The following is a 43,923-nucleotide window of genomic DNA, read 5'->3' on the forward strand; positions in this document are numbered from 1 at the left end:
ATCACCCGCAACGACGTCTCGGTGGTCACCAACGTCACCGCCGACCACCTCGGGCTCCAGGGCATCGACACCGTCGACCAGCTTGCCGAGGTGAAGTCGGTGGTCCCGCGGATCACCCGCAAGGACGGCTGGGCCGTGCTCAACGGCGACGATCCGCGCGTCCTCGCGATGCAGTCGGTGATCTCCGCCCAGCCGTGGATCTTCAGCCGCGACCCCGACTCGCCTGCGGTGCGCGAGGTACTCAGCCACGGCGGCGGCCGCGCCACGACCGTCATCGACGGCTGGATCACGGTGCTCAAGCCCGGTTCCGACCCCGACCCGCTGGTCGAGCTGGTCGATGTGCCGATGACGCTCGCCGGGCTCTCGCGCTTCAACATCGAGAACGCACTGGCCGCGGCGTCCGCGTCATTGGCCATCGGGCTGGACCGGGCCGACGTGGTCGCCGGGCTGACGTCGTTCCGGCCAGATGCCGAGCACAACCCGGGCCGGATGAACTTCTTCTCCATGCCCGGCGACGTCTCGGTCGTGATGGACCTCGCCCACAACGAGGCCGGCCTGGAGGCACTGCTCGAGATCATGTCGGGCGTACGACGTCCGGGTGCCCGCCTGATGCTCGGCCTCGGCGCCGTGGGCGACCGCACCGACGAGCTGATCGATGCCCTCGGCGAGATCGGCGCCAAGGGCAGCGACGTGGTCGCGATCGGCCACAAGGCCCACTACCTGCGCGGCCGCACCATGGACGAGATCGACCAGCTGCTGCGTGCCGGCGCCGCGCGGGTGGGTGTCACCGACATCGACACCTACGAGACCGAGGTCGAGTGCCTGGCCGCACTCGTGGAGCGCGCCGGTCCCGGCGACGTCGTCGGCCTGATGTGCCACGCCGAGCGCCAGCAGGCCTACGACTGGATCGCCGAGCACGGTGGCACCGCCGACACCCCCGAGACCCTCTCCGAGAAGGTCCGCGCGGCTCGGTGAGCTCCGACTCGTGAGCGGTGGGTGAGGTGGACCACCGCCGGCTCTCGTGTCGCACGGCGACACGCCCGGTGGCGGTGGTCCACCTACATTCCGCGCCGCAGAAATGTGGGTGGACCACCGCTCACAGAGATCACGCGTCTCGTGCTGCTCGCCGGGCTCCCAGACGGCGGCCTGGCCCGGTGCCAGGGCCTGCGCGGTGCCCTCGGCCCCGCTGACCTCGGCGTCACCGGACAGCACCACCAACAGCTGCCGGCCCACGGCCGGGTGGCGGCCGATCCGACCGCCGGGAGCGAGTGTGACCGCGACGAGGTGGGTGTCGGCGCCGAGCCCGAACGCGCCGATCGAGAACCCGCGGCTGCCGTGCGCCTCGATCGGACGGTGCGGCAGGCCGGCCAGGTCGAGGACCCTCACGCACCCTCCGCCGGCGGGGAGTAGTCGGGGTCGGCCGACGGGGCGTCGGGGTTGGCACCGGAGCCGGCCTGCGCCTCGTCTGACCAGTTCTCCAGCTCGGCCATCACCTCGGCGTGCTTGTCGACGCAGACCACGACGAGGTCGCCGCGGTTGGCGCGGCTCATCGCGTGGCGTACGGCCTCGATCTCCTCGAGCACCAGCTCGGCCTGCTTGCAGCGCGCGCCCTCGGACATCGCGGCGCGCACGCCCTCGAGCACGAGGTCGGCGGTCTCCCCGCGCGTGCGGCCACGGAGGGCGACGTCCTCGCGGACGACCAGCACGTCGAAGTGCTGGGCGGCGATCTGGCCGAGCTCGCGCATGTCCTCGTCGCGACGGTCGCCGGCGGTGGCGATGATGCCGATCCGCGACGGCCGGGCGAGGTCGTGCGAGGACTCGAGCGACTCGCCGACGCGGTCCACGAAGTCGCCGAGCATCTTCATGCCGGGCGCGTTGTGGCAGTAGTCGACGATGACGTTGACGCCGTTGACCTCGACCTCGTTGAGGCGGCCGGGGGAGAGGTAGTAGTTCGTCGAGAAGGTGCGCAGGCCCTGGCGGATGTCGTGCAGCGGCGCGCCGGCGGCGAACGCGGCGGCGGCCGCGGCGAGCGCGTTCTGCACGTTCATGCGGGCGCGGCCCTTGAAGGTCGCGGGCAGCAGGTGGGTCCACGCCAGCTGCATCTCGCGGCGGCCGTGCTGGACGACCATCATCTCGCCGCGCTCGCTGGGGTTGAGCACGATGGCCTTGCCGCCGCGGCGGCAGTGTGCGTCGATCATGTCGCGCGTCTCGCCGCCGGGCTCCTCCATCGAGAACCACACGACCTGGCCCGAGCAGCGCCGGCGCATCTCGCGCACGAGCGGGTCGTCCGCGTTGAGCACGGCGTGGCCGTCGCGCGGCACCGCCTCGACGATGACCGCCTTCACGTCGGCGAGCTGCTCGACGGTGTCGATGCCGCGCAGGCCGAGGTGGTCGGGCTGCACGTTGAGCACCACTGCGACGTCGTTGCGCTCGTAGCCGAGGCCCTCGCGCAGGATGCCGCCGCGGGCGACCTCGAAGACGGCGAAGTCGACACGGGGGTTCTGCAGCACCATCCGCGCGGAGCGCGGCCCGGACGCGTCGGCCCGGATGACGAGCCGCTCGTCGATCACGACGCCGTCGGTCGAGGTCATGCCGACCTTGCGACCCATGCCCTTGAAGATGTGGCTGATCATCCGGCTGGTGGTGGTCTTGCCGTTGGTGCCGGTCACCGCCACGATCGGGATGCGCGACGTCGCGCCCGGCGGGAAGAGCATGTCGACCACGGGCTTGGCGATGAACTGTGGCTCACCGATGGTCGGGTGCGTGTGCATCCGGAAGCCGGGCGCCGCGTTGACCTCGCAGATCGCACCGCCGGCCTCGCGCACCGGCTGGGTGATGTCGGGGCAGATGAAGTCGATGCCGGCGATGTCGAGGCCGACCATCCGGGCGGCCTCCTCGGCGATCTCGACGTTCTCCGGGTGCGCCTCGAAGGTGCGGTCGATCGAGATGCCGCCGGTCGACATGTTGCCGGTCAGCGCCAGCTTCACCATCTCGCCCTCGGCGGGCACCGACTCGAGCGTGTGGCCCTGGTCGGCGAGCACCTCGATGGCCGCGTCGTCCACCTTGATCCGGGTCAGCACCTTCTCGTGGCCGACGCCGCGTCGCGGGTCGGCGTTGGTGAGGTCGACGAGCTCCTCCACGGTCGAGGTGCCGTCACCGGTGACGGAGGCGGGGACGCGCTCGGCGATCGCGACCATCCGGCCGTCGATGATCAGGCAGCGGTAGTCCTTGCCGGTGACGAACGACTCGACGATGACGTTGCCGCGGCGCGACTGGCCGTGCGCGATCGGGAAGGCAGCGCGTACGTCGTCGTCGCTCTGCAGGTCGAGGCACACCCCGCGGCCGTGGTTGCCGTCGAGCGGCTTGAGCACGACCGGGAAGCCGATCCGGCGGGCGGCCGCGACGGCCTGCTCCTCCGTGCGGATCGACTCCTGCTTGGGCACCGGGAGCCCGGCGGCACCGAGGAGCTTGGTGGTGAGGTCCTTGTCGGAGGCGATGTCGACGGCGATGGACGACGTCTCGGACGTCATCGTGGCGCGGATCCGCTTGGCATGGACGCCCTGGCCGAGCTGGACGAGGGAGTACTGGTTGAGCCGGATCCACGGGATGTCGCGGGAGACGGCCTCGTCGACGATCGCCTGGGTCGAGGGGCCGAAGGCCGTGCGCTCCGCGCGGCGGATGAAGTCGTCGCGCTCGGCCTCCCAGTCGAAGTCCGGGTCGCCCTCGACGAGGTGGTTGACCAGGCGGATCGCCAGGCGGCCCGCGCTGAGGCCGACGTTCTCGTCGATGTAGCCGTAGATGATGTTGTAGCGGCCGGTCTGGCCCTTGACCTGGCGGGTCTTGCCGCGCCGGATGTCGTGACCGACGAGCTGCTGGAGCGCCAGCGCCACGTGCTCGGAGACGTGGCCCAGCCAGGTTCCCTCGTTGAGCCGCTCGAGGAAGCCGCCGCGACGACCGCGGGAGCAGGAGTGCTCGCGCAGCCCGGGCAGCATCGCGACGAGGTCGTCGGAGAAGCCGGGGATGGTGTTGGTGGGGAACTGCTCCAGCGACCCGAGGTCGACCACGAGGTGGATCGACTTGTCGTACGACCACACGTTGGGCCCGCGGTAGACGCGGGTCTCGACGATCTCGAGGTCGGGGGTGGGGCGCTCGCTCATCAACGTTCTCCCTCGGTGGGGTCGGAGTCTTCGGACGGGCTGGACTGGCTGCGCCGCATCTTCAGGCGACGCCGGATCGCGGAGGGGGCGGCGTCGGCGGCGGCGATGTCGCGCGCGAGCTGGCGCAGGTCGCGACTGGCCTCGGCGAGCTCGACGGCCTCCTCGGGGTCGACCGTCTGCTCCTGCGGCACCAGTGACCGCGTGGTCAGGTTGAAGACCGTGCCCTCGGGCAGCACGTGGAACACGACGCCGCTCGCGAGGAGTGGCGAGGACCGCTTCGCCTCGTAGGCGTTGGAGACCATCCGCGAGCCGTCGAAGATCGTGACCGCACCCTTGCCGATGACCCGCATGACCGAGTCGCCGTCGACGTTCTCGACCAGGCCGCAGGTGTCCTCGTCGACGCCGATCCCGAGCAGCTGCGGGCTCTGCGCCACGATCATCAGCAGCCGGCCGTAGCGGTTGCGCTGGTCGAAGTGCTGGTCGATGACGGTGGTGTCGACCAGGCCGAGGCCCGCCGCCACCTGCGTCATCCGCTGCTTGGGCGTCGATCCGCCGACGCCGAAGGCGACCATGTGCGAGGACTGGATGCTGGCGCCGGCCGACGTGCCGGCCACCACCGCGCCGCGCTCGTGCGCGCGCAGGATCGCGTCGCCCACGGGTGTGCCGCACACGACCGACGACAGCTTGAGCTGGTTGCCTCCCGTCATGAAGATGCCGGTGGCCTCGTCGAGGGCCTTGACCAGTGCGGGGTCGTGGGCCTGGTCGCGCGTCTCGGGTCGTACGGCGTCGACGCGCGCGGCACCGAAGCGGGTGAAGAGCGCGTCGTAGACGTCGACCACCTCGCGTCCGAGCGAGGACGCCGTCGGGATGACGGCGATGCGGGCGTCCTTGCCGCCGCTGAGGGCGACGAAGTGCTTGAGGATCGTCGGCTTGCGCACCTTGTCCTCGGCACCACCGATGATCATGAGTGGTCCGTGGGGCATGACAGGCAGGCTAGCGGCTGCAAGGGTTGAGGGATGCAGGAGTCAACGAGCAGCGTGGTGCGACGACTTGTCGTGATGCGCCACAGCAAGGCGGAGGCCACCGGTCCGACGGATCGCGAGCGAGCGCTGGCCCCCCGCGGGCACGCCGACGCGGAGGAGGCCGGCCGCTGGCTGCGCGAGCAGGGGATCGACCCCGACTCCGCCCTCGTGTCCGACGCCCTGCGCACCCAGGAGACCTGGGCGAGCGTCGCCGGCGGCGCCGGCTGGGACGTCGAGCCCGACTTCTCCGCGTCTCTGTACGCCGCCGGCCCCGACGTCGCGATCGACCTGATCCGCGAGACCGACGGCGGCGTGGCCACCCTCGTGGTGATCGGCCACAACCCGACGATGGCCTACGTCGCCGAGCTGCTCGACGACGGCGACGGTGACGCCGACGCCACGACCGGCCTCATCACGCGCGGCTTCCCGACCTCCGGCCTCGCGGTCTTCGCGGTGCCGGGGGACTGGACCACGGTGGGGCCGGGCACCTGCCGCCTCGAGTCCTTCCACGTCGGCGACGGGTGACGCACCCGGTCGACGAGGCCCTTGTGGCGCGCCTGCGGGCGGCCGGCTGCGTGTGGGCCGAGGAGGAGGCCGCGCTCCTGCAGGAGGCCGCGCTCTCGGCGCGCGAGCTGGACGAGCTGGCCGGACGTCGGGTCGCCGGCGAGCCGCTCGAGCTGGTGCTCGGCTGGGCGGAGTTCATGGGGCGTCGGCTCGTGGTGGCGGCCGGGGTGTTCGTCCCTCGACGGCGCACCGAGCTGCTGGCTCGCACTGCGCTCGCGGAGGCTGGGAGTGCGCGAGCCGTGGTGGTCGAGATGTGCTGCGGGGTCGCTCCGGTGGCGGCGTCGTTCGAGGGGCACGGCAGTGCGGAGGTGCACGCCGCCGACCTGAGCCGGTCGGCGCTCGACTGCGCCCGGCCGAACGCGCCGAGCGCCACCCTCCACCTCGGCGACCTCTACGACGCGCTCCCGGCGGCACTCGCCGGCCGGGTCGACGTACTCGCTGCGAATGCGCCGTACGTCCCCACCGACCGGATCACGTCGATGCCGCCCGAGGCCCGCGACCACGAGCCCCGCGCCGCCCTCGACGGCGGGGCGGAGGGCGTCGACCTGCACCGGCGACTGGCCGAAGGAGCCACCGGCTGGCTGGCACCCGGGGGCGTGCTGCTCGTCGAGACCAGCCCCGGTCAGGCGGCGCTGACGACCGCCGCGATGGAGCAGGCGGGACTGGCGACCGAGGTGCTCGTCGACGAGGAGGTCGGCGGCTGCGTGGCCGTCGGGCGGGTCAGTCGAGCAGGGGCGGCGCGGGCGTGACGATGCCGAACTCGGCGTCGGCCTCCTCGATCTCCTCGCGGGAGATGCCGAGCAGGTAGAGGACGGTGTCGAGGTAGGGCACGTTGACCGAGGTGTGCGCGGCGTCGCGCACCATCGGCTTGGCGTTGTAGGCGATGCCGAGGCCCGCGGCGTTGAGCATGTCGAGGTCGTTGGCGCCGTCGCCGATGGCGATCGTCGCGTCGAGGGGTACGCCGACCTCGTCGGCGAACTCGCGCAGCGCAGCAGCCTTCCCGGCCCGGTCGACGACGTCGCCGACGATCCGGCCCGTCAGCAGCCCGTCGACGATCTCGAGCTCGTTGGCCCGGGCGAAGTGGATGCCGAGCTCGGCGGCCAGCCGGTCGGTGATCTGGCTGAAGCCGCCGGACACGATCGCGAAGCGGTAGCCGAGGCGGCGCAGCGTGCGCACCAGGGTGCGCGCGCCAGGTGCGAGGACGATGGAGTCGTAGACCTCGTCGAGCGCACTCGCCGGCACGCCCTCGAGGAGGGCGACCCGCTCGCGCAGCGACTCCTCGAAGTCCAGCTCGCCGCGCATCGCGGCCTCGGTGACGCGCGCGACCTCGGCCTCCTGCCCGGCGTGGGCGGCGATCATCTCGATCACCTCGCCCTGGATCAGCGTGGAGTCGACGTCCATCACGATGAGCCGGACACCCCGGCGGTGCAGCGACTCGCGCTGCACGGCGAGGTCGATGCCGAGCCGGGCGGCCTCGGCGGCGAGCAGGGGCCGGAGCGCGTCGGCCGGTGCGCCGGAGACGTGCAGCTCGATGGCGGTCACCGGGTAGCGCGCCATCCGCTCGATGCGGTCGATGTTGGCGCCCGAGTCGGCGATCCGCCCGGCCACCGCCGCCACCGCCGACGCCTTCAGCGGGCTGCCGATCAGGGTGATGTGGGAGCGGTCGCCGCTGCGGCTGCGGTTGTCGCCCGCTCCGCGGTCGACCTCGACGTTCATGTCGAGCTCGGCTGCTGTGCGCTCGATGACGTCGCGCAGCTTCTTCCAGTCGCGAGGCGCGGTGACCAGGATGCCGAGCAGCAGCCGGCGTCGCAGCACGATCTGCTCGATGTCGACGACCTCGACCCCGGCCGCGGCGAGGGCGTCGAACATCGCCGACGTGACGCCGGGCCGGTCCTTGCCGGTGAGGGTGACAAGGAGGGTCTTCGGCTCGTCTTCCATGGTGGGACGAAGGCTAGTCCGGTGCTGCGGCCCGACCGGGGCCGGTCCGCGACTCGGGCGGGCGCTGTCGGTGGTGCGGCGTAGCGTCGAACGCATGAGCCAGGTCCACCACACCATCGACTACATCGAGATGGGCGTCGGCGACCTCGCGGCCGCCAAGGCGTTCTACGGCAAGGCCTTCGGCTGGGAGTTCAACGACTACGGCCCCGACTACTCCGGCATCCGCAACGCCACCGGCGACGGCGAGGTCGGCGGCCTCAACCCCGGCGGCGCGACCGGTCCCGGCGGCGCCCTCGTGCTGCTCTACTCCGACGACCTCGACGCCACCGTCCAGGCCGTCACGGCCGCGGGCGGCACCGTGACCGAAGGTCCCTACGAATTCCCCGGCGGGCGGCGCTTCCTCTTCGCCGACCCCGACGGCACCGTGCTCGGGGTCTGGGCGAGCAGCTAGCGCTCGGGCCAGACCTCGGGAGAGCAGGCCGCGACGATCGCGCGGCGGGCCGTGCGTGCCAGCGGCTGGAGCAGGCCGCGCCGCCGCTCGATCTCGTAGGACGACAGCGCGCCGCCGTCGTCGACGAGCGCGAGGTCGACGATCGCCCACGCCTGGAGGCCGCGCGCGGCCAGGTCGACGCAGCGCGGCGGCGTGCCGAGCGGGGCGTCGAGGCTCGGCCGGTGGTGCAGGTTCATCAGGGCGTCGGCGGCCTCGGGGCGCCAGCGAGCGACGTCGAGGTCGGCCAGGTCGCCTGCCGCACCGAGCAGCGACTCGCGCAGCGCCCGGTCGGCCTCCCCGACGTCGGGCAGCTGCCGCGGCCCGGCGTCGAAGGGCTGCCACTGCACCGTCTCGCCCTGCTCGACGGGCACCAGACCGAGCGTCCCGACCACGACGGCCTGCCCGGCCTCCATCGCCGCCTCGTTGAAGGCGCGCGGCCCGCCCAGTCCGAGGGGGTCGCCGTCGACGGGCAGCGCCAGTCCGGCGTACGACGCCCCGGTGGCGCGCGAGCGCGCGAGCAGGTCGAGCGCCGAGCCACCCTCGAGCAGGTGGGTGTCGTCGGCCAGCGCGTCGAGCACGTGGTCGGTCTGCTCGTGCCCGCGCAGCCAGGCGGTGAGCCACCAGGCCAGGGCCGCAGAGTGCGGCAGGGAGGGAGCGGAGGAGGACATCGGGGGCGAGGCTACTCGTCGGTCGCGCGTCGACGTGTTGGCTCCGGGCGCGTGGCCGCTGCTGGATAGGGTGACGACCATGGTCGCCGTCATCGAGCTCGCGGGGGTCACGGTGCGCCGTGGCCGGACGCTACTCCTCGACGAGGTGAGCTGGCTGGTGGAGGAGGACGAGCGCTGGGTCGTGCTCGGCCCCAACGGGGCCGGCAAGACCACGTTGCTCCAGGTCGTCGGCGCCCAGCTGCACCCGACCTCCGGGGTCGCCGGGATCCTCGACGAGGTGCTCGGCACGACCGACGTCTTCGAGCTCCGCCCGCGCATCGGCCTCACCAGCGCCGCGCTCGCCGACCGGATCCCGCGCTCCGAGCTGGTCAAGGACGTCGTGGTGTCGGCGTCCTACGGAGTCGTGGGCCGGTGGCGCGAGGAGTACGCCACCCTCGACCACGACCGCGCGGCCGAGCTGCTGGGCGAGGTCGGCGCGAGCCACCTGCTCGAGCGCACCTTCGGCACCCTCAGCGAGGGCGAGCGCAAGCGGGTGCAGATCGCCCGCGCGCTGATGACCGACCCGGAGCTCCTGCTCCTCGACGAGCCGGCCGCCGGGCTCGACCTCGGCGGACGCGAGGACCTCGTCGCGACGCTCTCCGAGCTGGCCCTCGACCCCGACTCCCCGGCCACGGTCCTGGTCTCCCACCACGTCGAGGAGATCCCGCCCGGCTTCACCCACGCGCTGCTGCTGCGCGGGGGCCGGGTGGTCGACGCAGGGCCGGTCGACGACGTCGTCACGGAGGAGACATTGTCGGAGACCTTCGGCATGCCGCTGCTGCTCAGCAGGGCCGACGACCGCTTCGCCGCGCGTCGCCGCCCGCCTCAGCGTTTCCAGTAGCACCGACTGGATAGGGTCTGGTCATGGACTGGATCCGCGACCACCTGTGGGAGAGCTGGCTGGCGCTGTCGATCGTCCTCGGCGTGGCCGAGATGTTCAGCCTCGACCTGATCCTCGCCATGCTCGCGGCCGGTGCCGTGGTCGGCATGCTCGCCGCCATCATCGGCCTGCCGGTCGCCGTCCAGGTCATCGCCGCGCTCGCCGCGTCGGTCGCGATGCTCTCGCTGGTCCGCCCCGCGTTCGTCAAGCGCCTGCACAGCGGCCCCGAGCTCGCGCTCGGCCACGGCAAGCTGGTCGGCACCCGCGGACTCGTCACCGAGGAGATCACCGGGCTCGCGGCCGGGCGGATCAAGGCCGGGGGCGAGATCTGGACCGCGCTGCCGTACGACGAGAACCTGAGGATCGCCCCGGGCGAGACCGTGGAGATCCTCCAGATCAAGGGCGCGACGGCCTACGTCCACCCCGTGGCCACGCTCGAGCCCTGAGCCACCCAGACCCGCACCACCACCCAGCACCACAGAAGATCGGGGGAAACCATGGGCACAGCACTGCTGGTCCTGTTCCTGCTCGTCGTCCTGTTCGTCGTCGTCATGCTCGCCAAGACGGTCCGGATCGTGCCCCAGGCGCGTGCGGCCATCGTCGAGCGCTTCGGCAAGTACAAGGGGACGCTGCCCGCAGGACTCAACATCGTCGTGCCGTTCATCGACAAGGTGCGCTACCTCATCGACCTGCGCGAGCAGGTCGTGAGCTTCCCGCCCCAGCCGGTGATCACCGAGGACAACCTCGTCGTCTCGATCGACACCGTCATCTACTTCCAGGTGACCGACCCGGTGACCGCGACCTACGAGATCGCCAACTACATCCAGGCCGTCGAGCAGCTCACCATGACCACGCTGCGCAACATCGTCGGTGGCATGGACCTCGAGCAGACGCTCACCAGCCGCGACGAGATCAACAGCGGCCTGCGCGGCGTGCTCGACGAGGCGACCGGCAAGTGGGGCATCCGCGTCAACCGTGTCGAGATCAAGGGCATCGACCCGCCGCCGTCCATCAAGGACGCGATGGAGAAGCAGATGCGCGCCGACCGCGACAAGCGTGCCCTCATCCTCACCGCCGAGGGCCAGCGCCAGTCCGCGATCCTCACCGCGGAGGGCAACAAGCAGTCCTCGATCCTGAACGCCGAAGGTGACCGTGAGTCGCTCATCCTCCGTGCCCAGGCCGACCGCGAGGCCGCGATCCTCCGGGCCCAGGGTGAGGGGCAGGCCATCCAAACGGTCTTCCAGGCCATCCACGACGGTCAGCCCGACCAGTCCCTGCTGGCCTACCAGTACCTCCAGATGATGCCGAAGATCGCCGAGGGCAGCGCCAACAAGGTGTGGGTCATCCCCTCCGAGATCACCAAGGCGATGGAGGGCCTCGGCTCCTCGATCCACGAGATCGCCGGCATCCCGAAGGACGCCACGCCGCGCACGCGGGTGGACATGGGGTCTTCCGAGCCGCTGCTCCCGCACGGGTCCGACGACCCGGAGACGCGGGCCACCAGCCAGGCCGTGCAGCAGGCGATCGCGGAGGCGGAGAGCGCGGCCAACCCGGGCAAGTCGCTCCCGGCCGCCGGCCCGTCCGCCGACCCGTCCGCCGGCACCCCGGAGGGGCCGGCCGACCCGCTCGACCCGGGGGCGCCTGCCGGCCAGTGAGCCCGGTCGGGCAGAGTCCGGTCGCATGAGTCCAGTCGAGATGGTGATGGTCACCCTCGCAGGAGTGGCGGCCGGCACCATCAACACCGTGGTGGGGTCGGGGACGTTGATCACGTTCCCGACCCTGCTGGCGTTCGGAGTGCCTCCGGTGACGGCCAACGTCAGCAACACCGTCGGCCTGGTGCCGGGCAGCCTGTCGGGCGTCGTGGGCTACCGCCGCGAGCTCGAGGGCCAGCGCGGCCGCGTGCTCCGGCTGGGCGTCGCCTCGCTCCTCGGCGGCACGATCGGTGCCCTGCTCCTGTTGTGGTTGCCCTCGTCGGCCTTCGACGCGATCGTCCCGGCGCTGATCGCGCTGGGCGTGCTGCTGGTGGTCTTCGGGCCGCGCATCCAGCGAGGCGTGGCGGCGCGTGCCGAGCTGCGCGGCGGCATCCCCGACCACGGGGTGTGGTGGGTGTGGCCCGCGGTCGCCCTCGCCGGTGTGTACGGCGGCTACTTCGGCGCCGCGCAGGGCGTGCTGCTGATGGCGATCCTCGGCATCGGGGTGGTCGACTCGATGCAGCGGCACACCGCCACCAAGAACGTCCTCGCCCTGCTCGTCAACGCGATCGCGGCGCTCGTCTTCATCGCCGTCGCCGACGTCGACTGGCTGGTGGCCGGGCTGATCGCGCTCGGCTCGGTCGTGGGCGGCCAGCTCGGTGCGACCGTGGGTCGCCGGCTGCCGCCGCCCCTGCTACGCGCCGTGATCGCCGTCGTCGGCGTCGTGGCCCTCGTCGCCCTGCTGGTCTGACCCCGACGCGTCCGGGCGGGGCACGACCCAGGCGTCGTGCCAGACCTCGAGCGCGGCGTACGCCCGGGCGCGTGCCGAGGGTCGCGACAGCACCACGTCGTGCATCGCGCCGTCGACCGCGATCGAGGTGACGTGGCGCCCGACCGAGGACGCCCAGCGGCGGATCTGCTCCACGTCGAGCACGATGTCGTGGGTGAAGGCGTCGTCGCCGAGGTCGTCGCCGAAGGCCGAGCGGGCCGACGACAGCACGAGGGTCGGGCAGGCGACGTCAAGGCCAGCGTGCAGCTGCGCGTGCCCACGACGTACGGCACGCAGCCAGCCGACGTAGACCGGGCGTGACTCCAGCGGCTTCCAGTCCAGGTCGTAGTCCCACTCGCCTCCGTGGTCGCGGTGGAGCGTGCGGCCGTAGACGCCACTGATCTTGCGCGGGATCTCCTGCATGGGTCGGCTGCTGCCGATCCGCTCGAGCGCCACGCGGGTGGCCGGGCTGCGCAGCCAGGCCGAGCCCTGCATGTCGAACCACGGCGAGTTCAGCACCATCGCCTGGAGCTCCGCGGGCTGCCGCTCGTGGGCCCAGAGCGACACCGTCAGTCCACCGGTCGAGTGCCCGGACACGACCACGTCGCGGTGTCCGTCGCGCTGGGTGATGCGCCACCAGGCGAGGTCGATCTCGCCGAAGTACTCGCGGAGGTCGGCGACGTAGTTGGCCGTCTGGTGCTCGCGCAGCGACCGGCCGTACTTGCGGAGGTCGATCGCGTAGAAGACGTAGCCGCGGTCGGCCCACCACTGGGCGTACTCGGTGTGGAAGAAGTAGTCGGCGAACCCGTGGACGTGCAGGACCGCCCGGCCGTTGGGCTCCTTCGGGTCCAGGGTGACGAGGGTGGCGACCACCGGGCCCTCGTCGTCGGGCGGCAGGGAGAAGGTCTCGACCCGGTAGTCAGGCCCGAGGAGATCGGCCTGGAGGGGAACCAGCGACATGCCTCGAGACTATCCAGCGAAACCCCGTCGGGAGCGCACTACCACGCGTGGAGTGACGTCGTTCACGGCCGAGTAACAGTTTCCCCATTAGGCCTCGTGCGTCACGGGGCCGGCTCTAATCTTGGCCGGTGTCGAGCGCGCGGGGGACCATGGTGCGAGGGTTCTCCTCGTACGTCCAGCAGCGCGTCGACGGCTGGCGCACGGGCTCCCGCGGGAGCCAGATGTTCCTGTTGGGCCTGCTCATCGGTCTCGTCGCGCTCTCGTTGGTGCCGGTGGTGCTGGCCGGGACCTCGGTCCCGGTGACGCTGTGGTTCCTCTACCTCATGCTCGGCGTGATGCTGCTGCGCTTCGGACCGCTGCTCGTCCTGACCCCCTGCGTCGTCGCCGCCGCGGTGTGGAGCTCGGTCGAGTCCGGCCTGGTGGGGGAGCGGGCCGTCCTGGGCCTGCTGATCCTCTCCCTCGGAGCGGTGCTGGTGCTCTACCAGTCCAGCAAGCAGCGCTCGGGGCTCCCGATGGCGCTCAGCGAGGCGGTCCTCACCCAGCTCCGCGACCGCCTGCAGCGGCAGGGCGTCGTACCTCCCCTTCCGGTCGGCTGGCGCTCGCAGTCCGCGACGATCACCGCCAACGGACCCAGCTACGCCGGCGACTTCCTCGTCGCGGACCTGCGCGACGGGCGCTGGCTGGAGATGGCCCTGGTCGACGTCTGCGGCAAGGGCACGTCGGTCGGCCCGCAGGCGCTGCAGTTCGCCGGCGCGCTCGGTGGGCTCATCGGTGCGCTGCCGCCCGGGGAGCTGATGGCGGCGGCCAACCACTTCCTGCTGCGGCAGGAGTCCGACGAGTCGCTGGCGACTGCTGTGCACCTCAAGGTCGACCTGGTGACCGGCGACTACACGATCACCAGCGCGGGACACCCGCCGGCGCTCCACTGGCACCTCGGCCAGCGCGGCTGGACGGTCGACAACGCCCGCGGCATGGCGCTGGGCGTCATCGCCGAGGCCGACTTCTCGCCGAGCCGCGGACGCCTGCAGCCGGGCGAGGCGCTGATGTTCTACACCGACGGCGTCATCGAGACCTCCGACCGCGACCTCGACGACGGCATCGACTGGCTGCGCGACCAGGCCCTCCAGGCCGTTGATGCGCGGGGCTTCTCCGGCATGCCCAAGCGGGTGCTCAAGAAGGTCCCGCGCGGCGACGACGACCGTGCCCTGCTGCTCCTCGAGCGGCTGCCGCTCACCTCGCCCGAGCGCGACTCCGACGGCCGCACCGGCCTCGGCTACTGACTCCTCAGGCGCCGCGGGAGTAGAGGTCGCGGATGACGTCCTCGATGTCGGGCTCCTGCACGGACAGGTCCGCGACGTCGTACGACGCTGCGACCGCGGCGACGATCGGGGCGGCGCTGGCCTCGGTCGGGAACGACAGCCACTGCCGTGGGCCCTCGACCTTGCGCACCGTCGCACCGGGCACGACGATCGGGTCGGCCTCGTCGACGAGGTCGACGACCAGCGTGCGGGTCGAGCCGCCCTGGGCGTGCAGCCCGGCCAGCGAGCCGTCGTACACCGACGTGCCGTGGTCGATCACGATCACCCGGTCGCACAACGCCTCGATGTCCTGGAGGTCGTGGGTGGTCAGCAGCAGGGTGGTGCCGCGCTCGGCGTTGAGCGCGCGGAGGAACTCGCGCAGCCGGCCCTTGCTGACCACGTCGAGGCCGATGGTGGGCTCGTCGAGGTAGACCACCTCCGGATCGTGGAGCAGGGCTGCGGTGATGTCGCCGCGCATCCGCTGGCCGAGGCTGAGCTGGCGCACGGGGGTGTCGAGCTGGGCGCCGAGGTCGAGCAGGTCGACGAAGCGGTCGAGGTTCGCGCGGTAGCGGTCCTCGGGGATGCGGTACATCTTCTGCAGCAGCTCGAAGGAGTCGCGCAGCGGCAGGTCCCACCACAGCGTCGAGCGCTGGCCGAAGACGACGCCGATGCGCCGCGCCAGCGCGACCCGGTCACGGCTGGGGTCGAGGCCGGCCACCCGGACGTGCCCGCCGGTGGGAACGAGGATGCCCGTGAGCATCTTGATGGTCGTGGACTTCCCGGCGCCGTTCGGGCCGATGTAGCCGACCATCTCGCCGGGCTCGACGGAGAAGGTGAGGGCGTGGACGGCACGCACCTGCTCGCGCGAGCGGCGACGGCGGCCCTCCACGCGCCGTCGTACGTCGAAGGTGCGCTCGAGGTCGTGCACGTCGATGAGTGGAGGCATCGCTCAGCTCCCGGTCGAAGTGTAGTGGCGGACGCCGGTGCGCCAGACCAGCAGCGCGACCGCCATGGTCAGGACGCCGGCGAGCGGCGAGGCGAACTGGAAGGCGTCGGGCGTGCCGAAGGGGTCGGTGCGCCCGAGGAGGTAGAGGCAGGGGTACCAGTTCACGAAGGCGACGGGGATCACGAAGGTCAGTCCGACCAGCACCTCGCGCGGGAAGATGCTGAGCGGGTACTGCGTGACGGTCGCGCCGCCGTAGGTGAAGGCGTTGGCGAACTCCGTGGCGTCGGTGGTCCAGAACTGGATGCAGCTGAAGCCGACGAAGAGCCCGAAGAACACGAGCGCGCCGCTGACCAGCATCGAGAGGGCGACCAGCACCCGCAGCGGTGTCCAGTCCACGAAGGTGCACGCCCACCCGAACACCACCGCGGCCTGGGTCAGCCGGCCGAGCCGGCGGAGCGTGAACTGGTCGGCGCACACCTGCACGAGCAGCGGCACCGGCTTGGTCATCATCTGGTCGAGCCGTCCGGTGCGGATGTAGGTGCCGATCCGCTCGACGCTGCCGATCGCGGTGTCGGCGACGGCCAGGGCCAGGGACGCGCTGCCGTAGAGCAGGGCCACCTCGTGCAGGGTGAAGCCGGCGAGGTCGCGCAGGTGCGCGAACATGATCCAGAGGCCGACGAAGTCCAGGCCGGTGATGAGGCCGTTGCCGACGGCGAGCAGCACGAACGACGTCGGGTACTGCCAGGCAGCGCGGATCCAGAGCCACGCGATCTGGCCGTAGGTGCGCAGGTGTCGTGCCGCGGCCTCAGCCACCCTGGACCACCACCTTGCGGGTGGCCAGCCGCAGCACCACCTGGCACGCGGCGAGCAGCACGACCGCCCACAGCACCTGGAAGCCGAGCGCGCCGGCGAGGTCGGCACCGGTGTGCTTGCCGAGCCAGATGTCGGCCGGCACCTGGACGTACGACGCCCACGGCAGGGCCTGCGCGAGGGTGCCGAGCCAGCCGGGGAACAGCACCAGCGGCAGCATCATCCCGCTGAAGAAGATCGCGAAGGCGCCGCTCATCACCTTCACGCCCGACTGGTCGAGCAGCCAGAAGGCCGTGCTCGCGACGAGGAAGCGGATCGCGAAGCTCACCACGACCGCCAGCACCAGCGAGACGGCGAAGGCCAGTGCAGCCACCACCGACGGCGGCAGTGCGATGCCGAAGACGAGCAAGCCGATGATCGTCGGTCCGAAGCCGCGGGTGACCAGGTGGAACGCCGCGCGCCCGAGGTCGCTGGCGAGGTACCAGCCGACGAGCCCGACGGGACGGTAGAGGTCGATGGCCACGTCTCCCGTGCGGATCCGCTCGGCGAGGTCGTCGGTGGTGCCGCCGCCCCACAGCGCGATGGTCATCAGCAGCGCCTGGCCGAGCCAGACGTAGGTCACCGCGTCCTGGGCGTCGTACCCGCCGGCCGTGGGGTTGGCGTCCCAGAGCGCGAGGTAGGCGTAGGAGTAGATGACGCCGAAGACCGAGTTGGTGAAGATCCCCGACAACGTCGCGGCCCGGTAGGTGGAGTAGCGGCGGAAGGCACGGGTCGCGATGGCGACGTGCAGCATCCGCTTCCCCCTCAACGCGACGATCCCCGGCCCACCCACGAAGGGGGCCGGGGATCGTCTCACACCTGGTGGGTGCGGCGCACCTCGTCGTCGAGGAGGGGCGGGGTCAGTGGTGGGTCAGCGGTGGCGCACCATGTTGACCACGCCGATCATCCGGCCCTGGGGGTCGCGGGTGATGGCGATGCCGGCGCGGCGGGCGCGCGGGCTGAGCAGGATGGCGCGGTGGCCGGGGGAGTCGAGCCACAGCTGGACCATCGCGGCGGGCGTCAGGCCCGAGCCGCGGACGAGGGTCTCGCCGGCCCAGGAGTTGTCACACTTCTCGATGACCTCGTTCTGGTCACGGTGCTCGAACAGGCCGGTGCGGGCGATGCGCTGGCCCCACTGCTCGGCGAGCCGGTCGGTGCAGGCGTCGACGCTGCGGATCGCCTCCAGACCGTTGGCGGAACGCGCCTGGTTGATCTCGGTCAGGAGCCGGTCCTCGAGGCCGTTCATCGACGCGGGCGCCTTGGCGCTGCGCACGGCCTGCGGGGCGGCCTGGGCGCTGACGGGCACGGCGACCAGCACCGCTACGGCGACGCCGAGGGTGGCCAGGAGAGAGAGAAGTCGGTGCTGCACGGGGTTCCTCCAGGGAAGATCCGCGGTCGGGGGTCAGTGCGAATCTTGATGGAATCTTTGAAGATTCTCACTTGATAGTACGACGAAGGTGTGCTGTTCGGCTATTTGTGGAGCGTCCGAGGACGACTCGCCGCACGCTTCGTCAACTTTCGTCGCGAAAGCACCCGACAACCGTCTGGAGGAATGAAAACGGTTCGGGCGAGGCCGCATGAGCGGAATGACGAAAGAAGGCCCCTCTGGTCTGGACCGCGAGGGGTCCGGACCAGAGGGGCCTTCCGGGGCCTGCGCCGCCCTGTCCGGGCGGCGGGGCTCAGTGCTGGTAGGTGCCGTGGATGATCGCGCGACCGAGCGTCTTGAACGCGAGGTTGAAGGAGACGACCGCGTTGGACGCGGAGTCGTCGACACCGAGGGTGGCGTCCTGCACGGCGTGCACGACGAAGAAGTAGCGGTGCGGCTGGTCGCCCTCCGGCGGCGCAGCGCCCATGAAGCCGGCCTCGCCGCCGTCGTTGCGGACGTGGAAGGCGTTGCCCGGCAGGTCGCCGGACGCGGCCCCGGTGTCGAGGGAGGTGACGTCCGCCGGGACGTCGACCAGGCACCAGTGCCAGAAGCCGCTCGGCGTCGGGGCGTCGGGGTCGAAGCACGTGATGACGAAGGACTGCGTGCCCTCGGGCGCACCCGACCAGCTCAGCTGGGGCGAGGTGTTGCCCTTGTCGGCCACCTGGTCGTCCTTGAGCGGCGCACCGTCGGTCACATCGTCACTGGTGACGGTGAAGGACGCGGTCACCGGGAGGTAGTCGTAGGGGTTCGGGCTGACGGGTCGCTCGATGCTCATTCCTCGAACCTAGCGATCGGGACCACACCGGGGGTAGGGACAATGAGCCAATGACCGACCACAGCTCCCCGGCGGCCCATCCCTACCTGGCGGGGCTGGTGCTCACCGGCCGGAAGGTGGTCGTCGTCGGCGGTGGGCACGTCGCCCAGCGCCGGGTGCCCTCGTTCCTGGGCGCGGGAGCGGCCGTCACGCTGGTGAGCCCCGAGGTGACCCCGGCCCTCGAGGGCCTGGCCGGTGAGCTGACCCTCGTGCTGCGCGACTTCACCGAGACCGACCTCGACGGTGCCTGGTACGTCGTCGCGGCGACCGACGACCCCTGCGTGAACGCGCGCGTGGTCGCGGCGGCCGAGGCGCGCCACACCTTCTGCGTGCGCGCCGACGACGCCCTCGGCGGCACGGCATGGACCCCCGCCGTCGGCCACCACGGCAGCGTGACGGTGGGTGTGCTCGGCAACCGCGAGCCGCGGAAGTCCGCGGCCCTGCGCGACGACATCGTCACCGCCCTGCGCGACGGTCACCTCACCGCCTCCGACGCCCTCGACCGCACCCCGGGAGTGGTGCTCGTCGGCGGCGGACCCGGCGAGCCGGAGCTCGTCACCGTCGCCGCCCGCCACGCGCTCGCCTCGGCCGACGTGGTCGTGGCCGACCGGCTGGCCCCGCGCGAGCTCCTCGACGAGCTCGGCCCGCACGTCGAGCTGATCGACGTCGCCAAGCTCCCGCGCGGCCGCTCGGCGTCGCAGGACTACATCAACGAGGTGATCGTCGACCGGGCCCGCGCCGGCAAGCGCGTCGTACGGTTCAAGGGCGGCGACAACTTCGTCTTCGGCCGGGGCTACGAGGAGCTGCTCGCCTGCGCGGCCGCTGACGTGCCGGTCACCGTCGTACCCGGCCTCACCTCGGCGATCGCCGTCCCCGCACGCGTCGGCATCCCGGTGACGCACCGCGGCGTGGCGCACGAGTTCACCGTGATCTCCGGCCACATCCCGCCCGGCCACCCCGACTCGCTGGTCGCGTGGGACGCGGTCGCGCGGATGCGCGGCACCGTCGTGCTGCTGATGGCGGTCGACAACGCTCCGAAGATCGCCGAGGCGCTCGTCGCGGGCGGACGGCCCACCTCCACGCCCGTGGGCGTGATCGTCGACGGCACGATGCCGACCGAGCGGACCGTGCTCTCGACGCTCGGGTCGCTGGCCGACGACCTGGCCGCCCACAAGGTGGTGCCGCCGGCGATCATCGTCATCGGCGACGTGGTCGCCGTGGCGCGCCCCGAGCACTACGCCGATCGCGGGCCGGCGCGTGGCTGAGCGCGTCGACCTCTCCGACCCCGACGACCCGCGCCTCGCCGACTACCGCGACCTGCGCGACGTCGAGCTCCGCAAGACCCTCGAGGCCGAGCACGGCCTCTTCCTCGCCGAGGGGGAGAAGGTCGTCCGCCGTGCGGTCGAGGGCGGCTACGAGGCCCGCTCCTTCCTGATGGCGCCGCGGTGGCTCGAGGGCCTCGGCGACGTGCTCGCCACGAGCGGCGGCCCCTGCTACGTCCTGTCCGAGGAGCTGATCGAGCAGGTGACCGGCTTCCACGTGCACCGTGGTGCGCTGGCGTCGCTGCACCGCCGCCCGCTCCCGCCGGTGGAGGACGTGCTCGAGGGAGCCCGCTCCGTGCTCGTGCTGGAGGACCTGGTGGACCACACCAACGTCGGGGCGATCTTCCGCTCCGGCGCGGCCCTGGGCTTCGACGCCGTGCTCCTGGCCCCGCGGTGCGCCGACCCGCTCTACCGCCGCTCGATCAAGGTCGGCATGGGCGCCGTCTTCAGCACGCCGTGGACCCGCCTGCCCGACTGGTACGACGCCCTCCCGGACCTCTCCCGCCGTGGGTTCACCACGGTCGCCCTCACCCTGTCGTCCGACTCGGTCCCGATCGAGGACGCCGTGGCCGGGGTCGAGCGCCTCGCCCTGGTCCTCGGCTCGGAGGGCCACGGGCTGTCCCCGCGCTGGGAGGCCTCTGCCGACCGCCGCGCGATCATCCCGATGCGAGCCGGCATCGACTCCCTCAACGTCGCCGCGGCCACCGCGGTCGCCTGCTACGCCGCCGCCCGCCGCTGATCGGGGTCGTCCCGATGGGACGTGTTGCGATGTGAGCGTCCGGGCGATCGCATCGCAACACGTACGTCAGCCGCGCCGGCGCAGCGCCTCGTGGAGCACGATCGACCCGGCGACCGCGGCGTTGAGCGAGGAGGCAGTGCCCACCATCGAGATGCTGACGACCTCGTCGCACGCCGCCCGCCAGCCCGAGGAGATGCCGTGCGTCTCGTTGCCGACCACGATGACGAGTCGCCCGTCGAGGGTCGCGTCGGACAGCCCGGTGCCGTGCTCGTCGGTGCCGACGATGCGGTAGCCGTTGGCGTGGGCCCACTCCACGACCGGGCCGTGGCCGGGCACCCGCAGCACGGTCAGCGCGAAGAGCGAACCGGTGCTGGCGCGGACGGCCTGCGGGTCGTACGGGTCGGCCGCGTGGCCGGTGACGACCAGTGCGGACGCGCCGAACGCGTCGGCCGAGCGGGCGAGGGTGCCGATGTTGCCGGGGCTGGTGGGCCGGTCGAACACGACGACCGGGCCGTGTGGCCGCGCGGAGTCGGCCAGCCGCGCGACCCCGTCGTCCGGCAGCTCGACGACGGCGACGAGCTCGGCGCCGTCCTTGCCGCTGAGCCGGGCGTGCAGGTCGGGGGAGAGGACGACCCGCTCGGCGTGGGTGGTGAACCACAGTGCGTCGGACCAGGACGACGTCACACCGTCGGCGCGCAGGAGGGCGCGGACGGTCCACCCCTCCTCGATCGCGCGGGTGATCGGGCGGACGCCCTGCACGAGGAACTCGCGGTTGCGGTGGCGCTTGGACCTGTTGGTCAGGAGCGCCTCCCACTGCTGGAAGCGGGCGTTCTCGCGGGTGATCCGGAGATCGTTCATGCCTCGGCGGGCCAGGTGAGCGGGTAGTCCTCGGCCGCGGCGTCGTGCTTCTTGGCCAGCCGCTTGCGCGACTTGGCCGAGAGCCGGTCGCCGAAGACGGTGCCGAGGGTGTGGTCGGTCTCGTGCTGGAGACACCGGGCGAGCAGCCCGTCGCCCTCGAAGCTCACCGGCTCCCCGTCGAGCCCGGTGCCGTCGACCCGCGCCCAGTCGGGACGGGCGCAGGGCTCGAACGAGCCCGGGAAGGAGAGGCAGCCCTCGTCGTCGTCCTCGAGGTGCCGGTCCTTGCCCTCGGGCAGCGTCAGCACGGGGTTGCACACCAGTCCGACGGTGCGCACGCCCTCGTCGTCGGGGCAGTCGAAGACGAACATCGCCACGTCCTCGCCGATCTGGCAGGCGGCGAGGCCGACCCCGTCGGCGGCGTACATGGTGGCCACCATGTCGGCGGCGAGCGTCGCGAGGGCGTCGTCGTACGACGTCACGAGCTGTTGCGGCGCGTGCATGACGGGCGTGCCCCACCGCGTGATCGGGCGCACCGTGCCACCCTCGGGGAGTGGGCCGTGCGGCGCCCGGGCGTCTGGCTGGGCGTCGGTCTGCTCGTCGGGCATGCGGTGGATCCTAGCGAGGAGGTGAGTCGTGACCGGCACCACGGGGCGACCTCTGGCCAAAGGTGTAACTCAGAGTTACAGTTTGGTCATGTCCATCATGAACAGCCTCCGGCCGGGCGGTCGCAACGGGTTGTCCTCCCGGGAGACCCGCGACCCCATCGGCCTCGCCGTCGCCGCCGTCAACCGGCTGGCGCAGAGCGACCTGATCGACCGCGTCGGGCTGCGCCGGCAGACCGAGCAGGTCGTCTACTCGACCACGCGCAACGGATTCCGCGCGGCCACCGTCGCGGGCCGCACCTTCGCCCGGGCCGGCCGGCGCACCGCGGGCGAGCGACCGGCCAGCGCCGAATCGCGCGGCCTGTTCGACCTGACCCCGACCGAGGACGAGCAGATGCTCGTCGACGTCGTCGAGGAGCTGGCCAGCGAGGTGCTCCGACCGGCAGCCGCCGAGGCCAACGAGGCATGCGCCGCGCCGGCCGAGGTGCTCGAGGCGGCCCAGGAGGTCGGGCTGCCCGGCCTCGGGGTGCCGGAGTCGCTCGGCGGCATCATGGAGGAGCGCTCGGCCATGGCCGGCACCCTCGTCGCCGAGGCCCTCGCCAAGGGCGACATGGGCCTGGCCGTCGCCGCCCTCGCGCCCGGAGCGGTCGCCACCGCGATCGGCCTCTGGGGCACCGAGGCCCAGCAGCAGACCTACCTCCCCGCGTTCACCGGCAACGACGTCCCGGTCGCCGCCCTGACGATCGCGGAGCCGACGGTGCTCTTCGACCCGTTCACGCTCGCCACCACCGCGCTGCGCGACGGTGACGGGTTCGTCCTCGACGGCGTGAAGTCCGCGGTCGTCCGCGGAGCCGAGGCCGAGCTCTTCGTGGTCGCAGCGATGCTCGACGGCACTCCGGCGCTCTTCCTCGTCGAGGCGGGCACCGACGGCCTCGAGGTCGAGGCCGACCCGTCGATGGGCGTCCGGGCCGCCGCACTCGCCCGCCTGCACCTCACCGGCGTACGCGTCGGGGCCGACGCGCTGCTCGGCGACACCGACGGCACGGCCTACACTGAGTGCGTACGCCTCTCGCGCCTCGCGTGGTGCGCCCTTGCAGTGGGCACGGGCCAGGCAGTGCTCGACTACGTCAAGGACTACGTCAACGAGCGGCAGGCCTTCGGCGAGCCGGTCAGCCACCGGCAGTCGGTCGCCTTCATGGTCGCCGACATCGCGATCGAGCTGCAGGCGATGCGGCTGCTGACGTGGAAGGCCGCCTCGCGCGCCACCCGCGGCAAGGACTTCGCCCGCGAGGTGGGCCTGGCCCGCCAGCTCTGCACGGAGAAGGGCATGAAGATCGGCCTCGACGGCGTCCAGCTGCTCGGCGGGCACGGCTTCGTGAAGGAGCACCCGGTCGAACGGTGGTACCGCGACCTGCGGGCCGTCGGCGTGATGGAAGGCGCGGTGATTGTCTGATGATCAACCTCGAGACCCCGAAGAAGCAGGCCGCGCTCATCGACCAGGCCCACCAGCTGGCGATGAACATGCTGCGCCCGATCTCGCGCAAGTACGACCGCGCCGAGCACGAGTACCCCAAGGAGCTCGACATGCTCGCCGCGCTGATCGACGGCGTGAGCGAGACCGGTGCCAGCGGCGGCGCCGGAGCCGGTGGCGTACGACGTGACGAGAAGCCCGGCGACTCCGACCGGGTGCGCAACGGGGCCAACCTGGCCTCCGCCCTCTCGATCGCCGAGATGTGCTGGGGCGACACGGCGCTGCTGCTGTCGATGCCGCGCCAGGGCCTGGGCAACTCCGCCATCGCCTCGGTGGCCAACGAGGAGCAGCTCGCCCGCTACGCCGGCACGTGGGCCGCGATGGCGATCACCGAGCCCGGCACGGGCTCCGACTCCGCCAACATCACCACGACCGCGGTGCTGGACGGCGACGAGTACGTCCTCAACGGCGAGAAGATCTTCGTCACCTCCGGCGACCGCGCCGACAGCGTGGTCGTGTGGGCCACCCTCGACAAGGCGCAGGGCCGGGCGGCGATCAAGTCGTTCCTGGTCCGCAAGGACAACCCCGGCCTCAAGGTGGAGCGGCTCGAGCACAAGCTCGGCATCCGCGCGTCCGACACCGCGGTGATCACCTTCACCGACTGCCGGGTGCCGGCCGAGGACCTGCTCGGCTCACCCGAGATCGACACCAAGTCGGGCTTCGGCGGCGCGATGGCGACCTTCGACAACACACGCCCGCTGGTCGCCGGCATGGCCGTCGGCTGCGCCCGCGCGTCGCTCGACCTCACCCGCGACCTGCTCGAGCAGGCGGGCGTGGTCATCGACTACGACAAGCCGGCGCAGTCGCAGAGCGCGGCCGCCGCGAAGTTCCTCCAGCTCGAGGCCGACTGGGAGGGCGCAAAGCTGCTGATGATGCAGGCGGCGTGGATGGCCGACAACCGCAAGCCCAACTCGCTCGAGGCCTCGATGGCCAAGGCCAAGGCCGGCCGCGTCGGCTCCGACGTGACGCTGTCGTGCGTCCAGCTGTGCGGCACGCTGGGCTACAGCGAGGCCGAGCTGCTGGAGAAGTGGGCCCGCGACTCCAAGATCCTCGACATCTTCGAGGGCACCCAGCAGATCCAGCAGCTGATCGTGGCCCGCCGGATCCTCGGGCTGACCAGCTCCGAGCTGCGCTGACAGACGCACGAAAGCCCCTCCCGGACATCTCCGGGAGGGGCTTTCGGGCTTCGTGGTCAGGCGGACTTGTAGGGGTCGTGCTGGGCGAGGATCTTCTCGAGGCGGGCGGCGTCGAGGCGGTTGATCGTGGTGTTGTCCTCCTGCATGTCGCGCACGACCTTGGCGAGCGTGAAGGTGGAGGTCACCAGGTAGAGGGTGCCGAGGGCCATGAAGCCCTTGATCCACGGGTCGGCCTCCATGAAGTAGACGGCGACCAGCATCGCGAAGAGCGAGGCGCCGAAGGAGATCGCGGCCTGGGCGGCGAAGGCGGTGGTGTTCTTGGCGGCGGAGTCGGTCTTGGTAGGCATGGCAGAAGCGTGCTCCGCGCAACGCCTGCGGGAATCTGCCGAACTACCCGATCGCTCCTGAGTACGAGCACTCCACCTGCACCGGTACGTTCGGGCCATGCTCGACCCGACGCCCGACCAGCCCGCCCACATGTCGCCGGAGGAGTTCCGCCGTCAGGGCCATGCCGCCATCGACTGGATCGCCGACTACTGGGCCTCCCTCGACGACCTGCCCGTGCGTGCTCAGGTCGCCCCCGGTGACGTACGACGACAGCTTCCCGCGTCGGCACCGGAGGACGGCGAGCCGTTCGACGCCGTGCTGGCCGACCTCGACCGCATCGTCGTACCCGGGCTGACGCACTGGCAGCACCCGCGGTTCTTCGCTTACTTCCCGGCCAACTCCTCGCCGGCCGCCATCCTCGGCGACCTCCTCTCCAGCGGGATCGGCGCGCAGGGGATGATCTGGGCGACCAGCCCGGCGGTGACCGAGGTCGAGCAGGTCGTCATGGACTGGTTCGCCGAGGCGCTGGGGCTGCCGGAGGCGTTCCGCAGCGACGGCCCGGGCGGCGGCGTCATCCAGGACACGGCCTCGACCGCGACCTTCACCGCGCTGCTCTCCGCGCTGCACCGCGCCAGCGGGGGAGACGCGCGGGTGCACGGCGTCGGCGACCAGGGCTGGCGCGTCTACGGCTCCACGCAGGCCCACTCGTCGCTGGTGAAGGCCGCGATGATGGCCGGCGTCGGCGAGCAGGCGGTCCGCACGATCGAGGTCGACCCTGCCACCCAGGCGATGGACGTCGACGCGCTGCGCGACGCGGTCGTCGAGGACGTCGAGGCGGGTCTCCGGCCGGTCATGGTCCACGTGGCGGCGGGCAGCACCTCGACCGGCGCGATGGACGATGTCGCGGCCGTCGCGGAGGTCGTGCGCGAGTGGGGCGTCTGGCTCCACGTCGACGCCGCCTGGGCCGGGGTCGCGGCGGTCTGCCCCGAGCACCGCGACCACCTCGCCGGGGTGGAGGCTGCCGACTCGTTCGTCACCAACCCGCACAAGTGGCTGCTGACGACCTTCGACTGCAGCACCTTCTGGGTGCGCGACCGGTCGGCGCTGACGGGCGCCCTCTCGATCCTCCCGGAGTACCTCCGCAACGCCGCGACCGAGTCCGGCGAGGTCGTCGACTACCGCGACTGGCACCCGCAGCTCGGTCGCCGGTTCCGCGCGATCAAGCTCTGGGCCGTGCTGCGGACCTACGGCCTCAACGGGCTCCGTGCGCACGTGCGCAGCGGCGTCGCGCTGGCGGAGCACGTGGCCGACCTGGTGCGCGCCGACGACCGCTTCGAGATGGTCACCGAGCCGTCCCTGTCGCTCGTGGTCTTCCGCCTGCGGGCCGGCGACGACCAGACGCTGGCTGCGATGGAGGCGGTCAACGCCTCGGGCGAGGCCTACCTCTCGCACACGACGGTCAACGGCCGAGCGGCCATCCGGGTCGCGGTCGGCAGCTGGCGCACGACCCGGGCCGACGTCGACCGCACGTGGCGCGCGCTGCAGGAGGCGGCTGCCGCTTGATCCCGATCCTGGGTGTCGGCGCGATCCACCGCCCTTGCAATGGCCCTCCATCCGGGAGGCGACGGCGGGCGCGAGGTTCATCGACGCCCAGGAGGACCTCGACCTGTTCGCGCTGCGGGCTGCGGCCGCGGAGACTGCCGGGGTCCGCCGCGTAGAGTCACCCCACGTGCAGTTCCTCCACGACGCCCCCGGGCACGACCTGACCTACGACGACGTCTTCATGGTGCCCCGGCACTCGACCGTGGCCAGCCGCTACGACGTCGACCTGGCCACCTCCGACGGCACCGGCGCGACCCTGCCGCTCGTGGTCGCCAACATGACGGCGATCGCCGGCAAGCGGATGGCCGAGACCGTCGCGCGACGCGGCGGCATCACGGTCATCCCGCAGGACATCCCGATCCCCGTCGTCGCCGACGTGGTCGCGTGGGTCAAGCGGCGGCACACCGTCTTCGACACCCCGATCGAGCTGCGCCCCGACCAGACGGTCGCCGAGGCCCTGTCGCTGATGCCGAAGCGCGCCCACAAGGCCGCCGTCGTCGTGCAGGACGGCCGCCCGGTCGGCGTGGTGTCCGAGGCCGACTGCGCCGAGGTCGACCGGTTCGCCCAGGTCGCGTCGGTGATGAACCCCGCCGTCGTGACCGTCTCGGCGACCACCGACCCCCGCGAGGTGTACGACGCCATCGAGCGCGCCAAGGCGCCCCTGGCCGTGGCGGTGTCCGAGACGGGCGAGCTGGTCGGCGTGCTGACCCGTCTCGGTGCGCTGCGGGCCACGCTCTACACGCCGGCCGTGGACGCATCCGGTGGGCTCCGGATCGCCGCTGCCGTCGGGGTCAACGGCGAGGTGGCCGACCGCGCCGCCGAGCTCCTCGACGCCGGCGTCGACTGCCTCGTCGTGGACACCGCGCACGGCCACCAGGACCGGATGGTCCAGGCGCTGCAGGCGGTCCGCGCCCTGTCGCCGACCGTCCCGATCGCCGCCGGCAACGTGGTCTCCGCCGAGGGAACCCGCGCGCTGATCGAGGCAGGCGCCGACATCGTCAAGGTCGGCGTCGGACCGGGCGCCATGTGCACCACGCGGATGATGACCGGCGTCGGCCGGCCGCAGTTCTCCGCCGTGGTCGAGTGCGCTGCCGCGGCGCGCGAGCTCGGCAAGCACGTGTGGGCCGACGGGGGAGTGCGGCACCCGCGTGACGTCGCGCTCGCGCTGGCCGCCGGCGCCTCGTCGGTGATGATCGGCTCCTGGTTCGCCGGCACCCACGAGTCGCCCGGCGACCTCATGCACGACGCCGACGGACGTCCGTTCAAGGTGTCCTTCGGGATGGCCTCGGCCCGCGCGGTGGCCAACCGCACCGCGGGCGAGTCGTCGTACGACCGGGCCCGCAAGGGGCTCTACGAGGAGGGAATCTCGTCCTCGCGGATGTACCTCGACCCGCAGCGACCGGGCGTGGAGGACCTCATCGACCAGATCTGCTCCGGCGTGCGATCGTCGTGCACCTATGCCGGTGCGCGCGACCTCGTCGAGCTCCACGAGCGGGCGCTGGTGGGCGTCCAGTCGGCCGCCGGCTTCCACGAGGGCCGTCCGCTCGAGAAGTCCTGGTGAAGGACATGCAGCACGTCTTCGTGATGACCTACGGCAGGTCGGGATCGACCCTGCTGATGGGCATCCTCAACTCGATCCCCGGGTGGCTGCTGCGCGGCGAGAACCGCCACGCCATGCGGCACCTCTACGACTTCCACCGCAGCGGGCTGTCCGAGAAGGCACGGGTCGACCCCGAGCGCGCGAGCCAGCCCACGCACCCGTGGTTCGGCATCGAGGGCTTCCCCGAGGTCGCGTCGTTGCAGCACATCCGCTCGCTCGCCGAGGCGACGCTGCTGCGTCCCGAGCACGACACCCGGGTCACCGGCTACAAGGAGATCCGCTGGTACGACGCCGACCTCCCCGACTACGTGGACTTCCTGCGCCAGGTCTTCCCGGGCGCGCGGTTCGTGGTCAACACGCGCCACCTGCCCGACGTCGCGGCCAGCAACTACTGGACGCACAAGGACGACCCGCTGTCCCAGGTGCAGGCGATCGAGGACAAGATCCTCGCGACCGCTGAGGGGCTCGGCGACGCGGCCTACCGGGTCCACTACGACGACTACGTCGCCGACCCGGAGGTGCTGCGCGGGCTGTTCGACTGGCTGGGTGAGGTCTACGACCAGAACCGCATCGAGTCCGTGATGGCCACCCCGCACTCGCGGATCGGCAAGCACCGGTGAGGTCAGGACATCCCTGACGGGTCTGTGAGAAAGTGCGCCCATGATCATCAACCCCGGAAGCCACGACAAGCAGGGTCCGTGGGACCCGGACGAGAAGAAGAAGTACTTCGACCTGCGCTACTTCTGGGTGCTGATGCCGGCCCTCGTGATCATGGTCGGCCTGATGGCGGTCAGCGGAGCGTTCGGAGACTGACGCACGTCAGCGCGAGGTGTTCGCCGTACGCCCCTTCGTTACGCCGACGAACGCCTGGGTGACCTCGTCGTCGCGCTCGACCTTCCAGACGAGCGCGACGGTGGTCGGCTCGAGGTCGGAGACGACGCGGGTGACCACGTCCTTGCGCTGGTGGAGGCGGGCGACCGACATCGGGAGGATGACGACCCCGGTGCCGGCGGCGACCGTCTCGATCGCCTCCTGCTCGGTCATCGGCGGCCAGTCGAGCTGCTCGGCGGTCGGCACCCAGCCGCTGGAGTGGGGGCGCACGAGCTGCTCGTCGACGAGGTCTGCTGTGGTGACCTCCTCGTCGGCCGCGGCCAGGACGTGCTCGCGGGAGGCCACCGCGACCTGGAGCTCGTCGTAGAGCCGCACCTGGTGCAGGCCGTCGCGGTCGACGGGCAGCCGGACGATCGCCATGTCGAGGCTGCCGTCGCGCACGCCGTCGAGCTGGTCGGCCTCCGTGGTCGGCACCAGGTGGAGCGACTCCTTGCGCCAGTCACGCCAGTGCCGCGCCCACTTGTCGGGGGTCGAGCCGGTCACGAATCCGACGCGGAGAGGGGCGATCATGCGAGCGACCCTACGACGTGGCCGCCGTCAGGCCTCCGGGTCCCGCTCCACGGCGAGCACGAAGTCGTCGCCGTGCTCGGTGACACCGGTGATGACGGCCGCCTCGACGGCCTCGATGGCGTACTTGCGGCGCACGACCATCGGGTCCTGGCCGAGGTCCTTCACCAGTGCCGCGGCGAGACCCACCATGATCAGGACGAACGGCAGGGCCGCGATCACCGTGATGGTCTGGAGGCCGCTGAGCGCGTCCTCGCCGCCGACGAGCAGCATGACCGCAGCGACCGCACCGGTCGCGACACCCCAGAAGATCACCGTCGGCCGGCTCGGGTGGATGGTGCCGCGCTCGGAGAGCGAGCCCATCACGATCGAGGCGGCGTCGGCGCCGGAGACGAAGAAGATGCCGACCAGGACCATCACCACGATGCTGGACACGGTGGCCAGCGGGTAGGCCTCGAGGGTGCTGAAGAGCTGCTGCTCCAGGCCGCCGGCGCCGGCGATGTCGGTGCCGTTCTTCTGCAGGTCGATCGCCGCGCCGCCGAAGATGCAGAACCACACGACGCTGACCAGGCTCGGCACGAGCAGCACGCCGGTGACGAACTGGCGGATGGTGCGGCCGCGGGAGATGCGGGCGATGAACATGCCGACGAACGGCGTCCAGGACAGCCACCAGGCCCAGTAGAAGACGGTCCAGCTGGACAGCCAGTCGCTGGTCTCGGCGCCCTCGGCGGCGGTGCGCGCGGCCATCATCGGGAGGTCGGCGACGTAGCTGCCGATCGAGGTCGGCACGAGGTTGAGGATGAAGACGGTCGGGCCGACGATGAAGACGAAGAGGGCGAGGGCGACGGCGAGCACCATGTTGATGTTCGAGAGCCACTGGATGCCCTTGGCGACGCCGGAGACGGCGGACAGCACGAACGCAGCGGTGAGGACGGCGATGATGCCGACCAGGACGGCGTTGCCGGTGTCGCCGATGCCGGCGACGATCTGCAGGCCCGACTCGATCTGGAGCGCGCCGAGGCCGAGCGAGGTGGCGGAGCCGAAGAGCGTGGCGAAGATGGCGAACATGTCGATCGCCTTGCCGCCGAGGCCGTGGGCGTGGTGGCCCAGGATCGGCTCGAAGGCCGAGCTGATCAGCTGGAGGCGGCCCTTGCGGTAGACGCCGTACGCCACTGCGAGGCCGACGACGGCGTAGATCGCCCACGGGTGGAGGGTCCAGTGGAACATCGTGGTGGCCATCGCGGTCTGCGCGGCCTCCGGGTTGCCGGCATCACCCGTGCCGGGCGGGGGCGTGACGAAGTGGGTGATGGGCTCGGAGACGCCGTAGAACATCAGGCCGATGCCCATGCCGGCGCTGAACATCATCGCGACCCACGAGATCGTCTTGAACTCCGGCTCCTCGTCGTCGCGCCCGAGCGGGATGTTGCCGAACTTGCCGAGCGCCAGCCAGATCACGAACACCACGAACGCGCTCGAGGTCAGCACGAAGAGCCAGCCGGTCTTCTCCATCGTCCACGCCAGGCCGCTCGCGGAGGCGTCGGCGAGGCTGTCGGTGCTGACGAAGCCCCACACCAGGAAGGCCAGGCTGACGAGCGCCGTCACGCCGAAGACGACCTTGTCCAGGCCGGTCTCGCGGGGCGCGGTCGGCTCGATCGCGGCGTCGAGGGCGGGGTGGACGTCGATCGTGGGCAGGTCGGGTGTGGGCAGGTCGCGGGGATGTTCGATTCCTGTGGCCATCTCTCGACAAGATCAAGAATCTTGGCGTCGAGCAACCTGAGCCGGGAGTTCCTCGCTCACGCAGTGAGAAGACCCACAGAGTCAGCGGGTACGGGACGCCAGCGCCAGGCCCCATGACCGGGCGCGGTCGAGCTCGCCGTCGGCCAGCGGGCCGGGGGAGTCGTCGACGTAGAAGGACGCCGTGTCGACGACCTCGCCGACGTGGTGGCGTCCGGCGAGCTTCGCGGCGGCCCGGGCGGCGGACCCCGGCAGCCTCCGGACCTGGGTGACCCGGGTGTCGAAGGTGGCGACGGCGGGTCGGACCTCCCCCACGGGGAGGGACCCGAGCCACTCGCGGATGCCGACTGCTTCGTGGCCGGGCTCGGCACCCTGGCGGTGTGCATCCTGCCGGGTGGTGGCGCGGCTCATCGAGAAGGCGTGGGTCGGACCGCCGACCACGAGCAGGTCGACGTCGGCCGGCAGCGGTGACGGTGCCGCACCGACGTCGACGACCGTGACCGGGCCGGCAGCACCGGCCAGCAGGCCCTCGGCGATGGCCTCGGCCACCTGCCGGGTGTTGCCCCAGTGGGACTCGTGGACGACCAGGGTGCTCATCGTGCGCTCCGTTCTGTGTGGAAGGACCTGAGCCAGAGCGCCGACAGCCAGGCGCTGGCCGCGAGGAGGACGAGGCTCGGCCCGGCATCGTGGCCGAGATGGACGTCCGTGCCGGACGCGAGGGCCACGACCGGCCCAGCCCAGAGGGCGGTGAAGAGGGTGAGGATCTTGAGCATCGCGACCGCAGCGAGCGAGGGGCCAGCTGCGCGCCCCCGCAGCAGCAGGGTCCCGACGGCGGCCAGCGCCGGGAGCACGAGGGCGAGGTCGAGGTAGAAGATCGGGTACGGCGTGCCGCCGATGCCCTCGGGCTCCGGCCGGTCGCCGCCCAGCGCGAACGGCACCAGTGCGGACAGCCAGAGTCCGGCGAACAGGACCGCGGTGACGACCAGCACCCAGCCCGTGGTGCGGACCAGGCGCGGCGACGCGGTGGTCGGGAACGGGCGCTGCAGCAGGTCGTGCAGCCCGCCGAGGAGGCCGGCCGCGGAGAGGCCGACGATCAGGACGTACACCAGGAACATCCGGTTCATCGGCACGCCGGTCACGTAGATCAGGTAGCTGTAGAGGAGGTACGCCAGCAGGCCGAGCCTGGCCAGGTGGGCGGCGGGCCTCTCCAGCGGGCGGAGCACCAGGAGCACCAGCAGGCCGGCGACCGCGATGCTGCAGGCGTCCTGCGCGCGTGCCGACAGGACGGTCGCGTCGGGGAGGTCGCGGTAGGGCGTGGTCGCGAGGAGCCCGTAGAGGGACGAGGCGAGCACGGCGGTGGACAGCGCGACGCTCGACCAGAGGGTCGTGGGCGTGCGGGCGACGCTGCCCGCCCCGACCGCCTCTGCGGGTCGGGGCACGGGCACGCGAGGAGACACCGGCGGATGGCCAGTCGGCGCGGGCGGCCGGCACCAGCAGCGCGAGCGCGGGCACGCTCCAAATCCAGAAGCCGAAGCCGAACGCCATCAGCAGGACGTGGAAGGCGATCACGCCGGCCCACCCGGCTCGCACCGCGGGCCCGCCGCGGAGGAGCAGCACGCCGAGGGTCACCTCGCCGCCGGCCAGCAGCAGGATCCACACCAGCGGGTGTGCCATCACCACGCCGTGCCAGACCGAGGTGACGAACGACCAGTAGGCACCGTCCGCGAAGGTCCGGTAGACCTGCGGGTCGGCGACCACGAGCCCCGCGTTGATGCCGCCCATCACCAGGTAGAAGCCTCCGACGAAGCGACGTACGGACGCGGCGCGCGTGCTTGTCGGTCGGGTCGCGGCGACAGCTGCCCTCGGCTGTGACATCGTGCTCATCGGAGTGCCTCCTGCCTCACCACCAGCCTCCGCCGGAGCGGTGCGGGGGTGCAGGGGCGATGGTCGCCGGTGGCGGTGACCTAGGTCCCGGGCTTGCCGGCGTCGGCGTAGGACGAGACGACCGAGACGTTGAGCGGGAAGTCGAGGTCGACGCGACGGAAGAGCAGCGACCCGGCCGTCGCCGCGGCAGCTGTGACCTCGGCGGTGACGGCCTCGGCCAGGTCGGCCCTCGCGTGCACGACGACCTCGTCGTGGAGGAAGAAGACCAGGTGCGGTCGCGCGTCGACCGGGCCGTCGTCCGCCAGGCGCCACAGCCGGTTGCGCAGGTCGGCGATCCAGCAGGAGGCCCACTCGGCCGCCGTTCCCTGCACGACGAAGTTGCGGGTGAAGCGGCCGTAGGCCCGACGGTGCCGGTCCTGGTCGGTGAGGTCGGCAGGCGGCGCATCGGGAGACTCGTCCCACGAGCCGCCGAGGGCCGGGCACCCGCGGCCGAGCAGCGTGCGCACGACCTGGCCCCGCTCGCCGGCCCGCGCCGCCTCCTCGACCAGGCCGAAGGCCGCGGGGTAGCGGCGGTTGAGGTCGGCGAGCATCCGGCCGCTCTCGCCGCTCGTGGCGCCGTACATCGCGCCGAGCAGGCCGAGCTTGGCGTCCTGCCGGGTCTTCACGGCGCCGTCGTCGACCATCCCCTGGTAGAGGTCGGCACCGCGGGCCGCGCGGGCCAGGGCCCGGTCGCCGCTCATCCCGGCGAGGATCCGCGGCTCGAGCTGCGCCACGTCGGCCACCACGAGCACCCAGCCCTCGTCGGCGACGGCGGCCGAGCGCACCTGCACCGGGAAGGACAGCGCACCACCGCCGTTGGACGACCACCGCCCGGTGGCCGACCCGGCGGGCTGGTAGACGGGCCGGAAGCGGCCGCCGCTGACCCACTCGTCGATCCACGCCCACCCGTTGGTCTGGAAGAGGTGGGCGAGCTTCTTGTAGCGCAGCAGCGGCTCGGTCACCGGGTGCTCGACGGCCCGCAGCGTCGAGGCCCGCGTGTCGGGCACGTCGACGTCGTTGCGGCGGAGGGCGGCGATGAGGTCGGGCCGGGAGTCGGGGTTGAGCGCGGGGGCGGACAGCAGGCGGCGTACTTCGCCGGCGAGGTCCTCGAGCAGCCGCGGCCGGGCGCCGCGCGGAGGTCGCGGTCCCAGCAGGTCGGTCAGGAGCGCCTCGTGCAGGTCGACGCGCCACGGCACCCCGGCGTAGGTCATCTCGGCCGCCGCGAGCGCACTGGCGGACTCGGCCGCGACCAGCAGCCGGAGCCGGACGGCCTCCGGGGACGCAGCGATCGCCGTCAGCTGCCGGTCGTCCTCGGCGTCGGCGCTGAGGTGCTCGGCCGCGTCGTCGGCGCTGAACAGCACGGGCTCGGTCGCGACCGCCGGTCCGAGCCGGTCCCACTGCTGCGACTCGGGCCCGGCCAGGAGGCTCGGGTCCACCTCGGGTGCGCGCCGGAGCAGGTGGTGGCACAGCCGCAGGTCGTGGCAGCGCGCGACGCGCACGCCTGCCGCCAGCAGGTCCGGGTACCACCGGGCGGTGTCGTCCCACACCCAGCGCGGGGCGTCCGCCTGCTCGCGCCCGATGACGTACGCCGCCAGGTCGGCGAGGTCGACCTCGTGCGAGGCGCTGTCCTCGCTCACCCGCACCCGCTCGCCCGGGAGGCGGGAGAGCTGGACCCGGGTCATGGGGACACCTTCTCCCACGCCACCGACGCTCCGCTGGACCGACGCAGTTCCCTAGGGTGCTCGCATGCCGACCGATCCGCGCGGGCTCCGGGGTGACGCGCCGCTGCTCGACGCCTGGCTGCGCTTCCGAGAGCAGCCGCCGACGCCGTTCACGATCCCCGGGCACAAGCAGCGCACGGACCTGGTCGGCGACGTCGTCGCCGGCGACGTGCCGCTCTACGCCGGGCTCGACACGATGAAGCTCACCACCGGCGTCCTCAGCGAGGCGGAGCGCCGCGCCGCGCTGCTGTGGGGTGCCGACGTCTGCCGGTTCTCGGCCGGCGGCGCGACCCACGCCAACCAGGCGGTCGCGCTCTCCGTGGCCGACGACGGCGACACGGTGGTCGTCAGCCGGACGCTGCACCGGTCGATGCTGCTCGGGCTCGTGCTCGCCGGGCTCACGCCCGTGTGGGTGCGGCCCGAGGTCGACCCCGGGACCGGGCTGCCGCTCGGCGTCGCCCCGGAGACCGTACGACGTGCGCTGGAGGCCCATCCAGAGGCGCGGGCCGTCTTCGTCGGCGACCCGTCCTACGTCGGCACGGTCGGTGACGTCGCCGGCCTGGCCGACGCCGCGCACGACCACGGCGTGCCGCTGGTCGTCGACGCGGCCTGGGCCGCGCACTTCGGCTTCCACCCGGACCTGCCCCGCCACCCGCTCCAGCTCGGCGCGGACGTGATGGTCACCAGCGCGCACAAGACCCTTCCCGCCTGGAGCCAGGCCGCCCTGGTCCTCGCCCGCACGGATCGGGTCGACCCGGCGCGGCTGGACGCCGGAGTCGAGGCCACCGCGACCACTTCCCCGGCCGGCGCGATCCTGGCCAGCACTGATGCAGCCCGAGCCCTGCTCGAGCGGGACGGCGAGGAGCTCCTCGGTGCGGCGATCGAGGCGACCCGGACCGCGCGTGAACGTCTCGCCTCCGTCGACGGGCTCGCCGTGCTCGACGGTCCGGGCGTCGACCCGCTCAAACTCACAGTCGTCCTCTCGGGCAGCGGGGCCGACGGCAACGCGGTCGAGCAGGACCTCCTCGCGGCCGGCCTCCCGGTCGAGTCCGCCGACCGCGACGTCCTCGTCGCGATCGTCTCGCTGGCCGACACCGCCGACACCGTCGGCGCCCTGGCCGACGCCGTGATCCGCTCGGTCGAGCACCGTCGCGGCGTCGCCCGGGAGGTCGCCGGGCCTGCCGCCTACCGCGTCGAGCCGGTGGCCGACCTACCTCCCCGGCGGGCGTTCTTCGCCGCAGCCGGGAGCGTCCCGCTCGAGGGGGCGGTCGGCCGGACGAGTGCCGAGCTGGTCGCGCCGTACCCGCCCGGGATCCCGGTCCTGGCGCCGGGGGAGCGCGTCACCGCTGAGACGCTCGAGGCGCTGGCCCACGCCCGCGACGCCGGTGTCCGGATCGCCTACGCCGCCGACCCGACCCTCGCCACCCTGCGCGTCACGGCACCGGGGGCGTTGGACGGACCCGGATGATGGTCGCGTGCTGCACCGCCACCCGTTCCTGAGCCTGCTGACCCTCCTCTACCTGGGGTTCGTCGGCCTGGTGACGCTGACCCCGGCTGCGGACCAGCCCGACTACGCGAGCCTCGCGGGACGCATCCTCGCGCGCCTGGAGCGCTACCCCGACCTCGATCCGCTGACCAGCCGGCTGAGCATCGACCGGATCGAGTTCCTCGCCAACATCGGGCTGTTCGTGCCACTCGGGGTCTTCCTCGTCCTGCTCGTCGGGACGCGGCTGTGGTTCGTGGCGCTGGCCGCCGGCATCGTGCTCACCTCGATGATCGAGACGGTCCAGAAGCAGATCCCCGGACGGGTCTCCGACCCCCGCGACGTCGCCGCCAACTCCATCGGCATGCTCGTCGGCATCGCCGTGGCGATCGTGCTCACGCTGCCCGCCACGATGCGCCGCCGGCGTGAACGCGAGCGCGCCCGGGGCTACTGACCCCTAGCGCGCCGCGTGGGCGCGTGCCGCCGCCACGAGGCCGGCCATCAACCCGATCTCGACGCGCGTCTCGGGGTGCCACTGCACGGCCATCCGGAACCTGTCACCCGCGGCCTCCATCGCCTCCAGCGTCCCGTCGGCCGCCCGTGCGACCGCGGTGAACCCCGGGTGCGTCGCCACCGACTGGTGGTGGTGGCAGCCCACCTCGACCTGTGGTCCGACGAGGGTCGCCAGCCGCGAGCCCGGCTCGGTCGCGACGTCGATCGAGCCGTAGACGTCCCCGCCGGGCGAGTGCGTCTCGTGGCCGACGAGGTCGGGCGTGTGCTGGTCGAGCGTCCCGCCCGCGTGCACCGCCATCAGCTGCATGCCGCGGCAGATCCCCAGCACGGGCAGGCCCGCCGCGTCGGCGGCGGTCAGCAGGGCGAGCTCCCAGGCGTCGCGGTCGGGCTGCCAGCCGGCGGTCCGCTCGTGCGGCTCGGCGCCGTACTGCCCGGGGTCGACGTCCGCCCCGCCGGAGATGACGAGCGCGTCGATCCGCGTCACCACCCGCTCGGCGGCTCCCGCCGCGGCGACGGGAGGCAGCAGCAGCGGCACGCCACCCGCAGCCTCCACCGCGGCGGCGTACTCCGTCGGCAGCAGGTCCGCGCGCGTGTCCCAGACACCCCACGCGGCCCGCTGGCGGTACGTCGTCAGCCCGACGAGGGGCGCGTCCATCCGGGCTCCCCTCAGAGCGGGGTGACGTAGGCGCCCGAGATGCCGCCGTCGACGAGGAAGGTGTTCGCGGTCATGAAGCTCGACTCGTCGGAGGCGAGGAAGAGCACGGCGTTGGCCATCTCCTCCGGCTCGCCGAAGCGGCCCATCGGCACGTGCACGAGGCGGCGCGCGGCCCGCTCGGCGTCGCTGGCGAAGAGCTCCTTGAGCAGCGGGGTGTTGACCGGTCCCGGGCACAGCGCGTTGACGCGGACGCCCTCGCGGGCGAACTGGACGCCGAGCTCGCGCGACATCGACAGCACGCCGCCCTTCGACGCCGAGTAGGAGATCTGCGAGGTCGCCGCGCCCATCACGGCGACGAACGACGCGGTGTTGATGATCGAGCCGCGCTTCTGCTCGAGCATGTAGGGGAGCGCGGCCTTGCAGCACAGGTAGACGCTGGTCAGGTTGACCTCCTGCACCTTGCGCCAGGCGTCGAGGTCGGTGTCGAGGATCGAGTCGTCCTCCGGCGGGCTGATGCCCGCGTTGTTGAACGCGATGTCGACCGAGCCGTAGGTGTCCTTCGCGGTCTTGAAGAGCGCGTCCACCTCCTCCTTCGACGTCACGTCGACGTGCACGTAGGTCGCCACGTCGGGTCCGCCGAGCTCGGCGACCAGCGCCTCGCCCGACGCGTCGTCGATGTCGCCGATGACGACCCGGGCGCCCTCCTCGACGAAGCGCCGTACGGTCGCGAGGCCGATGCCGCTGCAACCGCCCGTGACGACGGCCGTGCGGCCCTCGATGCGTCCTGCCATGTCTGTGTGCCTTCTTCCTTCGGTGATCGAGTAGGCCGCGAGGTACGAGCGGCCGTATCGAGATCTGCGTGCGGGGATCAGTGGGCGATGAAGACGTTCTTCTCCTCGGTGAACGCGTCGGGCGCGTCCGGACCGAGCTCGCGGCCGAGGCCGGACTGCTTGTAGCCGCCGAACGGTGTCCAGTAGCGGACCGAGGAGTGGCTGTTGACCGAGAGGTTGCCGGCCTCGACGCGTCGGGCCACGCGGAGCGCGCGGCTGACGTCGGAGGTGAAGATCGAGCCGGACAGGCCGTAGTCGCTGTCGTTGGCCAGCGCGACCGCCTCGTCCTCGTCGTCGAACGGCATCACCGCCACGACGGGCCCGAAGACCTCCTCGCGCCACACCGCCTCGCTGGTGTCGGTGGACTCCACGACCGTCGGCGGCAGCCACCAGCCCGGACCGTCGGGCGCGCTGCCGGTGAAGGCGATGTGCGCGTTGTCGATGTAGGACTGCACGGCGTCGCGCTGGCCCGACGACACCATCGGGCCCATCTCGCTCTGCTCGTCGGCCGGGTCGATGACCTTGAGCGCCCGCACCGCGGTCTCCAACCGCCCCACGAACTCGTCGTACGCCGAGCGCTGCACGAGGATCCGCGAGCGCGCGCAGCAGTCCTGGCCCGCGTTGTCGAAGACGGCGTACGGCGCACTGGCGGCCGCCGCGGGCACGTCGGTGTCGGCGAAGATCACGTTCGCGCTCTTGCCGCCGAGCTCGAGGGTCACCCGCTTCACCTGGTCGGCGCATCCGGCCATGATCCGCTTGCCGACGGTGGTCGAGCCGGTGAAGCAGACCTTGCGGACCAGCGGGTGGGTGACGAAGCGCTCGCCGACGACCGAGCCCTTGCCGGGGACCACGTTCAGCACGCCCTCGGGCAGGCCCGCCTCGATCGCCAGCTCGCCGATCCGGATCGCGGTGAGCGGGGTGAGCTCGGCGGGCTTCAGGACGACGGTGTTGCCAGCGGCGAGCGCCGGTGCGAAGCCCCAGGCCGCGATGGGCATCGGGAAGTTCCAGGGGACGATGATCCCGACCACGCCGAGCGGCTCGTGGAAGGTGATGTCGGTGCCGCCGGGCACCGGGATCTGGCGGCCGAAGAGCCGCTCCGGCGCGGCCGAGTAGTAGTTGAGGCAGTCGCGGACGTTGCCGGCCTCCCACCTCGCGTTGCCGATCGTGTGGCCGGCGTTGAGGACCTCGAGCTGGGCCAGCTCCTCGATGTGGGCGTCGACGATCGCCGCAAAGGCACGCAGCAGCCGCGCCCGCTCGCCGGGCGCGACGTCACGCCAAGCGGCGAACGCGTCGTGCGCCCGCGCGATGACCGCGTCGGCCTCCTCGAGCGAGGCGGACGCGGGGGAGTGGTCCAGCTCCGCGCCGGTGGTCGGGTTGATCAGCAAACTCATGCACGTACTCGCTTCGCTCCGTGCGCGCACGAGGCTCGTGGCGCGCTGTGCTTGATGATTCGCTCGCTTCGCTCGCTCATGAGTTCCTCTCAGAGCCGCTCGAAGCCGCGGACGAGCTCCCAGTCGGTGACGGCCGCGTTGTAGGCGGCCAGCTCGATCGCGGCCATGTTGGCGTAGTGCTCGACGACCTCGTCGCCCAGGGCGGCGCGGGCCGCCTCGGAGGTGAGGAACCGCTCGCGCGCCTCGCCCATCGTGCTGGGCACGCGCGGCTTGTCGGAGGCGTAGGCGTTGCCGGTCAGCTCGGGCTCGAGCTCGAGGCCCTCGTCGATGCCGTGCAGGCCGCCGGCGATCATCGCGGCGAGCGCGAGGTACGGATTCGCGTCGGCGCCGGGGATGCGGTTCTCCATCCGCGCGCCCGCGCCGTGACCGACGAGGCGGACCGCGCAGGTGCGGTTGTCCAGGCCCCAGCCGAGCGTGGTCGGCGCGAACGAGCCGTCGGCGAACCGCTTGTAGGAGTTGATGTTGGGTGCGAAGAACAGCGTGTAGTCGGCTGCCGTGGCGAGCACGCCCGCGATGAAGCTGTCGTAGAGCGGCGTACGGCCTCCGGACTCCTCGTCCCAGAAGACGAGCTCGCCGTCGGCGCCGCGCAGCGACAGGTGGATGTGGCAGGAGTTGCCCTCGCGCTGGTTGGGCTTGGCCATGAAGGTCACCGACTTTCCGTGCTGGGCGGCGATCTCCTTGGCGGCGTTCTTGTAGACGGCGTGGTTGTCGGCCGTCGTGAGCGCGTCGTTGAAGAGGAAGCCGACCTCGTGCTGGCCGAAGTTGCACTCGCCCTTGGCGCCCTCGACGTCGAGCCCGGCGGCGTACATGTGGTTACGGATGTCGCGCAGCAGCGGCTCGACACGGGTGGTGCCGAGGATGGAGTAGTCGACGTTGTACTGGTTGGCCGGCGTGAGGTCGCGGTAGTGCTTGCGCGCGGCGTCCTCGTAGGTGTCGTCGTAGATCACGAGCTCGAGCTCGGTGCCGGCCATCGCGACCATGCCGCGCTCGGCCAGCCGGTCGAGCTGGGCCTTCAGGATCGAGCGCGGGCTCGCCACGACCGGGCGGTGGTCGGTCCACTCCAGGTCGCACTGGACCATCGCCGTCGCCGGCAGCCAGGGGAGCAGCCGGATGGTCTGCTCGTCCATGACGAACTCCATGTCGCCGTAGCCCTGCTCCCACGACGTCATCGCGTAGCCGTCGACGGTGTTCATGTCGACGTCAACCGCCAGCAGGTAGTTGCAGCCCTCGGTGCCGTGGCCGACCACGTGGTCGAGGAAGTAGCGCCCGTGCAGCCGCTTGCCCTGTAGCCGGCCCTGCATGTCGGTGAAGGCGAGCACGACGGTGTCGACCTCGCCGGCGTCGATGCGCTGGCGCAGCGCCTCCATGGTCAGGTGGCGGTCGTTGCGTGTGCTCACGTGGTCTCCCTGGCTGCGGTCGGGCTGCGGTGCGGTCGGGTCAGACGAGCAGGCCGCGCAGCAGCGCGGCCGTGTCGTCGCAGTGGTCCTCCATCACCTTGCGGGCCCGGTCGGGGCGCCCGTTGAGGATGGCGGTGCAGATGAGGTGGTGCTGGCGGTGCGAGTGGCCGATGTTGGGCTCGAGCGCCGGGATGGCGCCGAGCATCGAGTCGAGGGTGGACTGGACGGCCGTGACCGCCTGCTGGAGCAGCGCGGACCCGCTCAGCGACGCGATGGTGAGGTGGAGGCGGGAGTCGGCCTGCCGATGGGCGCGCTTCCCGGACGCGTCGTGCACGGCCGCCTCGGAGGCCGTGAGCCGGTCGCGGTCTGGACCGGTCAGCTCGTGGCTGGCGGCCAGGTGCGCCGCCCCGGGCTCCACGACACGGCGGAACTCGAGGGCGTCGAGCCACTCCGCCTTGGTGGCCGCGGAAACCTTCGCCAACCCGCCCGTGAACCGGCCGCGCGCCTGCGACGTGACCGTGGAACCGCCGCCCCGTCCGCGCCTCGTCTCGACCAGTCCCGCCTGTCGGAGGGCGGCGATCGCCTCGCGCAGCGTCGCGCGGCTCACTGCGAGCCGCTCGGCCAGCTCACGCTCCGGGGGCAGCTGGCTCCCCACGGGGTAGACGCCCAGCCGGATGGCCGTCGCGAGCTGCTCGACACAGCCTTCGAAAGCGTGGTGACCGCGGACCGGCCGGAGCACCGCGGAGGTGAGGTGCTCGTGCGGCTGGGCGGTCATGCGGGTCAGTCTGTTGACGTTCGTCCCTCACGTCAATGGTCGGAGTTCATACCAATTTCTCGGAGTTCTGGGCCGAGGTATTCACAAGCGGGCAAGAGCGGGTCTAGGTTGCCGACGACCCACTGACCTCCGAGAGGTGTGCGCCCATGTCCCCCGAGTCCATCTCCGAGCCACCGGCCCAGCACCACCTGTCCGATGACGAGCAACACCTGGCCAAGCTCGGCTACAAGCAGGAGCTCGCCCGCTCCTGGTCCGGCTTCTCGAACTTCGCGATCTCGTTCTCGATCATCTCGATCCTCGCCGGGTGCCTCACGACCTACGGCGCCGGCATCGCCAACGGCGGCCCGGTCTCGATCTCCTGGTCCTGGCCCATCATCTCGGTCTTCATCCTGATCATCGGCTTCACGATGTCCGAGCTCGTCTCGGCCATGCCGACCTCGGGCGGCATCTACTACTGGGCGTCCAAGCTGGGCGGACCCGCGGCCGGGTTCTTCACCGGCTGGCTCAACCTGATCGGGCTCATCGCCGTGACGGCGTCGGTGGCCTACGGGTGCGCGACCTTCTTCCACCTGACGTTCCTGGCCTGGGGCTGGCAGGACGAGTTCTCGCTGAACACGGTCTTCCTGTTCTTCCTCGTGATCCTCGTGTTCATCACGGTGGTGAACATCTTCTCGAGCCACCTGCTCGCCGTGATCAACAACATCTCGGTGTGGTGGCACGTCGCAGGCGCGGCGTTCCTCGTGCTCGTCCTGATCATCGTCCCCGACCAGCACCTCAGCGTCTCGCAGGTGTTCACCGACACCTACAACGGCTCAGGCTGGTCCGACGGGTCGACGAGCAGCCTGGTCTTCTTCTTCGCGATCATCCCGTTCGGCTTCATCCTCACCCAGTACACGATCACCGGGTTCGACGCCTCGGTGCACCTGTCCGAGGAGACGCAGGGCGCGGCGAAGACGGCGGCCAAGGGCATCTGGCAGTCGATCTTCTACTCGGCCGTCGGCGGCTACATCCTGCTGCTGGCAGTCACCTTCGCGATCCCGCAGGTCGACGGTGCCCCCGACTACGCCAGCATCCCCGCCGGCGGTGTGGCCTACGTCTTCGACGCCGCGCTCGGCTCGACGTGGGGCGGGCTGCTGCTCTTCATCTCGTCGTGCGCCCAGCTGTTCTGCGCGACTGCCTGCCTGACGTCCACCTCACGGATGATGTTCGCCTTCAGCCGCGACCGTGCGGTCCCCGGCTCGCGCTACTGGTCCCAGGTGAACGCCCAGCGCACCCCGGCCAACGCGGTCATCTTCGCGGCGGTCCTCGGCGCGATCATCACGCTCCCGGCGCTGAAGTCGGTCAACGGCATCCCGACCGCGTTCTACGCCGTGACCTCGGTCTCGGTCATCGGCCTCTACTTCTCCTTCGCCGTCCCGATCTACCTGCGCTGGCGAGCCGGCGACTCGTTCGAGGTCGGCAGCTGGAACAACGGCAGCAAGTACAAGTGGATGAACCTCGTCGCCGTGATCGAGATCGTCGTCGTCGGCATCATGCTGATGATGCCGACCTCGCCCTTCGGTGCGCCGTGGCGCGACGAGTTCGACTGGGCCGCGGTGAACTATGCACCGCTCATGGTGCTCGGCGTGCTCCTGCTGCTCCTCCTGTGGTGGCAGGTCTCCGCCAAGACCTGGTTCAAGGGCCCCGTCAAGACGATCGACCAGGACGTCGTCGACGCCTTCGACTGATATGTAGGGCCCCGCTGTCAATGGGCAGGGTGAGGCGCCGCCGGACCGGCGTGGTCTGACGGCGCCTCTCTTGGTCTGGTGCGGTCGT

44 protein-coding genes (1 of these 44 only partly in view) are annotated in these 43,923 nt (G+C 71.7%); 21 read left to right on the forward strand and 23 right to left on the reverse strand.

Annotated elements, in window-relative coordinates; all coding sequences use genetic code 11:
- Positions 1-975, forward strand: partial view of a Mur ligase family protein gene (locus J2X46_RS15290; RefSeq protein WP_310251974.1) — the 3' portion only. The gene continues 714 nt to the left of window position 1, outside the view; 975 of the gene's 1,689 nt are visible here — the last part of the coding sequence; its start codon lies beyond the left edge, outside the window; it ends in the stop codon at positions 973-975.
- A gap of 141 nt (positions 976-1,116) precedes the next feature.
- A complete protein-coding gene (locus J2X46_RS15295) occupies positions 1,117-1,410 on the forward strand; it encodes a hypothetical protein (RefSeq protein WP_310251977.1) in 294 nt (97 codons plus the stop codon).
- On the opposite strand, the gene cphA is transcribed toward J2X46_RS15295, so the two are convergent.
- Together cphA and J2X46_RS15305 are read right to left on the reverse strand one after the other, a co-directional pair.
- Positions 1,383-4,157, reverse strand: a complete 2,775-nt coding sequence (cphA, locus tag J2X46_RS15300) for a cyanophycin synthetase (protein WP_310251979.1) — start codon at positions 4,155-4,157, stop codon at positions 1,383-1,385. The genes J2X46_RS15295 and cphA overlap by 28 nt on opposite strands.
- On the reverse strand, positions 4,157-5,140 hold the full coding sequence (locus J2X46_RS15305) for a cyanophycinase (RefSeq protein WP_310251981.1): 984 nt from the start codon (positions 5,138-5,140) through the stop codon (positions 4,157-4,159). Before J2X46_RS15305 ends, cphA begins: the two co-directional genes overlap by 1 nt.
- 33 nt (positions 5,141-5,173) lie before the next feature.
- On the opposite strand from J2X46_RS15305, the gene J2X46_RS15310 reads away from it, so the two are divergent.
- Both J2X46_RS15310 and J2X46_RS15315 read left to right on the forward strand, forming a co-directional pair.
- Complete coding sequence (locus J2X46_RS15310; RefSeq protein WP_310251983.1) at positions 5,174-5,704, forward strand: histidine phosphatase family protein; 531 nt, start codon at positions 5,174-5,176, stop codon at positions 5,702-5,704.
- A 23-nt stretch (positions 5,705-5,727) separates the two neighbouring features.
- On the forward strand, positions 5,728-6,492 hold the full coding sequence (locus J2X46_RS15315; RefSeq protein WP_310251985.1) for a putative protein N(5)-glutamine methyltransferase: 765 nt from the start codon (positions 5,728-5,730) through the stop codon (positions 6,490-6,492).
- Here J2X46_RS15315 and serB read toward each other — a convergent pair.
- On the reverse strand, positions 6,464-7,681 hold the full coding sequence (gene serB, locus J2X46_RS15320; RefSeq protein WP_310251987.1) for a phosphoserine phosphatase SerB: 1,218 nt from the start codon (positions 7,679-7,681) through the stop codon (positions 6,464-6,466). The genes J2X46_RS15315 and serB overlap by 29 nt on opposite strands.
- A gap of 94 nt (positions 7,682-7,775) precedes the next feature.
- Between serB and J2X46_RS15325 the strand changes: the two genes are divergently transcribed.
- On the forward strand, positions 7,776-8,132 hold the full coding sequence (locus J2X46_RS15325; RefSeq protein WP_310251989.1) for a VOC family protein: 357 nt from the start codon (positions 7,776-7,778) through the stop codon (positions 8,130-8,132).
- Here the strand turns inward: J2X46_RS15325 and J2X46_RS15330 are convergent.
- Positions 8,129-8,839, reverse strand: a complete 711-nt coding sequence (locus J2X46_RS15330) for a hypothetical protein (protein ID WP_310251992.1) — start codon at positions 8,837-8,839, stop codon at positions 8,129-8,131. The genes J2X46_RS15325 and J2X46_RS15330 overlap by 4 nt on opposite strands.
- Before the next feature lie 79 nt (positions 8,840-8,918).
- Between J2X46_RS15330 and J2X46_RS15335 the strand changes: the two genes are divergently transcribed.
- The 4 genes from J2X46_RS15335 to J2X46_RS15350 are packed head-to-tail and all read left to right on the forward strand — an operon-like array spanning position 8,919 to position 12,200.
- Positions 8,919-9,719 carry an ABC transporter ATP-binding protein gene (locus J2X46_RS15335; RefSeq protein WP_310251994.1) on the forward strand — a complete coding sequence of 267 codons (801 nt, stop codon included), beginning with the start codon at positions 8,919-8,921 and terminating at the stop codon, positions 9,717-9,719.
- 23 nt (positions 9,720-9,742) lie between these two features.
- On the forward strand, positions 9,743-10,204 hold the full coding sequence (locus tag J2X46_RS15340; RefSeq protein ID WP_310251996.1) for an NfeD family protein: 462 nt from the start codon (positions 9,743-9,745) through the stop codon (positions 10,202-10,204).
- Between the two features lie 51 nt (positions 10,205-10,255).
- The gene (locus tag J2X46_RS15345; protein ID WP_310251998.1) at positions 10,256-11,413 is read left to right on the forward strand and encodes an SPFH domain-containing protein; all 1,158 of its coding nucleotides are present in this window, start codon (positions 10,256-10,258) and stop codon (positions 11,411-11,413) included.
- 25 nt (positions 11,414-11,438) lie between these two features.
- Positions 11,439-12,200 (forward strand): sulfite exporter TauE/SafE family protein, encoded by a 762-nt coding sequence (locus J2X46_RS15350; protein ID WP_310252000.1) that lies wholly within the window; start codon positions 11,439-11,441, stop codon positions 12,198-12,200.
- Here J2X46_RS15350 and J2X46_RS15355 read toward each other — a convergent pair.
- Complete coding sequence (locus tag J2X46_RS15355) at positions 12,144-13,178, reverse strand: alpha/beta hydrolase (protein ID WP_310252002.1); 1,035 nt, start codon at positions 13,176-13,178, stop codon at positions 12,144-12,146. The genes J2X46_RS15350 and J2X46_RS15355 overlap by 57 nt on opposite strands.
- 128 nt (positions 13,179-13,306) lie before the next feature.
- Between J2X46_RS15355 and J2X46_RS15360 the strand changes: the two genes are divergently transcribed.
- A complete protein-coding gene (locus J2X46_RS15360) occupies positions 13,307-14,458 on the forward strand; it encodes a PP2C family protein-serine/threonine phosphatase (RefSeq protein WP_310252004.1) in 1,152 nt (383 codons plus the stop codon).
- Between the two features lie 4 nt (positions 14,459-14,462).
- On the opposite strand, the gene J2X46_RS15365 is transcribed toward J2X46_RS15360, so the two are convergent.
- From J2X46_RS15365 to J2X46_RS15385, 5 genes are all read right to left on the reverse strand, one after another.
- Complete coding sequence (locus J2X46_RS15365; protein WP_310252006.1) at positions 14,463-15,422, reverse strand: ATP-binding cassette domain-containing protein; 960 nt, start codon at positions 15,420-15,422, stop codon at positions 14,463-14,465.
- Positions 15,423-15,425: 3 nt separating this feature from the next.
- Positions 15,426-16,235, reverse strand: coding sequence for an ABC-2 family transporter protein (locus J2X46_RS15370; protein ID WP_310252008.1), 810 nt, complete (start codon positions 16,233-16,235; stop codon positions 15,426-15,428).
- Entirely contained in the window at positions 16,228-17,025 is a 798-nt protein-coding gene (locus J2X46_RS15375) for an ABC-2 family transporter protein (protein ID WP_310252010.1), read from the reverse strand. The genes J2X46_RS15370 and J2X46_RS15375 overlap by 8 nt, the downstream gene beginning before the upstream one ends.
- Positions 17,026-17,142: 117 nt before the next feature.
- Positions 17,143-17,640 carry a CAP domain-containing protein gene (locus J2X46_RS15380; RefSeq protein ID WP_310252011.1) on the reverse strand — a complete coding sequence of 166 codons (498 nt, stop codon included), beginning with the start codon at positions 17,638-17,640 and terminating at the stop codon, positions 17,143-17,145.
- A gap of 310 nt (positions 17,641-17,950) precedes the next feature.
- Positions 17,951-18,472 (reverse strand): YbhB/YbcL family Raf kinase inhibitor-like protein, encoded by a 522-nt coding sequence (locus tag J2X46_RS15385; RefSeq protein WP_310252013.1) that lies wholly within the window; start codon positions 18,470-18,472, stop codon positions 17,951-17,953.
- 50 nt (positions 18,473-18,522) lie between these two features.
- On the opposite strand from J2X46_RS15385, the gene cobA reads away from it, so the two are divergent.
- Positions 18,523-19,776, forward strand: a complete 1,254-nt coding sequence (cobA, locus tag J2X46_RS15390; protein ID WP_310252014.1) for a uroporphyrinogen-III C-methyltransferase — start codon at positions 18,523-18,525, stop codon at positions 19,774-19,776.
- Positions 19,769-20,572, forward strand: a complete 804-nt coding sequence (locus tag J2X46_RS15395) for an RNA methyltransferase (protein WP_310252015.1) — start codon at positions 19,769-19,771, stop codon at positions 20,570-20,572. The genes cobA and J2X46_RS15395 overlap by 8 nt, the downstream gene beginning before the upstream one ends.
- A 66-nt stretch (positions 20,573-20,638) precedes the next feature.
- Here the strand turns inward: J2X46_RS15395 and J2X46_RS15400 are convergent, their stop codons facing one another.
- Positions 20,639-21,430, reverse strand: coding sequence for a TrmH family RNA methyltransferase (locus J2X46_RS15400; protein ID WP_310252017.1), 792 nt, complete (start codon positions 21,428-21,430; stop codon positions 20,639-20,641).
- Complete coding sequence (gene def, locus J2X46_RS15405; protein ID WP_310252019.1) at positions 21,427-22,035, reverse strand: peptide deformylase; 609 nt, start codon at positions 22,033-22,035, stop codon at positions 21,427-21,429. The genes J2X46_RS15400 and def overlap by 4 nt, the downstream gene beginning before the upstream one ends.
- 88 nt (positions 22,036-22,123) lie before the next feature.
- Here def and J2X46_RS15410 point away from each other — a divergent pair, with 88 nt between their 5' ends.
- Together J2X46_RS15410 and J2X46_RS15415 are read left to right on the forward strand one after the other, a co-directional pair.
- A complete protein-coding gene (locus J2X46_RS15410) occupies positions 22,124-23,485 on the forward strand; it encodes an acyl-CoA dehydrogenase family protein (RefSeq protein WP_310252021.1) in 1,362 nt (453 codons plus the stop codon).
- On the forward strand, positions 23,485-24,699 hold the full coding sequence (locus J2X46_RS15415) for an acyl-CoA dehydrogenase family protein (RefSeq protein WP_310252023.1): 1,215 nt from the start codon (positions 23,485-23,487) through the stop codon (positions 24,697-24,699). The genes J2X46_RS15410 and J2X46_RS15415 overlap by 1 nt, the downstream gene beginning before the upstream one ends.
- A gap of 56 nt (positions 24,700-24,755) precedes the next feature.
- Here the strand turns inward: J2X46_RS15415 and J2X46_RS15420 are convergent, their stop codons facing one another.
- On the reverse strand, positions 24,756-25,046 hold the full coding sequence (locus J2X46_RS15420; RefSeq protein WP_310252027.1) for a YiaA/YiaB family inner membrane protein: 291 nt from the start codon (positions 25,044-25,046) through the stop codon (positions 24,756-24,758).
- A 97-nt stretch (positions 25,047-25,143) separates the two neighbouring features.
- Between J2X46_RS15420 and J2X46_RS15425 the strand changes: the two genes are divergently transcribed.
- The 4 genes from J2X46_RS15425 to J2X46_RS15440 all read left to right on the forward strand — a co-directional run bounded on the left by J2X46_RS15425 (position 25,144) and on the right by J2X46_RS15440 (position 29,041).
- Positions 25,144-26,589: an aminotransferase class V-fold PLP-dependent enzyme gene (locus J2X46_RS15425; protein ID WP_310252028.1), complete on the forward strand. Its 1,446-nt coding sequence runs from the start codon at positions 25,144-25,146 to the stop codon at positions 26,587-26,589.
- 166 nt (positions 26,590-26,755) lie between these two features.
- Positions 26,756-28,189 carry a GuaB1 family IMP dehydrogenase-related protein gene (locus J2X46_RS15430; protein WP_310252091.1) on the forward strand — a complete coding sequence of 478 codons (1,434 nt, stop codon included), beginning with the start codon at positions 26,756-26,758 and terminating at the stop codon, positions 28,187-28,189.
- A 5-nt stretch (positions 28,190-28,194) separates the two neighbouring features.
- Positions 28,195-28,848, forward strand: a complete 654-nt coding sequence (locus tag J2X46_RS15435) for a sulfotransferase (RefSeq protein WP_310252093.1) — start codon at positions 28,195-28,197, stop codon at positions 28,846-28,848.
- Between the two features lie 40 nt (positions 28,849-28,888).
- Complete coding sequence (locus J2X46_RS15440; RefSeq protein ID WP_310252030.1) at positions 28,889-29,041, forward strand: hypothetical protein; 153 nt, start codon at positions 28,889-28,891, stop codon at positions 29,039-29,041.
- Between the two features lie 6 nt (positions 29,042-29,047).
- Here J2X46_RS15440 and J2X46_RS15445 read toward each other — a convergent pair whose 3' ends face one another.
- The 5 genes from J2X46_RS15445 to J2X46_RS15465 all read right to left on the reverse strand — a co-directional run bounded on the left by J2X46_RS15445 (position 29,048) and on the right by J2X46_RS15465 (position 34,965).
- Positions 29,048-29,629 carry a LysR substrate-binding domain-containing protein gene (locus J2X46_RS15445; RefSeq protein ID WP_310252031.1) on the reverse strand — a complete coding sequence of 194 codons (582 nt, stop codon included), beginning with the start codon at positions 29,627-29,629 and terminating at the stop codon, positions 29,048-29,050.
- A 27-nt stretch (positions 29,630-29,656) separates the two neighbouring features.
- Positions 29,657-31,363: a BCCT family transporter gene (locus tag J2X46_RS15450; protein ID WP_310252033.1), complete on the reverse strand. Its 1,707-nt coding sequence runs from the start codon at positions 31,361-31,363 to the stop codon at positions 29,657-29,659.
- Positions 31,364-31,444: 81 nt separating this feature from the next.
- Complete coding sequence (locus J2X46_RS15455) at positions 31,445-31,957, reverse strand: hypothetical protein (protein WP_310252035.1); 513 nt, start codon at positions 31,955-31,957, stop codon at positions 31,445-31,447.
- A complete protein-coding gene (locus J2X46_RS15460) occupies positions 31,954-32,799 on the reverse strand; it encodes a hypothetical protein (RefSeq protein WP_310252036.1) in 846 nt (281 codons plus the stop codon). The genes J2X46_RS15455 and J2X46_RS15460 overlap by 4 nt, the downstream gene beginning before the upstream one ends.
- Before the next feature lie 525 nt (positions 32,800-33,324).
- On the reverse strand, positions 33,325-34,965 hold the full coding sequence (locus J2X46_RS15465) for a bifunctional 3'-5' exonuclease/DNA polymerase (RefSeq protein WP_310252038.1): 1,641 nt from the start codon (positions 34,963-34,965) through the stop codon (positions 33,325-33,327).
- Between the two features lie 64 nt (positions 34,966-35,029).
- Here J2X46_RS15465 and J2X46_RS15470 point away from each other — a divergent pair, with 64 nt between their 5' ends.
- Together J2X46_RS15470 and J2X46_RS15475 are read left to right on the forward strand one after the other, a co-directional pair.
- A complete protein-coding gene (locus J2X46_RS15470) occupies positions 35,030-36,472 on the forward strand; it encodes an aminotransferase class V-fold PLP-dependent enzyme (RefSeq protein ID WP_310252040.1) in 1,443 nt (480 codons plus the stop codon).
- Between the two features lie 7 nt (positions 36,473-36,479).
- A complete protein-coding gene (locus tag J2X46_RS15475; RefSeq protein ID WP_310252042.1) occupies positions 36,480-36,941 on the forward strand; it encodes a VanZ family protein in 462 nt (153 codons plus the stop codon).
- Positions 36,942-36,944: 3 nt separating this feature from the next.
- On the opposite strand, the gene J2X46_RS15480 is transcribed toward J2X46_RS15475, so the two are convergent.
- The 5 genes from J2X46_RS15480 to J2X46_RS15500 all read right to left on the reverse strand — a co-directional run bounded on the left by J2X46_RS15480 (position 36,945) and on the right by J2X46_RS15500 (position 42,108).
- Positions 36,945-37,655: a gamma-glutamyl-gamma-aminobutyrate hydrolase family protein gene (locus J2X46_RS15480; protein ID WP_310252044.1), complete on the reverse strand. Its 711-nt coding sequence runs from the start codon at positions 37,653-37,655 to the stop codon at positions 36,945-36,947.
- A gap of 11 nt (positions 37,656-37,666) precedes the next feature.
- Positions 37,667-38,446, reverse strand: coding sequence for a 3-oxoacyl-ACP reductase (locus J2X46_RS15485; protein ID WP_310252045.1), 780 nt, complete (start codon positions 38,444-38,446; stop codon positions 37,667-37,669).
- Positions 38,447-38,523: 77 nt separating this feature from the next.
- Positions 38,524-39,876 (reverse strand): aldehyde dehydrogenase family protein, encoded by a 1,353-nt coding sequence (locus J2X46_RS15490; protein ID WP_310252047.1) that lies wholly within the window; start codon positions 39,874-39,876, stop codon positions 38,524-38,526.
- Positions 39,877-39,965: 89 nt separating this feature from the next.
- Positions 39,966-41,333, reverse strand: coding sequence for a glutamine synthetase family protein (locus tag J2X46_RS15495; RefSeq protein WP_310252048.1), 1,368 nt, complete (start codon positions 41,331-41,333; stop codon positions 39,966-39,968).
- A 40-nt stretch (positions 41,334-41,373) separates the two neighbouring features.
- Positions 41,374-42,108 (reverse strand): FCD domain-containing protein, encoded by a 735-nt coding sequence (locus tag J2X46_RS15500; protein ID WP_310252050.1) that lies wholly within the window; start codon positions 42,106-42,108, stop codon positions 41,374-41,376.
- A gap of 146 nt (positions 42,109-42,254) precedes the next feature.
- On the opposite strand from J2X46_RS15500, the gene J2X46_RS15505 reads away from it, so the two are divergent.
- Positions 42,255-43,835, forward strand: coding sequence for an amino acid permease (locus J2X46_RS15505; protein WP_310252052.1), 1,581 nt, complete (start codon positions 42,255-42,257; stop codon positions 43,833-43,835).
- Positions 43,836-43,923 lie beyond the last annotated feature (88 nt).

Source organism: Nocardioides sp. BE266 (assembly GCF_031457855.1).
Lineage (GTDB): Bacteria > Actinomycetota > Actinomycetes > Propionibacteriales > Nocardioidaceae > Nocardioides.

Coding starts and splice junctions, on each gene's coding strand:
- cphA (WP_310251979.1), bottom strand. CDS start 4,157: ATGAGCGAGCGCCCCACCCCCGACCTCGAGATCGTCGAGACCCGCGTC.
- J2X46_RS15305 (WP_310251981.1), bottom strand. CDS start 5,140: ATGCCCCACGGACCACTCATGATCATCGGTGGTGCCGAGGACAAGGTG.
- J2X46_RS15325 (WP_310251989.1), top strand. CDS start 7,776: ATGAGCCAGGTCCACCACACCATCGACTACATCGAGATGGGCGTCGGC.
- J2X46_RS15450 (WP_310252033.1), bottom strand. CDS start 31,363: ATGGCCACAGGAATCGAACATCCCCGCGACCTGCCCACACCCGACCTG.
- J2X46_RS15415 (WP_310252023.1), top strand. CDS start 23,485: ATGATCAACCTCGAGACCCCGAAGAAGCAGGCCGCGCTCATCGACCAG.
- def (WP_310252019.1), bottom strand. CDS start 22,035: ATGCCCGACGAGCAGACCGACGCCCAGCCAGACGCCCGGGCGCCGCAC.
- J2X46_RS15500 (WP_310252050.1), bottom strand. CDS start 42,108: ATGACCGCCCAGCCGCACGAGCACCTCACCTCCGCGGTGCTCCGGCCG.
- J2X46_RS15375 (WP_310252010.1), bottom strand. CDS start 17,025: ATGCTGCACGTCGCCATCGCGACCCGTGCCTTCCGCCGCTACTCCACC.
- J2X46_RS15400 (WP_310252017.1), bottom strand. CDS start 21,430: ATGAACGATCTCCGGATCACCCGCGAGAACGCCCGCTTCCAGCAGTGG.
- J2X46_RS15440 (WP_310252030.1), top strand. CDS start 28,889: ATGATCATCAACCCCGGAAGCCACGACAAGCAGGGTCCGTGGGACCCG.
- J2X46_RS15410 (WP_310252021.1), top strand. CDS start 22,124: ATGTCCATCATGAACAGCCTCCGGCCGGGCGGTCGCAACGGGTTGTCC.
- serB (WP_310251987.1), bottom strand. CDS start 7,681: ATGGAAGACGAGCCGAAGACCCTCCTTGTCACCCTCACCGGCAAGGAC.
- J2X46_RS15465 (WP_310252038.1), bottom strand. CDS start 34,965: ATGACCCGGGTCCAGCTCTCCCGCCTCCCGGGCGAGCGGGTGCGGGTG.
- J2X46_RS15505 (WP_310252052.1), top strand. CDS start 42,255: ATGTCCCCCGAGTCCATCTCCGAGCCACCGGCCCAGCACCACCTGTCC.
- J2X46_RS15480 (WP_310252044.1), bottom strand. CDS start 37,655: ATGGACGCGCCCCTCGTCGGGCTGACGACGTACCGCCAGCGGGCCGCG.
- J2X46_RS15355 (WP_310252002.1), bottom strand. CDS start 13,178: ATGTCGCTGGTTCCCCTCCAGGCCGATCTCCTCGGGCCTGACTACCGG.
- J2X46_RS15345 (WP_310251998.1), top strand. CDS start 10,256: ATGGGCACAGCACTGCTGGTCCTGTTCCTGCTCGTCGTCCTGTTCGTC.
- J2X46_RS15485 (WP_310252045.1), bottom strand. CDS start 38,446: ATGGCAGGACGCATCGAGGGCCGCACGGCCGTCGTCACGGGCGGTTGC.
- J2X46_RS15365 (WP_310252006.1), bottom strand. CDS start 15,422: ATGCCTCCACTCATCGACGTGCACGACCTCGAGCGCACCTTCGACGTA.
- J2X46_RS15385 (WP_310252013.1), bottom strand. CDS start 18,472: ATGAGCATCGAGCGACCCGTCAGCCCGAACCCCTACGACTACCTCCCG.
- J2X46_RS15435 (WP_310252093.1), top strand. CDS start 28,195: ATGCAGCACGTCTTCGTGATGACCTACGGCAGGTCGGGATCGACCCTG.
- J2X46_RS15310 (WP_310251983.1), top strand. CDS start 5,174: ATGCAGGAGTCAACGAGCAGCGTGGTGCGACGACTTGTCGTGATGCGC.
- J2X46_RS15350 (WP_310252000.1), top strand. CDS start 11,439: ATGAGTCCAGTCGAGATGGTGATGGTCACCCTCGCAGGAGTGGCGGCC.
- J2X46_RS15330 (WP_310251992.1), bottom strand. CDS start 8,839: ATGTCCTCCTCCGCTCCCTCCCTGCCGCACTCTGCGGCCCTGGCCTGG.
- J2X46_RS15340 (WP_310251996.1), top strand. CDS start 9,743: ATGGACTGGATCCGCGACCACCTGTGGGAGAGCTGGCTGGCGCTGTCG.
- J2X46_RS15445 (WP_310252031.1), bottom strand. CDS start 29,629: ATGATCGCCCCTCTCCGCGTCGGATTCGTGACCGGCTCGACCCCCGAC.
- J2X46_RS15455 (WP_310252035.1), bottom strand. CDS start 31,957: ATGAGCACCCTGGTCGTCCACGAGTCCCACTGGGGCAACACCCGGCAG.
- J2X46_RS15490 (WP_310252047.1), bottom strand. CDS start 39,876: ATGAGTTTGCTGATCAACCCGACCACCGGCGCGGAGCTGGACCACTCC.
- J2X46_RS15470 (WP_310252040.1), top strand. CDS start 35,030: ATGCCGACCGATCCGCGCGGGCTCCGGGGTGACGCGCCGCTGCTCGAC.
- cobA (WP_310252014.1), top strand. CDS start 18,523: ATGACCGACCACAGCTCCCCGGCGGCCCATCCCTACCTGGCGGGGCTG.
- J2X46_RS15425 (WP_310252028.1), top strand. CDS start 25,144: ATGCTCGACCCGACGCCCGACCAGCCCGCCCACATGTCGCCGGAGGAG.
- J2X46_RS15420 (WP_310252027.1), bottom strand. CDS start 25,046: ATGCCTACCAAGACCGACTCCGCCGCCAAGAACACCACCGCCTTCGCC.
- J2X46_RS15335 (WP_310251994.1), top strand. CDS start 8,919: ATGGTCGCCGTCATCGAGCTCGCGGGGGTCACGGTGCGCCGTGGCCGG.